Annotated in this window: 48 protein-coding genes, 1 tRNA gene, 1 rRNA gene and 1 pseudogene (1 of these 51 running past the window's edge); 14 read left to right on the top strand and 37 right to left on the bottom strand. The window is 70.5% G+C overall.

Going from position 1 to position 57,671, the window contains the following annotated elements:
- Both ABD784_RS00255 and ABD784_RS00250 read left to right on the top strand, forming a co-directional pair.
- Positions 1 to 630, top strand: the 3' portion of a protein-coding gene (locus ABD784_RS00255) for an alpha/beta hydrolase (RefSeq protein ID WP_344878283.1). 114 nt of this gene lie to the left of the window's left edge; 630 of the gene's 744 nt are visible here — the last part of the coding sequence; its start codon lies beyond the left edge, outside the window; it ends in the stop codon at positions 628 to 630.
- A 129-nt stretch (positions 631 to 759) separates the two neighbouring features.
- On the top strand, positions 760 to 2,568 hold the full coding sequence (locus tag ABD784_RS00250) for an AMP-dependent synthetase/ligase (RefSeq protein WP_344881201.1): 1,809 nt from the start codon (positions 760 to 762) through the stop codon (positions 2,566 to 2,568).
- 39 nt (positions 2,569 to 2,607) lie between these two features.
- On the opposite strand, the gene ABD784_RS00245 is transcribed toward ABD784_RS00250, so the two are convergent.
- Positions 2,608 to 4,062 (bottom strand): nucleotide-binding protein, encoded by a 1,455-nt coding sequence (locus ABD784_RS00245; RefSeq protein ID WP_344878280.1) that lies wholly within the window; start codon positions 4,060 to 4,062, stop codon positions 2,608 to 2,610.
- Between the two features lie 245 nt (positions 4,063 to 4,307).
- Entirely contained in the window at positions 4,308 to 7,757 is a 3,450-nt protein-coding gene (locus tag ABD784_RS00240; RefSeq protein ID WP_344878278.1) for a pyruvate carboxylase, read from the bottom strand.
- Positions 7,758 to 8,015: 258 nt separating this feature from the next.
- Here ABD784_RS00240 and ABD784_RS00235 point away from each other — a divergent pair, with 258 nt between their 5' ends.
- Positions 8,016 to 8,855, top strand: a complete 840-nt coding sequence (locus ABD784_RS00235; RefSeq protein WP_344878275.1) for a ParA family protein — start codon at positions 8,016 to 8,018, stop codon at positions 8,853 to 8,855.
- A 187-nt stretch (positions 8,856 to 9,042) separates the two neighbouring features.
- Here ABD784_RS00235 and ABD784_RS00230 read toward each other — a convergent pair whose 3' ends face one another.
- From ABD784_RS00230 to ABD784_RS00200, 7 genes are all read right to left on the bottom strand, one after another.
- Entirely contained in the window at positions 9,043 to 9,636 is a 594-nt protein-coding gene (locus ABD784_RS00230; RefSeq protein ID WP_425582895.1) for a MerR family transcriptional regulator, read from the bottom strand.
- A 237-nt stretch (positions 9,637 to 9,873) separates the two neighbouring features.
- Positions 9,874 to 10,365, bottom strand: coding sequence for a bifunctional nuclease family protein (locus ABD784_RS00225; RefSeq protein ID WP_344878272.1), 492 nt, complete (start codon positions 10,363 to 10,365; stop codon positions 9,874 to 9,876).
- Positions 10,366 to 10,421: 56 nt separating this feature from the next.
- Positions 10,422 to 11,165 carry a transcriptional regulator FtsR gene (ftsR, locus tag ABD784_RS00220; protein WP_344878269.1) on the bottom strand — a complete coding sequence of 248 codons (744 nt, stop codon included), beginning with the start codon at positions 11,163 to 11,165 and terminating at the stop codon, positions 10,422 to 10,424.
- Positions 11,166 to 11,268: 103 nt separating this feature from the next.
- Positions 11,269 to 11,733, bottom strand: coding sequence for an FHA domain-containing protein (locus tag ABD784_RS00215; protein ID WP_344878266.1), 465 nt, complete (start codon positions 11,731 to 11,733; stop codon positions 11,269 to 11,271).
- A gap of 221 nt (positions 11,734 to 11,954) precedes the next feature.
- Complete coding sequence (gene pulA, locus ABD784_RS00210; protein ID WP_344878263.1) at positions 11,955 to 17,897, bottom strand: pullulanase-type alpha-1,6-glucosidase; 5,943 nt, start codon at positions 17,895 to 17,897, stop codon at positions 11,955 to 11,957.
- Positions 17,898 to 18,264: 367 nt separating this feature from the next.
- Positions 18,265 to 19,293: an NADP-dependent oxidoreductase gene (locus ABD784_RS00205; RefSeq protein WP_344878260.1), complete on the bottom strand. Its 1,029-nt coding sequence runs from the start codon at positions 19,291 to 19,293 to the stop codon at positions 18,265 to 18,267.
- Between the two features lie 57 nt (positions 19,294 to 19,350).
- The gene (locus ABD784_RS00200) at positions 19,351 to 19,737 is read right to left on the bottom strand and encodes a DUF1304 domain-containing protein (RefSeq protein WP_344878258.1); all 387 of its coding nucleotides are present in this window, start codon (positions 19,735 to 19,737) and stop codon (positions 19,351 to 19,353) included.
- Positions 19,738 to 19,836: 99 nt separating this feature from the next.
- Between ABD784_RS00200 and ABD784_RS00195 the strand changes: the two genes are divergently transcribed.
- The 3 genes from ABD784_RS00195 to ABD784_RS00185 all read left to right on the top strand — a co-directional run bounded on the left by ABD784_RS00195 (position 19,837) and on the right by ABD784_RS00185 (position 23,589).
- Positions 19,837 to 20,427: a TetR/AcrR family transcriptional regulator gene (locus tag ABD784_RS00195; RefSeq protein WP_344878255.1), complete on the top strand. Its 591-nt coding sequence runs from the start codon at positions 19,837 to 19,839 to the stop codon at positions 20,425 to 20,427.
- Between the two features lie 95 nt (positions 20,428 to 20,522).
- A complete protein-coding gene (locus ABD784_RS00190; RefSeq protein ID WP_344878252.1) occupies positions 20,523 to 21,629 on the top strand; it encodes an AI-2E family transporter in 1,107 nt (368 codons plus the stop codon).
- 709 nt (positions 21,630 to 22,338) lie between these two features.
- On the top strand, positions 22,339 to 23,589 hold the full coding sequence (locus ABD784_RS00185) for an exonuclease domain-containing protein (protein WP_344878249.1): 1,251 nt from the start codon (positions 22,339 to 22,341) through the stop codon (positions 23,587 to 23,589).
- A 176-nt stretch (positions 23,590 to 23,765) separates the two neighbouring features.
- Here the strand turns inward: ABD784_RS00185 and ABD784_RS00180 are convergent, their stop codons facing one another.
- The 8 genes from ABD784_RS00180 to ABD784_RS00145 all read right to left on the bottom strand — a co-directional run bounded on the left by ABD784_RS00180 (position 23,766) and on the right by ABD784_RS00145 (position 28,795).
- Complete coding sequence (locus ABD784_RS00180; protein ID WP_344878246.1) at positions 23,766 to 24,230, bottom strand: IS3 family transposase; 465 nt, start codon at positions 24,228 to 24,230, stop codon at positions 23,766 to 23,768.
- Between the two features lie 139 nt (positions 24,231 to 24,369).
- On the bottom strand, positions 24,370 to 24,654 hold the full coding sequence (locus tag ABD784_RS00175; protein WP_344878243.1) for a transposase: 285 nt from the start codon (positions 24,652 to 24,654) through the stop codon (positions 24,370 to 24,372).
- A gap of 85 nt (positions 24,655 to 24,739) precedes the next feature.
- Positions 24,740 to 25,774: a CHAT domain-containing protein gene (locus tag ABD784_RS00170; protein ID WP_344878239.1), complete on the bottom strand. Its 1,035-nt coding sequence runs from the start codon at positions 25,772 to 25,774 to the stop codon at positions 24,740 to 24,742.
- 206 nt (positions 25,775 to 25,980) lie between these two features.
- A complete protein-coding gene (locus ABD784_RS00165) occupies positions 25,981 to 26,253 on the bottom strand; it encodes a hypothetical protein (protein ID WP_344878237.1) in 273 nt (90 codons plus the stop codon).
- Between the two features lie 73 nt (positions 26,254 to 26,326).
- Entirely contained in the window at positions 26,327 to 26,482 is a 156-nt protein-coding gene (locus ABD784_RS00160) for a hypothetical protein (RefSeq protein ID WP_344878233.1), read from the bottom strand.
- An 87-nt stretch (positions 26,483 to 26,569) separates the two neighbouring features.
- On the bottom strand, positions 26,570 to 27,586 hold the full coding sequence (locus tag ABD784_RS00155) for an ImmA/IrrE family metallo-endopeptidase (RefSeq protein WP_344878230.1): 1,017 nt from the start codon (positions 27,584 to 27,586) through the stop codon (positions 26,570 to 26,572).
- Positions 27,583 to 28,260: a hypothetical protein gene (locus tag ABD784_RS00150; protein ID WP_344878227.1), complete on the bottom strand. Its 678-nt coding sequence runs from the start codon at positions 28,258 to 28,260 to the stop codon at positions 27,583 to 27,585. Before ABD784_RS00150 ends, ABD784_RS00155 begins: the two co-directional genes overlap by 4 nt.
- Positions 28,253 to 28,795: a sigma-70 family RNA polymerase sigma factor gene (locus ABD784_RS00145; protein ID WP_344878224.1), complete on the bottom strand. Its 543-nt coding sequence runs from the start codon at positions 28,793 to 28,795 to the stop codon at positions 28,253 to 28,255. Before ABD784_RS00145 ends, ABD784_RS00150 begins: the two co-directional genes overlap by 8 nt.
- A 410-nt stretch (positions 28,796 to 29,205) precedes the next feature.
- Between ABD784_RS00145 and ABD784_RS00135 the strand changes: the two are divergent.
- Positions 29,206 to 29,449, top strand: a pseudogene (locus ABD784_RS00135) (IS481 family transposase); the annotation flags it as partial.
- A gap of 61 nt (positions 29,450 to 29,510) precedes the next feature.
- Positions 29,511 to 29,651 carry a hypothetical protein gene (locus ABD784_RS00130; RefSeq protein ID WP_344878221.1) on the top strand — a complete coding sequence of 47 codons (141 nt, stop codon included), beginning with the start codon at positions 29,511 to 29,513 and terminating at the stop codon, positions 29,649 to 29,651.
- 264 nt (positions 29,652 to 29,915) lie between these two features.
- Here the strand turns inward: ABD784_RS00130 and ABD784_RS00125 are convergent.
- The 9 genes from ABD784_RS00125 to ABD784_RS00085 form a co-directional block, all read right to left on the bottom strand.
- Positions 29,916 to 29,989 (bottom strand) — tRNA-Pro (locus tag ABD784_RS00125).
- A 163-nt stretch (positions 29,990 to 30,152) separates the two neighbouring features.
- Complete coding sequence (gene der / locus ABD784_RS00120; RefSeq protein ID WP_344878218.1) at positions 30,153 to 31,688, bottom strand: ribosome biogenesis GTPase Der; 1,536 nt, start codon at positions 31,686 to 31,688, stop codon at positions 30,153 to 30,155.
- A gap of 67 nt (positions 31,689 to 31,755) precedes the next feature.
- Positions 31,756 to 32,409, bottom strand: a complete 654-nt coding sequence (gene cmk / locus ABD784_RS00115) for a (d)CMP kinase (RefSeq protein ID WP_344881195.1) — start codon at positions 32,407 to 32,409, stop codon at positions 31,756 to 31,758.
- Positions 32,410 to 32,483: 74 nt separating this feature from the next.
- Positions 32,484 to 33,608: a prephenate dehydrogenase gene (locus ABD784_RS00110; protein ID WP_344878215.1), complete on the bottom strand. Its 1,125-nt coding sequence runs from the start codon at positions 33,606 to 33,608 to the stop codon at positions 32,484 to 32,486.
- Between the two features lie 72 nt (positions 33,609 to 33,680).
- On the bottom strand, positions 33,681 to 34,949 hold the full coding sequence (locus ABD784_RS00105; RefSeq protein WP_344878213.1) for a pseudouridine synthase: 1,269 nt from the start codon (positions 34,947 to 34,949) through the stop codon (positions 33,681 to 33,683).
- 134 nt (positions 34,950 to 35,083) lie between these two features.
- The gene (gene scpB / locus ABD784_RS00100; RefSeq protein ID WP_344878210.1) at positions 35,084 to 35,728 is read right to left on the bottom strand and encodes an SMC-Scp complex subunit ScpB; all 645 of its coding nucleotides are present in this window, start codon (positions 35,726 to 35,728) and stop codon (positions 35,084 to 35,086) included.
- Positions 35,725 to 36,657, bottom strand: coding sequence for a segregation and condensation protein A (locus ABD784_RS00095; protein WP_344878207.1), 933 nt, complete (start codon positions 36,655 to 36,657; stop codon positions 35,725 to 35,727). Before ABD784_RS00095 ends, scpB begins: the two co-directional genes overlap by 4 nt.
- Positions 36,658 to 36,698: 41 nt before the next feature.
- Positions 36,699 to 37,592 carry a ParA family protein gene (locus tag ABD784_RS00090; RefSeq protein ID WP_344878204.1) on the bottom strand — a complete coding sequence of 298 codons (894 nt, stop codon included), beginning with the start codon at positions 37,590 to 37,592 and terminating at the stop codon, positions 36,699 to 36,701.
- Positions 37,593 to 37,851: 259 nt separating this feature from the next.
- Entirely contained in the window at positions 37,852 to 39,156 is a 1,305-nt protein-coding gene (locus ABD784_RS00085; protein WP_344878201.1) for a cation:dicarboxylate symporter family transporter, read from the bottom strand.
- Positions 39,157 to 39,308: 152 nt separating this feature from the next.
- On the opposite strand from ABD784_RS00085, the gene ABD784_RS00080 reads away from it, so the two are divergent.
- The 6 genes from ABD784_RS00080 (at position 39,309) to ABD784_RS00055 (ending at position 46,432) form a co-directional block, all read left to right on the top strand.
- On the top strand, positions 39,309 to 41,030 hold the full coding sequence (locus ABD784_RS00080; protein WP_344878199.1) for a sensor histidine kinase: 1,722 nt from the start codon (positions 39,309 to 39,311) through the stop codon (positions 41,028 to 41,030).
- Complete coding sequence (locus ABD784_RS00075) at positions 41,027 to 41,752, top strand: response regulator (RefSeq protein WP_344878196.1); 726 nt, start codon at positions 41,027 to 41,029, stop codon at positions 41,750 to 41,752. Before ABD784_RS00080 ends, ABD784_RS00075 begins: the two co-directional genes overlap by 4 nt.
- Before the next feature lie 133 nt (positions 41,753 to 41,885).
- Entirely contained in the window at positions 41,886 to 42,758 is an 873-nt protein-coding gene (locus tag ABD784_RS00070; RefSeq protein WP_344878193.1) for a GntR family transcriptional regulator, read from the top strand.
- A 39-nt stretch (positions 42,759 to 42,797) separates the two neighbouring features.
- Complete coding sequence (locus ABD784_RS00065) at positions 42,798 to 44,315, top strand: MmgE/PrpD family protein (protein ID WP_344878190.1); 1,518 nt, start codon at positions 42,798 to 42,800, stop codon at positions 44,313 to 44,315.
- Positions 44,315 to 45,271 carry a methylisocitrate lyase gene (gene prpB / locus ABD784_RS00060; RefSeq protein WP_344878187.1) on the top strand — a complete coding sequence of 319 codons (957 nt, stop codon included), beginning with the start codon at positions 44,315 to 44,317 and terminating at the stop codon, positions 45,269 to 45,271. The genes ABD784_RS00065 and prpB overlap by 1 nt, the downstream gene beginning before the upstream one ends.
- Before the next feature lie 24 nt (positions 45,272 to 45,295).
- A complete protein-coding gene (locus tag ABD784_RS00055; protein WP_344878184.1) occupies positions 45,296 to 46,432 on the top strand; it encodes a bifunctional 2-methylcitrate synthase/citrate synthase in 1,137 nt (378 codons plus the stop codon).
- Between the two features lie 98 nt (positions 46,433 to 46,530).
- On the opposite strand, the gene ABD784_RS00050 is transcribed toward ABD784_RS00055, so the two are convergent.
- From ABD784_RS00050 to rrf, 11 genes are all read right to left on the bottom strand, one after another.
- On the bottom strand, positions 46,531 to 47,088 hold the full coding sequence (locus ABD784_RS00050) for an 8-oxo-dGTP diphosphatase (protein ID WP_344878181.1): 558 nt from the start codon (positions 47,086 to 47,088) through the stop codon (positions 46,531 to 46,533).
- Entirely contained in the window at positions 47,085 to 48,110 is a 1,026-nt protein-coding gene (gene xerD / locus ABD784_RS00045) for a site-specific tyrosine recombinase XerD (protein ID WP_344878178.1), read from the bottom strand. Before xerD ends, ABD784_RS00050 begins: the two co-directional genes overlap by 4 nt.
- The gene (locus tag ABD784_RS00040) at positions 48,107 to 48,787 is read right to left on the bottom strand and encodes an NUDIX hydrolase (RefSeq protein WP_344878175.1); all 681 of its coding nucleotides are present in this window, start codon (positions 48,785 to 48,787) and stop codon (positions 48,107 to 48,109) included. The genes xerD and ABD784_RS00040 overlap by 4 nt, the downstream gene beginning before the upstream one ends.
- 2 nt (positions 48,788 to 48,789) lie before the next feature.
- Positions 48,790 to 50,463 (bottom strand): CTP synthase, encoded by a 1,674-nt coding sequence (locus ABD784_RS00035; RefSeq protein WP_344878172.1) that lies wholly within the window; start codon positions 50,461 to 50,463, stop codon positions 48,790 to 48,792.
- Between the two features lie 61 nt (positions 50,464 to 50,524).
- Positions 50,525 to 52,261 carry a DNA repair protein RecN gene (gene recN / locus ABD784_RS00030; protein WP_344878168.1) on the bottom strand — a complete coding sequence of 579 codons (1,737 nt, stop codon included), beginning with the start codon at positions 52,259 to 52,261 and terminating at the stop codon, positions 50,525 to 50,527.
- Entirely contained in the window at positions 52,258 to 53,259 is a 1,002-nt protein-coding gene (locus ABD784_RS00025) for an NAD kinase (RefSeq protein ID WP_344878166.1), read from the bottom strand. The genes recN and ABD784_RS00025 overlap by 4 nt, the downstream gene beginning before the upstream one ends.
- Before the next feature lie 91 nt (positions 53,260 to 53,350).
- Complete coding sequence (locus ABD784_RS00020) at positions 53,351 to 54,145, bottom strand: TlyA family RNA methyltransferase (protein WP_344878164.1); 795 nt, start codon at positions 54,143 to 54,145, stop codon at positions 53,351 to 53,353.
- Positions 54,145 to 54,426, bottom strand: a complete 282-nt coding sequence (locus ABD784_RS00015; RefSeq protein WP_344878162.1) for a hypothetical protein — start codon at positions 54,424 to 54,426, stop codon at positions 54,145 to 54,147. Before ABD784_RS00015 ends, ABD784_RS00020 begins: the two co-directional genes overlap by 1 nt.
- Positions 54,423 to 55,403, bottom strand: coding sequence for an HAD-IIA family hydrolase (locus ABD784_RS00010; protein ID WP_344878159.1), 981 nt, complete (start codon positions 55,401 to 55,403; stop codon positions 54,423 to 54,425). Before ABD784_RS00010 ends, ABD784_RS00015 begins: the two co-directional genes overlap by 4 nt.
- Before the next feature lie 2 nt (positions 55,404 to 55,405).
- Complete coding sequence (locus tag ABD784_RS00005) at positions 55,406 to 57,313, bottom strand: hypothetical protein (protein ID WP_344878156.1); 1,908 nt, start codon at positions 57,311 to 57,313, stop codon at positions 55,406 to 55,408.
- Between the two features lie 286 nt (positions 57,314 to 57,599).
- Positions 57,600 to 57,671 (bottom strand): 5S ribosomal RNA (gene rrf, locus ABD784_RS14315); the annotation flags it as partial.

Genomic DNA, 57,671 nt, shown 5'->3' with positions numbered 1-57,671 from the left:
GACCTGCGCCGACGTGGGTTCGCGGTCTCGCTCCCCCTGCTCCCCGGGCACGGGACCGCCTGGCAGGACCTGGTCTCCGCCCGCTGGCCGAGTTGGTCGGCCGCCGTCCTGCACGCCTACGACGAGCTGCAGCGCAATCACGACCGCGTCTACGTCGGCGCGCTCTCGATGGGCGGCACGCTGGCCCTCGAGCTCGCGACGCACCGCCGCCCGGCCGCCCTGGCCCTGGTCAACCCCGCCCTGAGCTTCGGGGACCGCCGCGCGCGGAGCGCGGGGCTGCTGCGGCACGTGGTGAAGTCGACGCCGGCGATCGCGAACGACATCGCCCGGCCCGGCCAGGACGAGGGAGCGTACCCGCGCACCCCCGTGGCGGGCGTGGCGCAGCTGGGCGCACTCATGAAGCACGTACGACGGCGTCTGCCGCTCGTCGTGTCCCCGATCGCGACGTTCACCTCGGACACGGACCACATCGTGCCGCCGTCGGACTCCGGGGTCATCCACGCCCGGGTGGGCACTCCGGCGGAGGACCGACGGGCGACGCGGTTGCCCGAGAGCTACCACGTGGCCACTCTGGACTACGACGCGGAGACGATCTTCGCCGAGAGCGCCGAGTTCTTCGGCCGCTATTGAGGCACCGCGTGGTTACTATCCAGTAGGATTGTGATGCAGGCCACCGATGCGTGGCTCGAAGGACCGGCCCGGCAGCGTCAGCCGCCGCGGACCCGCTATGGATTGGAGGATCCAGTGCACCCGTCACCCGTGCGCGAGAAGAGCGTCCCGCCCCTCGTCATCAGTCCCGAGGATGCCAACACCACGGACTTCGTGCTGCGCCAGGAGACGGAGCGGCCCGACCACGCGCTGTTCTCCATCCCGTCCGCGGACGGGTCGTGGAGCGATGTCTCGGCTGCCGAGTTCGCCCGCGACGTGCGCGCAGTGGCGAAGGGGCTGATCGCGGCCGGCGTCGAGCAGGGCGCCCGCGTCGGGATCATGTCCCGCACGCGCTACGAGTGGACGCTCGCGGACTTCGCGATCTGGTTCGCCGGCTGCGTCTCCGTGCCGGTGTACGAGACGTCGTCGCCGAGCCAGGTCGCCTGGATCCTCGGCGACTCGGGCGCGAGCGCGGCCTTCGTGGAGACGGGCCGGCACGAGAACGTGGTGCGCACCGCCGCCGAGCAGGAGGACCTGCCGCTGGAGCACGTGTGGCAGCTCGAGGGCGACGGCCTGGACGAGCTGCGCCGGGCCGGCGCCGAGGTGCCGGACGCGGAGCTGGAGCGCCGGCGGAAGTCGCTGCGCCTCGACTCGGTCGCGACCATCATCTACACGTCGGGCACCACCGGGCGGCCCAAGGGCTGCGAGCTCACCCACTACAACTTCGTGGACCTCAGCGACAACGCCGCGGCCGTCATGGGCGACTGCGTCCACCCCGGCGCCTCCACCATCATGTTCCTGCCGCTGGCGCACGTGTTCGCACGGTTCATCGCCGTCCTCGCCGTCGCCACCGGTTCCCGGGTGGGCCACACCCCGGACGTGAAGAACCTCCTCGGCGACCTGCAGTCCTTCTCCCCCACCTTCCTCCTCGCGGTCCCCCGCGTGTTCGAGAAGGTCTACAACAACTCGATGCTCAAGGCGGAGGACGGCGGCAAGGGCAAGATCTTCCACGCCGGCGCGGACACGGCCATCGCGTACTCGCGCGCTCTGGACTCCGGACGCGTGCCGCTGCCGCTGAAGCTCAAGCACGCCCTGTTCGACAAGCTGCTGTACTCCAAGATCCGGCATGCGATGGGCGGCAAGGTGGAGTACGCGGTCTCGGGCGGGGCACCGCTCGGCGAACGGCTCGGCCACTTCTTCCGCGGGATGGGCGTGATGATCCTCGAGGGCTACGGCCTCACCGAGACCACGGCGCCGCTGACCGTGAACACTCCCAAGCTGAACAAGATCGGCACCGTGGGAGCCCCCCTGCCGGGCAACGCGGTGAAGATCGCCGAGGACGGGGAGATCCTGGGCAAGGGCGTCTGCGTCATGCGCGGCTACTACAACCGCGAGGACCTCTCCGGGGAGGCGTTCGTGGACGGCTGGTTCCGCACCGGTGACATCGGCGAGCTCGACGCGGACGGCTACCTGCGGATCACGGGGCGCAAGAAGGAGATCATCGTGACCGCGGGGGGCAAGAACGTGATCCCGGCGCTCCTCGAGGACCAGATCCGCTCCCACGCGATCGTCTCGCAGTGCCTGGTGCTCGGCGACCAGAAGCCCTTCATCTCGGCGCTCGTCACGATCGACGAGGAGGCCCTGCCGGGCTGGCTGCAGCGGCACGAGCTCGGCGACATGTCGGTCGCCGAAGCCGCGGGCCATCCGAAGCTGAAGGCGGAGATCCAGGAGATCATCGACCAGGCAAACACGACCGTCTCGCAGGCCGAGGCGATCAAGGAGTTCCGCGTGGTGCCGTCCGACTTCACCGAGGACTCGGGCCACCTGACCCCGTCGATGAAGCTCAAGCGGGCGCAGGTCCTGAAGGACTTCCAGGCCGTGGTGGACGATATCTACTCCGGCACCAAGCCAGCGCGCTAGGAGCCGGGAGGCCGCCCCGCGGGCACGGCAGCGGGGCGGTCAGCCGCGCAGCTGGTCCACCACCAGGGCGGCCAGCTCCATGGCCGCCTCCCGCGTGGCGGGCTTGAGCCGCTCGATGTCGACCTGCGAGCCCTCGGCCAGATGTGGGTCGAACGGCAGCCGCACCACGTGCTCCACTCGGGAGGCGAAGTGCGCCTCGATCTCGTCGATGTTCACGCCCCGGCCCAACCCGGCCGACTGGTTGATGACGACGATCGCCTTCTCGGCCAGATCCGTGCGGCCGTGGGCCTCCAGCCAGGACAGCGTCTCCGAGGCGAGGCGCGCCTCGTCGACGCTGCCGCCGGAGACCAGCACCACGACGTCGGACTTCTCGAGCGATCCCTTCATGACCGAGTGGACCATGCCGGTGCCGGAGTCGGTGAGCACGATCGAGTAGAACTTGCTCGCCAGATCGGTCACGGCGCGGTAGTCGGCGTCGTCGAAGGCCTGGGCGACGTTCGGGTCCGTGTCCGAGGCCAGAACGTGCAGGCGCGATCCCTCCCGCGCGGCGTACTGCGCGAACTTGGAGAACGAGTCGATCATGAACCGGTTCTGCACCAGGTGGCGGGCGGTGAACCGGGTGCCGCCCGGCGAGCGGTCGCTGAGCGTCCCCCGGTCCGGATTCGCGTCCAGCGCGATCACCCGATCCTCGCGGACGCTGGCGAGCGCCATGCCCAGCAGCGTGGTGACGGTGGTCTTGCCGACGCCGCCCTTCCGGGACAGGACGGTCACGAACCGCGTCCCGCCCTCCAGGGGCGCCTTGATCTTGTGCTCGGTGAGGCGCGCCAGGCGGACGGAGTCCGAGTCGCCGACGTTGACGCGGCCGAACGTGGCCTTGTAGAGCCAGCGGCGCCAGCCGGCCACCGGGGCGCGCTGCGGCAGCTCCAGCAGGCGCGACGCCGTCAGGTCGCTCGCCTGCTCGGCCTTCCTGGGCGCCGACTCCTCGCGAGTTGCCGATTCGGCCTCCGCTCCCCCGGCCGCGATGGTCGACGCCGCCCCCGGCCGTGCGCCGGACTCTGCCGCCGGGAACCGCGTGCCGGATGCCCCGACGGCCTGCTGGCTCGTCGCGGCGCTCTCCACCTCGTCGGCGGGGTGGAACTCCATTGCGGCGACGAACTCGTCATCGGCTTGGTTCGACGCCGCCTGCGACTCGCCGGGCTCCGCGGCCTCGGGCTCCGCGGCATCGCTCTCCGCTGCACCGGACACCGCGACCTCGGGCTCCGCGGTATTGGTCTCTGCGGCATCGGACACCGCGGGGTCGGCGGCGCTGACGGATCCGGCAGCACCGGCGGCGGGATCCGACGGGTCGGCGTCGGACTGCGACGACCCCGCCTGGTCGGGCGCGTCGGCGGAGGCGGCCTGATCGGCCGTCGCGTCGGCTGTCGCATCGGCCGAGTCCGCCGCCTGCTCGCGTGCGTCGTCGCCGGGGTGCTCCTCGCGTTCCTTGTCAGCCATGGTGGCCCCTTCCTGTGGTCGGTGAACCCTGTGGTCGGTGAACCCTGTGGTCGGTGAACCCTGTGGTCGGTGAACCCTGTGGTCGGTGAGCAGCGGCCCGTCGGCCTGAAGTCAGCAATACCCTAACCTACGCGCGGAAGCGCCGGAGGGCCGGTCCCGCACCCCTGGGCGGGGGTGCGGGACCGGCCCTCCGGCGGCTCGCCGAGCCGTCGCCGCGCGGTGGCCGCGCGGCGGGACTCCCGGGATCAGGCGGGATCGATCACCAGGAGCAGGTCGCCGCCGTCGACCTGGGCCGTGCCGGCGATGGCGATCCGGGCGATGCGGCCAGCGACCGGCGTGGTGATGGCCGCCTCCATCTTCATCGCCTCGATGGTGGCGACGGTGCCGCCGGCCTCGACCGTGTCCCCGACCTCCACCGTGGCGGTGACCGCGCCGGCGAACGGCGCGGCGACGTGCCCGGTGTTGCCCGGGTCCGCCTTCTCCGCGGCCTTGACCGTGGACTCGACGTTGCGGTCCCGCACCGTGATCTGGCGCATCTGCCCGTTGAGCGTGCACATCACCGTGCGCATGCCCTTCTCGTCCGGCTCGCCGATGGCCTGCAGGGTCACGAGCAGGCGGACGCCCTTGCCGAGGCTGATGACGTGCTCGGCTCCCGGGGTCATGCCGTACAGGTAGTCCCGCGTGCCGAGGATGGAGACGTCGCCGTACTGGGCCCGCAGGTCCTCGAAGTCCCGGGTCGGGCCCGGGAAGAGGAGCCGGTTGAGCGTGGACCGGCGCGTGGCCGAGTCGGCCTGCAGCGCCTGCGAGTCCTCGGCCTCGAGCTCCTCCAGGCGGACCTTGACGTTGCGGCCCTCGAGCGCCTTGGACCGGAACGGCTCCGGCCAGCCCCCGGGCGGGTCGCCGAGCTCTCCGGAGAGGAAGCCGATGACGGACTCCGGGATGTCGTACGCCTGCGGGTTCGCCTCGAAGGCCGCGGGGTCCACGCCGGCGCCGACGAGCTGCAGGGCCAGGTCGCCGACGACCTTCGAGGACGGCGTCACCTTCACCAGCCGGCCGAGGATCGCGTTCGCGGCCGTGTACATGTCCTCGATGGCCTCGAACCGCTCCCCCAGCCCCAGGGCGATGGCCTGCTGGCGCAGGTTGGAGAGCTGGCCGCCGGGGATCTCGTGCCGGTAGACGCGCCCGGTGGGCCCGGCGAGGCCGGACTCGAATGGCGCGTACATCGCCCGCACGGCCTCCCAGTACGGCTCCATGGCCGCCGCGGCGCCCAGGTCCAGACCCGTGTCCCGCTCGGTGTGCTCGAGCGCGGCGACGAGGGCCGACATCGAGACCTGGCTGGTGGTGCCGGCCATGGACGCGACGGCCGTGTCCACGGCGTCGACGCCGGCGTCGATCGCCGCCATGATGGTGGCCAGCTGGCCGCCGGCGGTGTCGTGCGTGTGCAGGTGCACGGGCAGGTCGAGCTCGGCGCGCAGGGCCGAGACGAGCTGCCGGGCCGCGGCCGGGCGCAGGAGCCCGGCCATGTCCTTGATCGCCAGGATGTGCGCGCCGGCGTCGACGATCTGCCGGGCCAGCGACAGGTAGTAGTCCAGCGTGTAGAGCTTCTCGTCCGGGTCCGTGAGGTTGCCGGTGTAGCAGAGGGCGACCTCCGCGACGGCCGTGCCGGTCTTGCGCACCGCGGCGATGGCCGGGGCCATCTGGCTCACATCGTTCAGGGCGTCGAAGATCCGGAAGATGTCGATGCCGGTCTCGGCCGCCTCGGCGACGAACGCGTCCGTGACCTCGGTGGGGTACGGCGTGTAGCCGACCGTGTTGCGTCCGCGCAGCAGCATCTGCAGCGGGACGTTCGGAAGCTCGGCCCGCAGCAGCTCGAGCCGGCGCCAGGGGTCCTCGCCGAGGAAGCGCAGCGCGACGTCGTACGTCGCCCCGCCCCACACCTCCATCGAGAACAGCCCCGGCAGCGTGTGCGCCATGGCCGGGGCCGCGGCGAGCAGGTCGCGCGTGCGGACGCGCGTGGCCAGCAGCGACTGGTGCGCGTCGCGGAACGTCGTGTCGGTGACCGCGACGGCCTCGGTGGAGCGCAGGTGGGCGGCGAAGCCCTCCGGGCCCTTCTCGAGCAGCACCTGCCGCCAGCCGTCCGGCGGGACGGCGCCGGCCGGGCCGTCGAACGGGCTGCGCTCGGGCTGCTCCGACTTGTCGCCGGGGAAGCGCGGGAGCTTCTGGCGCGGGTCGATGCCCTCGATCCGCTCGCCGTGCGGCTTGTTGACCGTGACCTCGGCGAGGTACGTCAGCGCCTTGGTGCCGCGGTCCTGCGACCGGTTCCCGACCAGCAGGTCCGGCCGGGAGTCGATGAAGTCCGTGGCCACGTCCCCGGCGACGAACTGGGGGTCGTCCAGGACGTTCATCAGGAACGGGATGTTCGTGGCGACGCCGCGGATGCGGAACTCCGCCAGCGCGCGCCGGGCGCGCCGGACGGCCATCTCGTAGTCCCGGCCGCGGCAGGTGAGCTTCACCAGCATGGAGTCGAAGTGCGGGGAGACCTCCGCGCCGGTGAAGACGGTGCCGCCGTCGAGCCGGACGCCGGAGCCGCCCGCGGAGCGGTAGACGCTGATGGTGCCCACGTCCGGGCGGAAGCCATTGGCCGGGTCCTCGGTGGTGATGCGGCACTGCATCGCCGCGCCGCGGATCCGCAGGTCCTCCTGGCGGATGCCGATCTGCTCCAGCGTCTCGCCCGCGGCGATGCGCATCTGCGAGGAGACCAGGTCGACGTCGGTGATCTCCTCCGTGACGGTGTGCTCCACCTGGATGCGCGGGTTCATCTCGATGAAGACGTGCTGCCCGGCCCGGTCGCCGACGGTGTCCACGAGGAACTCGACCGTGCCGGCGTTCTGGTAGTCCAGCGCCTTGGCGAACTTCACGGCATCGGCGTACAGCGCCTGCCGGATGTCCTCGTCCAGGTTCGGCGCCGGGGCGATCTCGATGACCTTCTGGTGGCGGCGCTGCAGCGAACAGTCGCGCTCGAACAGGTGGACGACGTCGCCCTGGCCGTCGGCGAGGATCTGGACCTCGATGTGCCGCGGGCGCAGGACGGCCTGCTCGAGGAAGACGGTGGAGTCGCCGAAGGCGGTCCCGGCCTCGCGCATCGCCGCGCCGAGGGACTCCGGGAGGTCCTCGCGCCGGTCCACGCGGCGCATGCCGCGCCCGCCGCCGCCGGCGACGGCCTTGACGAAGATCGGGAAGCCGATCCGGTCGGCCTCGGCGAGGAGGAAGTCGACGTCGTCGCTCGGCTCCGAGGACTCCAGCACGGGGATGCCGGCGGCGCGGGCCGCTTTGAGCGCGGCGACCTTGTTACCGGCGAGCTCGAGCACCTCGGGGGGCGGGCCGATGAAGGTGATGCCCGCGTCGCGGGCGGCCCGTGCCAGGTCGGGGTTCTCGGAGAGGAACCCGTATCCGGGGTAGATCGCGTCGACGCCCGCCTCGCGGGCGACCCGGACGACCTCCTCGACGTCGAGGTAGGCCCGGACCGGGTGCCCCTCCTCGCCGATCTGGTAGGACTCGTCGGCCTTCTGGCGGTGGATCGAGCCCCGATCCTCGTAGGGGTACACGGCCACGGTCTTCGCGCCGAGCTCGTACCCGGCACGGAATGCGCGAATCGCGATCTCGCCGCGATTGGCGACCAACACCTTCTTGAACATACGGCTCCTGAATGTCTTTCGATCGGCAGGGCGGATGCCGGGAGGCAGCACGCAGGTGCTGGCCGTCCGACGACGCTGTCAGTCAGCTCCGCTAACGCTACAGCGCCGCCCCGCGCGCGGGGAACAGCCACGTCACAATGGATCTTGGCGTGGCTCCCCGGCCCACCGGCGAGGGTTGGGGCGCAGCACGCCGCTGACCGTATGATGTAGTGGATAGATCGCCGGATTCAAGACACAGAAGGGGACGTGGTCGGTTCCGTGCAGGTTGTCAGCATCAGCAGTCTCAAAGGCGGGGTCGGCAAGACGTCCGTAACGCTTGGGCTGGCCTCTGCCGCCCTGTCCGCAGGGATCCCCACGCTCGTGGTCGACCTGGACCCCCACGCGGACGCCAGCACGGGCCTCGGGGTCTCCCTGAACCGCCCGGAGCAGGAGATCGGCCGCCAGCTCAAGGCCGCCCGCAAGGCGGACCTGGAGGCCAGCGCGGTCCTCAGCCCGTGGACCCAGCGCGCCGGGCAGGGCTCCGGCCAGAACGGACCGGCCCCGGTGTTGGACGTCGCCGTCGGCGGCGCGTTCGGCAGCATCTACGACCGTCCCGACCTGCGCACCCGCGACCTGAAGCGGCTCAAGACGCTGCTGGACCGGACCGGCCGCTACAAGCTCGTGCTCATCGACTGCCCGCCCTCGCTGAACGGCCTGACGCGGATGGCGTGGATGGCCAGCAGCCGGGCGATCCTGGTGGCTGAGCCGAGCCTCTTCTCCGTGGCCGGCACCGAGCGCACCATGCGCGCGCTCGAGTTGTTCCGCAACGAGTTCACCTCCGGCCCGGCCCGGGCCCACGTGGTGGCGAACCGCTACCGCGAGACCTCCACCGAGCAGCGGTTCCGCCTCGGCGAGATGCGCAAGATGTTCGCGGACCAGCTGCTGACCCCGGTGCTGCCGGAGCAGCCGGACTGGCAGCAGATCCAGGGCGCCGCCTACTCGGTCCACCAGTGGCCCGGCGAGGACGCCCGCCGCACCGCCGGTCACTTCGACGAGCTGCTGCGCGGCGTCACCGGGACCGTCGCCGCGCGCCGTCCGCGCCAGCGCGCCACGGTCTAGACCCGCCCGATCCGGCCCGGCTCACTCCGGCCCCGCACGGTCCACCGGGCCGCGCCCAGCACCACGAGAGAACGACGTCGGCACCCGCCCGGGTGCCGACGTCGTTCTGCGTCTGTCTGGGTTCTCTGACTATCTGGGTTCTGTGCCTGCCTGGACCGTGCCCCGTGGCTGGGGGGGGCGGACCGGCTCAGCTGGCGGTGCGCTTCTTCTCGGCGCGGCGGCGGCTGAGCTCGTCCTGCGGGAACAGCTCGTCCTCGGCGTGCTCGCTCGGCAGCTCGGAGAGGCTGCCCTCGACCTCGCGCCAGACGCGGCCGACGGCGATGCCGAAGACGCCCTGGCCACCCTGGACCAGGTCGATGACCTCGTCGGCGGAGGTGCACTCGTAGACGGACGCGCCGTCGGACATCAGGGTGATCTGGGCCAGGTCCTCGACGCCGCGCTCGCGCAGGTGGGAGACGGCGGTGCGGATCTGCTGGAGGGAGACGCCGGTGTCCAGGAGGCGCTTGACGACCTTGAGCACCAGGATGTCGCGGAAGCTGTAGAGGCGCTGGCTGCCCGAGCCGCGGGCGCCGCGCACGGCGGGTTCGACGAGTCCGGTCCGCGCCCAGTAGTCGAGCTGGCGGTAGGTGATGCCGGCGGCCTTGCACACGATCGGGCCACGGTAGCCCGCGTCCTCGTCGAGGACCGGGAGATCCTCGGTGAACAGCAGTCCCTGTGCATGAGTGACGGCCTGGGCGTCCTCGCCCGTCTGCGTCGCGCCGTGATCACTGGTCGGACTCACGTGAACCCTCCTTGTCTTGGTCTCCCCTTGGGGAAGTGCTCACGCGGCGGCGCCGATGGACGCCTCCATCCATTGTGCCGGTGCCGGGCCGCGCGGGGCAACGGGAAACCTTGGCTCTGACGCTACGGGGGTCCGGGACGGGGGTCAACGACCTTCAAGTTTAACTTGAGGGCGTGTCGCGAGCACACCGACCTGAGAGGTCGCCGGGAACGGTCGCGCGGCACCCGCGGGCGGGTGTCAGCGGAAGTCCTCGGGCTCGATGTCGTCGAGGAACTCGCGGAACTCACGCACCTGCTCCTCGGCCTCCTCCGGCTCGGAGCGCTCCTCCTGGCCGCCGTCGCCGATGATGACGCCGGCTTCGTCGAGGACGGCCTCCTCGCAGGTCAGGGGCGCCCCGGTGCGGAGCATCAGGGCGACGGCGTCCGAGGTGCGGGCGTCGACCTCGGAGCCGTTGGAGAGGTGGAGCCGCGCGTAGAAGACGGCGTCCTCGACGGCGACGATGCTGACGCCGGTGAGGACCAGGCCGGCGGCGTCGATGACGCTGGCCAGCAGGTCGTGCGTCATGGGGCGCGGCGGCGTGATCCCCTGCAGGCTGGTGGCGATGGAGGCCGCCTCCGGAGCGCCGATCCAGACCGGCAGGTGGCGGGGGCCGTCGACCTCCTTCAGGAGGATCAGCGGCTGGTTGGAGGGCAGTTCGATCCGAACGCCGACGATCTCGAGTTCACGCATCTGCACTCCTCCGGCCGACGGTGCGGAGCCCCTGACGGGGATCCCTTCCGTCCAGCCTAGTGATCGAGCTGGGAAATGGCACCCTGCACCAGTGCGCTGTGCAGGGAGAGGCAGGCGTCGCTGATCTCCCGCGCGGTCTCCTGGGCGTGGGCCCGGGAGGAGGCGCTGCGCCGGGAGCTCACGGGGGCGATGGCCCCCTCGACCAGGCTGATCTCGCGGTCCGCGGCCGTGCGGAAGGCCCGCAGGTGGCGCGGCTCGATGCCGTGGCCGGCCAGCTTCGCGGCCGCCTTGACCACGCGGAGGCCGTGCTCGTCGAAGCGGCCGTCCTCCTCGCCGATCAGCCCGTACTGCAGGAGCTCGTCGATCAGGCCCTCGTCCGCTCCGGTGGCGCCGATGAGCTCGGCGCGGGTCAGCGCGCGGGTGTGCCCGGCGATCTCCTGGGCGAGCTGCTCGGTCACGCTGCGCGGGGCGAGCTGGAGCCCGCCCGGGAGCTGCTCGGGCCGCTCGCCGCGGTCCACGGCGTCGAGGTAGTCCTTGATGACCTTCAGCGGCAGGTACTGATCCCGCTGGAGGGCCAGGATGAAGCGCAGCCGGTCGATGTCGCCGGCGGTGTACTTGCGGTAGCCGGCGGCGGTCCGCTGCGGGGTGATGAGCCCTTTCTCCTCCAGGAAGCGGATCTTGGACGCGGTGATCTGCGGGAAGTCGTCAGAGAGCTCGGAGAGGACTTCGCCGATGTTGTGAACCTGGGGCCGCGGCGCCTCGGCCGCGGCCCCCCGGTGCGCTTTCGCAGATGAAACCAATGAACCTATTCCTGGAGTGTGTCGGTGGCCGGTGGTCCCCGGTGCCGGACGGGCTGGCCGGGCGGCGCCGCGGTGGACGTCCCGGGCGCTAGACGTCCGCGCCCTAGACGTCCGCGCGCCGGGAGCCGGCGTAGAACGTGAGTCGGAACTTGCCGATCTGCACCTCGGTGCCGGTCCGCAGCCTGACGGCGTCCACGCGGTCGTGGTTCACGTAGGTGCCGTTGAGGCTGCCCGAGTCCACGACCTCGAAGTCCTGGCCGCGGCGGCGGAACTCCGCGTGGCGCCGGGAGACCGTGACGTCGTCCAGGAAGATGTCGGCGTCCGGGTGGCGGCCGGCGGTGGTCACGTCCTGGTCCAGCAGGAAGCGCGCGCCGCGGTTGGGGCCGGAGTGGGCGATGAGGAGCGCCGAGCCCTCCGGGAGCGCTGCGATGGCCTCGCGCTCCTCGATGGAGAGCGATGGGTTCGCCACGGCGGCGTCGGCCAGCGGAGGCAGACTGATGCTGGTGGTCTCCGTCGCCTGCTCGCCGGGCGCGCGTACCGCTTCGCCCTGTCCCTCGTGAGCACCCATGGCGTCTCCTCCTCTTGTACCGATCCGGCCACTGCCCGGCGCCGATGAGTTCTCGATCGCCAGCATGGCCTACGTCCCAACAGACTAACCCAAGTTAATCATGTTGTTATCACTCGATGCACCTAGTCCGGTGCGATTTCAGCGCAATTCACAGGTCGGCCGGCGGGCTTGACCAGCCCGCCGGCCGACTCCCCCGCGTACCGGCCGCGCGGGGACGCCTCCTACTCGGCCTCGACCAGGACGGCGACGGTGCGCCCGGGCACCTTCACGGTTCCGCTGGCGGCGTCCCACGTCGTCGTCTTGACGACGTCGTCCGAGCCGTCGGCCTGCGCCGACGTGAGCGCGTACTCCCGTCCGGCGAGCCCGGGCACGGTCTCGGTGACGGGCTCCGGCGAGGCGTTGAAGACCACCAGGGCCCCGGCGAGACCGGGCGCGACGTCCTCGCCGAGCAGGTCGTCCACGTGCATGACGACGACGCCGGCGGTGGCGTCCGGCCCGCTGTTCGGGAACGTGACCTTCTGCTGGATCAGCTCGGCGGAGCCGAGGGTCAGCAGCGGCACCTCGCTCCGGATGCGCAGCAGGTCCAGCGCCATCGCCTCCGCCTGGGCCATGGCCGCGGCGTCCGGCTTGAGCGCCGGGTCCTCGAGCAGCGGGGCCATGTGGTCCCACTTGGCCTCGTTGTCCGCGGCGGGCGGCAGGCCGGAGCCGAACGTGCTCTCCTGGCCGGTCCAGTCGATCCGGTTGAACCAGTCGCCGGAGTCGTAGCTGTTCCGGTCCAGCGACTTGGAGCGCAGCAGCTCGGTGCCGGCGTGCCAGAAGGACACGGACTGGGAGAGCGTGGCGGTGGCCAGCGAGAGCGTGTTCATCCGCACGCGCTCCTCCATGGTGGTCTCCCGCGGGAGCTTCAGGACGGAGAGGTCGTAGAGCGTCTCGTTGTCGTGCGCGTCCACGTAGTTGACCACCTCGCCGGGCTCCGCGGCGTAGCCGGCCGGCGACCCCCGGTAGTCCAGCTCCTCGCCCCGCTTGACGGTGCCGTCGGAGGCGGGCAGCCGGTAGTCCCGGAGGTTCCCGGCCAGGCCGAGCCGGACCAGGTCCGCCTGGTGGGCCAGATCGGCGAGCGCCTCCTCCGCGCTGCCGTTGACCGGATCGCCGTTGGGGTCCGTGCCGAGGCCGGTGCCGAAGCCCTGCTTGAAGGTCGACGACGAGTCGACGGGGCTGCCGCCGTGGACGGCGTCGCGCAGCCGGTCGTTGAAGGTGCCGATGCCGGTTCCGTCCACCTGGCCCTGCGTGGCCTGGACGAACCGGGCGTTGTCCGCGACCTCGCCGAAGTTCCAGCCCTCCCCGTACAGGTAGACCGAGGATCCGTCGACGCCGTCGTCCTCGAGCGTGAGCTCGTCGAGCGCGGCGCGCACGGCCTCCATGTTCGCCCGCGAGTGGTGGCCCATGAGGTCGAACCGGAATCCGTCCACCTTGTAGTGCCGGGCCCAGAGGACCACGGCGTCCACCATGAGCTTCTGCGCGGCGGCGTGCTCGGTCGCGACGTTCTGGCAGCAGGTGGAGGTCTCCACCTGCCCGGCGGCGTCGAGCCGGTGGTAGTAGCCGGGCACCACGCGGTCCAGGACGCTGCGCTCGGCCTGCCCGGAGGCGGCGGTGTGGTTGTAGACCTGGTCCAGGACCACCTCGAGGCCCAGGCCGTGCAGGGCGCCCACCATGGTGCGGAACTCGGCGACGCGGAACGCGCCGTGCGGCTGCCGGGCGTAGGAGCCCTCGGGGGCCATGAAGTGGAACGGGTCGTAGCCCCAGTTGAAGCCGTCCCCGGCGGCCGCGGCGGCGATACAGGCCTGCTGCTCGCTGGAGGCGGGTCCGAAGGTCTCGAGGTCGCAGTCCGGCACGGCCTGCGCGGCGCGGTCCTCCTCGATGGTGGCGATGTCGAAGCTCGGCAGCAGGTGCACGGTGGTGATGCCGGCGTCGGCGAGCTGGGCGAGCTGCTCGGTGCCCGCGCTGTCCGCGGCGAAGGCGCCGTAGGTGCCGCGCAGCTCCTCGTCCACGGTCTGGTCGCCGATGGAGAAGTCGCGGATGTGCAGCTCGTAGATCGCCCGGTCCACGTCCTGCTCCACCGGGTCCGCGGCGGCCTGGCGCCACTGCTTGGGCTGGTGGTGCGGGCTCTGCAGGCTGACGGCGACGGAGCGCTGCGAGTTCAGGGTCAGGGCCACGGAGTAGGGGTCGGTGACCAGGTTGGTCTCGATCCGCCCGGTCTCCGGCGCGTAGACGCGCACCTCCCACTGGTACTCGGCGTCCGCGAGCCGCGGGTGCCCGGGGACGGTCCAGGTGCCGCTGGCGGGGTCGAGCTCGGCCTCGTGGCGGGTCGGGTCGGCTCCGGAATCGTCGCCCTCGCTGGTGCCGGCCGGCCAGGTCAGCAGCGTGGCGGTCTGGGCCGTGGGCGCCCAGAGCCGGAACGTCGGCTTCCTGCCGGTGAACGTGGCGCCCAGCTCGACGTCGGCGAGCGCCTCCGCGTAGAGGTCGTCCACCGCGCCGGGGACCTGGACCCCGGTGAAGGCCGTCAGGATCGGCTCGGCGATCTCGTCACCGGTCTCCCCCGCATCGGCATCCGCGGCGTCGTCCGCCTGCTCCTCCGCAGCAGCGGCGTAGCGCGCCAGGGCAAGCTGGCCGCGTAGGAGCGCGGCGGCGTCGTCCGTCTCGAGGCGGAGGGCCAGGGACTCGGCGAGGTGCGGGAAGCGCTCGCGCTGCTCCGCCGTCAGGCCGCCCTCGACGGGCGTCAGCGGGATCGGCTCGGCCCCGGTGACGGTGCCGTCCTCGAGCTGGAGGGCGGCGTCCGCTGAGGCGAAGAGCGCGAACGCGTCGCCGCTGCCGAGATCCGCCGGGAGGGCCAGGGTGGTCGCGTCGATCCAGTGGGCGTGTTCCTCGCCGACCCCGGCGACGTCGTCGGCGGCGTCGTCCCCGGAGGAGATCTGCAGCATGTGGGTCTCCAGCGTGTAGGCGAAGGTCACGGGCGAGCCCTCGGCGGCGGTGAAGGCGTGGTTGGCGCCGTCGCGCGCGCCGTCCACCCCGTAGTTCTCCGCCCAGGAGAGCCCATGGGCCACCTTGGCCTCGTAGGAGCCCGCGGGCAAGCCCTGCGCGGTGAACTCGTAGACGCCGTCGCCGTCGCCGTCGGACATGAGCGTGCCGAGGCAGTCCGGCGCCCAGTCGGCAGGGCAGCCGAGCTCGTCCTGCAGGCTGCCGGGCAGCGTGACGATCGGTCCCTCGGCGTCCGACTGCGCGATGCTGGTGCGCGGGTCGAAGTAGAAGGTGACCGGGCCGCCCTCGTGCGTGTAGGCGAGGTTCGCCCCGTCGGGGGCGCCGTCGGCCCCGTAGTTGGTCTCCCAGGAGCCGTCGACGGCGACCTTGTACTCGTAGTCGCCGGCGGGCAGATCGAATGTCCCGGCGTAGACGCCGCCGGGCTGCTCGGTCAGGGCGGCGGCCTCGCAGGCCGGATCCCAGTCGCCGGCGCAGCCCATCTCCGAGTTGTGGCTGCCAGGGACGGTGACCAGGTCCAGGTCCGGGTCGGGGGTCACGGGCTCAGTGCCGGTGACGCTGTTCCCGACGGAGGCGTAGGTGGAGGCGGCGAACCGCTCCCCTGCCGCGTTGACGGCGACGGCCCGGTACTCGATCAGGGTGCCATCGGCGAGCGCGCCGGTGTCGTGGAAGACGCGCGGGGTGGTGTCCTCGGCGGTGCCCAGCGGCGCCCACTCGGCGGAGCCGGCCACGCGCCAGGCGAAGCTGGTCTCGGCCCAGCCCTCGGCGGCGGATCCGGAGGCGTCGGCCGCGTCGGAGCCCGCTGCATCGGAGTCGGCTGCGCCGTCCAGGTCGACGGCGACCGGGGTCATCCCGTCGACGCCGGCCCCGGCGGCGGGGCCGCCGATCTCGGGGGCGAGTTCGTGCGCGGTCACGGTGGCGTCGGCCTTCAGCACGACGGCGCCAAAGGCCGGGACGGTGACCGTCGCCTTCCCGGCGGCGTCGGAGGCGACGGCCGTGTCGGTGCCGTGGAGCGGCGCGTAGGAGGCGTCCGCGGTGAGGGTGGTCAACTCGACGCTGCGCTCCTCGGTGCTGTTGTTGACGGCCACCAGGTACTCGGTCTTCTCGGTCCGGTCCACGCGGGCGAACGCGTAGACGCCGGGTCCGTCGGCGGCGTGCAGCTCGATCTGCGCGCCGGCGGCCAGGGCCGGGTGCGCCTCGCGGAGGGCGGAGAGCTCGGCGATGTGCCGATAGAGGGGCGCGTCGGCGTCGTACCGGTCCACGGAGCCGGCGGTCTCGCCGGTGACCAGGGGCTGGTCGGCGTACTCGGTGACCTCGGTGGCGAAGAGCGACTGGCGGGCGTCCTTGTCGCCGCCGGTGCCGGCGAAGCCCTGCTCGTCGCCGTAGTAGACCACCGGCTGGCCGCGGGTGAGGAACATCAGCTCGTGGGCCAGCTCGTCGCGCTGGAGAGTGTCCCCCTGGTTCTGGAGGAAATGGCCGATCCGGCCCATGTCATGGTTGCCGAGGAACGTCGGCAGCGCCGTCGCGGAGGTGGACGGCGTGGTGTAGTAGTCGTCGCCGGCGAAGAGCCGGGAGAGGACCTGCGCCGAGTTGCCGCCGGCGTACCCGGCCGCGCCGGACTGGAAGGCGAAGTCCAGGACGGAGTTCATGTCCGATTCGCGCACGTACGGGGAGAGCTTGGCCGGGTCGGCGTCGTAGACCTCGCCGAACATGAAGAAGTCGTCCTTGCCCTGGGCCTTGGCGTAGTCGCGGACCTCGGCGCTGAAGGTCTCCCAGAACTCGAAGTTCACGTGCTTGGCGGTGTCGATGCGGAAGCCGTCGATGCCCAGGTCCACCCACTGCTGGTAGACGTCCACGAACCCGTTCACCACGGTGGGGTGCTCGGTCATCAGGTCGTCCAGGCCCACGAAGTCGCCGTAGGTGACGGACTCACCCTCCCAGGTGGAGTCGCCGCGGTTGTGGTAGAGCGTCGGGTCGTTGAGCCACTCGGGGACCTTGATCCCGTCCTCGGTCACCACGGGCTCGTAGGGGAAGGACGTCGCCGCGTCCAGCGCGGGGAACGTGCCGGTCCCGGCGTAGTCGGCGGGGTCGAAGACGTTGCCGTCGGCGTCCCGGTAGGGGCTGGTGGCCTTGTCGACGTAGGCGTGCTCTCCCCCGGCGTAGTCGATCACGTCGGCGGTGTGGTTGGTGATGATGTCGAAGTAGACCTTGATACCGCGGGCGTGCGCGTCGTCGATGAGGGCCTCGAGCTCCTCGTTGGTGCCGAGGTGCGGGTCGATCTGCGTGAAGTCGGTGACCCAGTAGCCGTGGTATCCGGCGCTGGCGTCGGCGCCCTCGCCCTGCACGGGCTTGTTCTTGAAGCTCGGCGTCAGCCAGATGGCGCTGGTGCCGAGGCCCTCGATGTAGTCCAGCTGCGAGTGCAGGCCGGCGAGGTCGCCGCCGTGGAAGAAGCCCTTGTCCGCGGGGTCGAACCCGTGCGTCAGCCGGTCCCCGGCGATCCCGGCGGTGTCGTTGGCCGGGTCGCCGTTGGCGAAGCGGTCCGTCATGACGAAGTAGAACTGCTCGTCGCTGCCGGCCTGGCGGACGGGGTCGGCGACCAGGGCCGCGTCCTCCTCGGTGTAGCCGGCCGCGAGACCGAGGGGCTGGAGAGCGACGCGGTGCGTGGCGTCGTCGTACGTGAAGCGCAGGGTGGACTCGCCGGCGATGGTCAGCGGGATGTTCTCCTGCCCACCGTCCAGGCCGTAGGCCTCGTCCCAGGCGTCGTTGAGGGCGGCCTTGTACTCGTACGTGCCGGCCGGGAGCGTGAATTCCGCCGCGTAGACGCCGGGCTGGTCGGTGGCGGCGAGCTCGGTGGCGTCGCAGGCGGGCTGCCAGTCCTCGGTGCAGCCGAGCTCGTCCTGGAGCGAGCCAACCAGGGCGACCGTGCGCTCCTCGGCCGCAGCGGGCAGGACCGCCGGGCCGGCGGCCAGCGTGGCGAGGACGACGGCGGGGGCCGCCGCGAACGCGAGGGGCCGCCGCCAGCTCCACCGGCGGGGGCGGGAACCCTGACGATACTTCTCCCCCGTCGAGTCCTGCGTACTCGCGTTCTGTCCGTCTGGGCGCGCACCGGTGCCCGGCCAAGAAATCCTCACGAAGGCTGCCTCGTCTTCTCTGCATCAGCGCAGCGTGCCCGCTGCTGGTGGGTCCCGGCGGCGCGGACCGGACCGGAGTCGCGAGGAATCGCATGGATCCGGCCGGCCCGCAGCGCACCGGAGGTGGAGTGATACAGAGCACAGTAGGCGGGCGTCGACGACGAGTGCAAGCGTTTCCACTATTTACATGGTTTGCAGGAAAACAGGGACGCGGAGAGCGGAAAATGAAACGGCGAGGGCCCCGGAGCGCATGCTCGCGGGGCCCTCGCCGTCGGACACTTCAGCCCTCCGCCTCGGCCACTTAGGGGCGATCGTCCCGCCGCCCCGCCGCTCATGGCGACGTCCCGAGGCGAGGGCGGGAACCGGACTACTGGCCGGCGGGCTCACCGACGCGGACGAGCATCTTGCCGATATTGCCGCCGCGCATCATGTCGAGGAACGCGTCGACGGTGTTCTCGATGCCGTCCACCACGGTCTCGTCGTAGGAGATCTTCCCCTCGGCGAACCAGCCGCTCATCTTCTCCTGGAACTCGGGGGCGACGTGGAAGTAGGAGGCCAGCGTGAATCCCTTGAGCGTGAGCCCGCGGGTGATCATGTTGGCCATGTTGTCCGGCCCGGCGGGCTTCTCCGTGGTGTTGTAGCCGGAGATCGCGCCACAGAGGGCACCGCGGCCGCCGTCGTTGAACGCGGCCATGGCGGCCTCCAGGTGGTCGCCGCCGACGTTGTCGAAGAAGACGTCGATGCCCTCGGGGGCGGCCTTGGCCAGCAGCTCGCGGACGTCGCCGTCCTTGTAGTTGAAGGCGGCGTCGTAGCCGTACTTGCCGGTGAGCAGCTCGACCTTCTCGGCGGAGCCGGCCGATCCGATGACGCGCTTGGCGCCGAGGAGGCGGGCGATCTGGCCGACGGCGGTACCCACGGCGCCCGCGGCACCGGAGACGAAGACGGTCTCGCCCGGCTGGAGCTCGGCGATCCGGGTGAGGCCCACGTAAGCGGTCAGGCCGGTCATGCCGAGGATGTGCAGGTGCACGGAGTCGGGGACGCCGGGCAGCTCGGGCAGGACGCGGAAGGTCGAGGCGTCGGCCTGGACGGCGTCGGTCCAGCCGTGCTGGTGCAGGACGAGCGCGCCGACGGGGACGTCGGCGGCGGCGGACTCGACCACGCGGCCGACGGCGCCGCCGCCGATGGTGGTGCCGAGTTCGTAGGGGGCCACGTAGCTGCGGGCGTCCCTCATGCGGCCGCGCATGTAGGGGTCCACGGAGACGAACTCGTTGCGGACCCGGACCTCGCCGGGCTGCAGGTCGCCGCAGGAGACCTCCACGGTGCGGAAGTTCTCCGGCGTCGGCCACCCGGTGGGGCGGGAGACGAGCTGGATCTGCGTGGTGCTGAAATCAGACATGGGTGGTCGGGTTTCCTTTCTGCGGTGGGGCAGGTGGATAGAGGGGCCGGGAGGACCTCAGGAGGCCAGCCCGACGATCAGCGCGACGACGCCGAGCGCGGGGACCACGCCCTGCTTGAGGGCCGCGGAGCGCTTCTCCGGACTGGAGAGCAGGAGGACCAGGCTGGCGGCGACCATGGAGCCGGCGCCGACGAGGACCAGCGTTGCCCCGACGGCCGTGTGGCCGGCGAGGAGCACGCCGATGCCGAGGAAGACGGCGACGGCGAGGAACAGGTTGTAGAACCCCTGGTTGAACGCGAGCTCCCGGGTGGAGCGCGCCTCCTCCTCGCTGGTGCCGAACACGGCGCGGGCCCGCGGGCTCGTCCAGGCGAGGGATTCCAGGTAGAAGATGAAGACGTGGATCAGGGCGGCGACCCCGGCGAGTACGAGTCCTGCGGTGATCACAGCGGCCTCCAGTTCGGTGCCCGTCGTCGCCCCGGGCTGGTTGGTATCGACGGGACCAACCTATACTGTAAAGGTCTGTACAGAAAAGGATGGTGAGCGATGCCACGGACCCAGGCGTTCGCCCGGGACGACGTCGTCCGAGCGGCCCGCGCGCTCTTCTGGCGCTCCGGCTACGACAACACGTCCATCCCGGAGCTGGAGCAGGCGACCGGACTGAGCCGCTCGAGCATCTACAACACATTCGGCTCCAAGCGGGGGCTCTTCGACGCCGCCGTGCGCAGCTACTTCGACGAGATTCTGCGGCCGCGGCTCGGGCCCCTGCAGGCGGAGACGGTGGAACCGCACGCGGTGCTCGAGTATCTGGACGGCATGCGGCAGGCCTTCGAGCAGGCCGGCTCACTGCCGGCCACCTGCGGCTGCCTGCTGATCAACGCCGCCGGCGCCCCGATCGGTCAGGACGCCGCGGTCGCCGGGATTATCGCGGAGTACCGGAGCGAGCTGCGGGCCGCGATCGAGCGCGGCATTGAGGCCCATTCCCCCGGGCTTCCGGGAGAACGAACTAGCCAACTGGCCGACGTGGTCACCGGGCTCATCATCGCCGCCTTCGCCCTGATCCGAGTCGCTCCAGCCGAGGCCGCTGCGAGTCTGGGCACCGCCCGCGACCTCATCTGTCCCGCCGGCGCGGCATAGAGACATCCCCCGTCCGGATCGGACAGTGTAAGGCGGCGCCGGCACCGCGGCACCGCCTCCCGATGGTGGTCATTCGCCCGGTTAGAGTGACGGATATGAGCACCGATGGGGTTCCCACCACTGAGACGGCCGCCCCCACCGCAGGCCGGGCCGTCGGCGCGATCCTGCGCCGGCCCTTCCAGGCCGGCTTCTTCCTCACCCTCGGCGGCCTCGTCGCGTTGGCGCTCGGCGCCGCCCTGACCAGCCTCTCGACCGTCCTGGTCTATGTCGCGCTGGCGCTCTTCATCGCCCTCGGCCTCGATCCGCTCGTCCGCCGCATCTCACGCGGGAAGCTCTCCCGCGCGTGGAGCATCGTCCTCGTGTGCTTCGGGTTCGTCGTGGCGCTCGCTGGGGTGCTGCTGCTCATCATCCCCACCGTGGTGAACCAGGTGGCGCAGTTCGTGCGGTCGTCCCCCACGCTGATCGCGGACTTCCAGGAGTCGGATCTCTACCGGTGGCTCGAGGAGACGTTCGGCGACCGCGTCGGCTCGATGCTCGCCGACGCGCAGTCCTTCCTGACGGACCCCACGAATCTGGCGGCCATCGGCGGCGGGGTCCTGCAGATCGGTTCCACGCTCGCCACGGCGCTCTCTGGCATCGTGATCGTCCTCGTGCTGGGGCTCTACTTCCTCGCCTCCCTGCCGGCGATGAAGTCGTCGCTGATCCGGCTGGCCCCAGCCCGCAATCGAAAGATCGTCCGTGAGCTGACGGAAGAGATCACGGCCTCGGTCGGCAGCTACCTCGCCGGCATGGTGGTCCTGGCCCTGTTCAACGCAGTGTTCACGTTCATACTGCACCTCATCCTGGGGTTGCCGTTCCCGCAGCTGATGGCCGTCATCGCTTTCTGCATCACCCTGATCCCACTAGTGGGACCGGTCCTGTTCTGGGGTATCGGCACGCTCTTCGCGATCTTCACCAGCCCCACGGACGCACTGATCTTCGCGCTCGTGTATCTCGTCTACATGCAGCTCGAAGCCTATTTGCTCACGCCGCGGGTCATGAACCGCACTATCTCCGTGCCTGGCTCACTCGTGGTCATCGGGGCGCTCGTCGGCGGAACATTGCTCGGCTTGCTCGGAGCTCTCGTGGCCATCCCCGTCACGGCAGCAATCCTGCTCGTCATCAAGCGAATCGTCATCCCGCGGCAGGACGCGAAGACGTGATGATCAGGCCGAACCTCAAGGATGTGCTGAGTCAATCGTGCGACGACGCTGCTATCGGGAATCGGGCCGGCGTAAGCGTGGATGCCGCGGAGCAGGTTCGGCAGCTCAAGCCGGAGGATGCAGGGGTACGAGTTCACGAATGCCGCGTCGGCTTATTCTGCGCCCGGAGCGCGCAACGTTCCAAGGGCAAATGATCTGATACGTCGATTCTCTTCGGTCCGTTCTGCGTCGAGGCCAGTTGCCGGAGTGCTTCCCCAGCCATGCCGGTCTGCAGCTAGGAACCGGAGTTACTCGTTCGAGTCACGAGGTAACTCCAAGGTTCGTCCGGCCGGACCGACTCACACGCTTTCCGCGCGGGCAGTGACCTGACGGATGAACCCCCGCCTCGTCCACTCCGGGGCAGCCTGGCGTGAACAGACAAAAAGTCCTGAGCCGCGACACAGTTCGTAAACGATGTCGAGGCTCAGGACATTCGTCGCGCTGACAGGATGTGAACCTGCGGCCCCCTTGGCGGATCCGGTCCATTTCCGGTCTCCGCCGACCGTCTCGGGAACTCGCGGACTCCCCTGTGTTTACCGGGAACCGAGCGGTTCGCGTGGTCCGAGTGTACCTGGTTGGTGGCGGGTGGCTCAGATGGGTATCCGATGGTCACCTCAATCTTCGTTCGTGATTCGAACGCGTTGCCGTGCCTACTCGGTACTCTCATCTCATGGAGCCCTCTAATCGCGCGACCATAGGTCTTGATTTCACAGCCATCGACTTTGAGACGGCAAACCGATCGCGTGCATCGGTGTGCGCAGTTGGCGCCGTGCGCGTTCGGGATGGCGCCATCGTGGATGAGTATCGCGCTCTGGTTTCACCCCCGCCAGGCTTCGATGGGTTCGAGGACGGAAACATCCGAGTACACGGGCTAACCAAAGCAGATGTCACGGAAGCGGCGTCGTGGGATGAGGTATACCCGACTCTCCTACGCTTCATTGGCGGCGACCTTCTCGTCGGCCACAACGCACGCTTCGATGTTTCCGTGCTCCTCAACGCCACAGGCGTGTACGATCTGCCGTGGCCCGAGCTGGACACTTTGTGCACCCTTCAGCTATCTCGTGCGGCGCTGCACGTCCCGTCTTACTCTTTGCCGTGGGTCGCGAACCACCTCGGACTCGGTGACTTCGAACACCATGACCCGTTAGCGGACGCACGGATGACCGCACTCGTTCTCATCGCGTTAGCGCAGCTGAAGAACACGACATCACCTCTCCAGCTCGCGGAATCGCTCGCTGTTCCTGTCGTTCGAACTTTCATCGATGAGGCCGAAGCGATCGCCTCCGAGTTGGACTCCTCACCGGATCCTCTCATCGCCACTGGATTCGCCGGTCAAGCGGTCTGCTTCACCGGCGCCCTACGAATGATGATTCGCGATGAGGCGCGCCGACTGGTCGTGGAGCATGGTGGCCTGGCGCAGTCGGGGGTCAACAAGAAGACGACGATCCTGGTCACCGGGGACTTCGACTCGCGTACCTTTCGCCCTGGGGCGAGCTTCTCAGCGAAGCTGCAGAAAGCCTTCGACCTCGTCGACGCTGGTCAGCCCCTGGAGATCATCACCGAGGAAGACTTCGTCGCTCGCCTGTCCCTGAGCGAAGAAGCCCTCCGAAGCCGCATCTCCCAAGCAGGAGTCACCCGACGAAAGCTTCCTGATTGGGTTCTCGTACAAGCCGGCACCGATCCTACAGACGATTACTGGGCGTGGTTCAACAGATCACTTGCACACCCCGAAGGGCGCGCAAGTGGAGGTGAAAGGTGCATCTGGTGTGACGCGCCGGTCAGCCAGAGTGCGCATTGGGTTCATCGTGATCGCCACGTCTGCAGCGTCCACTGCAATGAGCGTCTCAAGCGTGCGGCAAGCCGCGCATGGGACCGAGCGGGTATCCGCCGTCCTGCAGAGCAAGCGCCATGGGAGTGGTGACGAGAACGCACGGGTGTGAAGAACGAATCGGTGACAACTTGACCTGTCACCAATTCGTTCTTCACGCCCGGTGACGTTAGGCACCACCAATCGTGGAGGCCTTCTCCTTATCCGGGCGTCGCCAAGGTGCTTACCCGGAACAGCTAGGTCACGCCCCTCCAGTTTCGTGGCTTCCTTCAGCCGGATGGTTCGCGCCGACCGTGGTGGCATACTCCCCGGTGAGCACAAACCATCTGACACGCACGGGTGGCCCAGCCGACGATCCTTCGGGAGAAGACGTCGGTGACGAACGCGGTGTAGCAGAACCCGGCGGTGGTGCGCACGTAGGTGATGTCCGCGACCCACAACCGGTTCGGCGCCTCGGCGCGGAACCGACGCTGGACCAGGTCCGGGCGTTCATCCGGTGTTCTCGCCGGGACCGTGGTGCGGGGCCGGCGGCCCCGGACGACTCCGTGGATGCCGGCGGCGCGCATTAGCCGGGCGCACTGATCCCGCCCGAGCTCCCATCCGGCACGGCGCATCACTCGAACCATCTTCCGGGCACCGTAGACCCCGTAGTTGACCGTGTGCAGCCGCTTCAACTCACCGATCAGCAGCTCATCGCGCACCGTGCGGGCGGACTTCGGGCGGGTCTTCGCCACCCGGTAGCCGCGAGAAGTGATGAACCCACGCTCTGACCGGTTCAAGACCTTCGTAGATGGCCTCGACCCCGAACTGATCCCGGTAGAAATCGATGTACCGGATCATCTCGTCATGGGACGGTCGCACTCCGCGCACGGACTAAGCCGACGCGGTCTTCAGGATCTCGTTCGCCCGCTTCAGCTCGGCGTTCTCCCGCTTCAGCCGGCGGATCTCTTCCGCAGCATCCGTGCTCACTCCGGGCTTCCGGCCCGCGTCGATGTCAGCGACCTCGCACCACCGGCGCAGCGCCTCGGTCGAGACACCGAGCTTCGTCGCTGTCTCCCTGACCACGGTGTAGCGCGTCGGGGCACCGTCGGCTTCCAAACGCTCCGTCACCATGCGCACGGCACGGTCCCGGAACGACTGTGGGTACTTCTGGGGCATAGCCCAATCCTCTCAACAGGAGATCGGAACTAATCCCAGGGGGTTCAGGAACCGTTGCACTCAGATACCACCTGCACAGGAGAAATCAGAGCTGAGCCTTAACCAGGATCGCCTCGCCCGGGTCTACTCCTGGCGCAAAAGCAAGCGTCGGCAGCTCCGCGCCGTCAAGCCCTGCCAATTCCAAAGCCACCTGCCCCGCCATATGGGCCGAACGCACAGACTGGCCGTTGGCGATCGAGGCATAAAACTGAGCCGCATAGTTGATGGCATCGCCATCGGCGATGGAGTCAGCCATTCCGACGGCGAAAGGGACTGCTTCCTGCACGAGCTGATCGATCTGGGCCGCAGACTTGCAGGCGTTCAACAACACAAGCAACGGCGGTTCATCAGCCGCTACCAGGGCATGCAGGAACGCCTCAGCCGTCACCGGATGGCCCTTGTGTGGAGAGTCGTTCTCATACTCGAACACGATCAGGTCTTCGTTGCTGTGTCCCGAGAAGTGCACGATATGGGGACGGAACCTAATGATGCCATCCAGCAAGTCGGCGATGGTCGCTGCAGGGCGCACATCGAGCTCGATCGAGTCGCGGTGCAGCGCCGAATCGACGGCCGTTCTGATGCGCTTCTGCTCGCGCCCAACACGAAGATCGCCTTCTGAAGCGGCTCCAAGCAACAGCACCCGGAGTTTCTCGGGTTTGGGTGCGCGGATCTCTCGGAGCGCGTCCCCCACGATCCGTTCAGTGCGGGCCAAACGAGCATGGGCCTCAGCTTTCTCTGTGGCCGTTCGTCGAGCGGCGGTCACTTCCTCCCGTCTTCGCTTCCGCTCGGCTGCGTTGACCTCGGAGACTTCAGCTTTCCGAAGCCTTGACTGGAACTCTAACTCCTGCTTCGCATAGCCAGATGCCTTCGTTTGCCACCTATTGGCCTCCTTGCCGGCAGCGGCCGCCTCCTTATCCCTTTGCGCGGCCAGGCTCAATTTCGATCTCACCGTCGAATCGTTCTTGCTTTTCGATGCTTCTTGCCTTGCTTTATCGGCTTCCGCACGCTTCTTCGATTCCTTGTTCCGAAGATCACCGGCCTTCTTCTCGGCGTCTACTCGGTGCTTACTCCGAATTTCCAATTCTCTACGATATTGCTGCGTCCCCAACTTGCATCCCCCAAAATTCCCTCGATGACATTAGCGTACTAACTCCGGCCGCTCATTGAGTCTGTTTTGCCCGTTAGCACTGATCTCCGCGGAGCCGGAGGGCTTCTTTGGTCTCGCACAAGCGGCGGGAGGCCAAGGCAATGGAGCACCTGTCCCCTGCTTCGAGCGGCGTCGACGAGCTAGATGTGCGTTTTCATCCAGGTGCCCATCTTTTCCGATAGACCATAGGTCGCCCAGCGCTGCCCATTGATTTCGATGACGAGGACGTCGTCGTTCGCGTCAATGTGCTGCGTGATTCCGTTCCGGAGCTGACCTGTGGTCAACGAAGTCTTCACGAAGAAGGAGCTCGCCAGCGGCCTCGCCCAGGCCTTGTGGGACTTCAGGTATTCGATGAGTTTGTTGTAATCCTGCCCGGTTTTGTTGAGGTCGTAGTTGACCCAGTGAACTGCCATGGCCCCCCCCTGTGGGTTCCGCTGGTTGACGTTGGGGCGGGCCGGCGGCGTTGGGCCGCCGGCCCGCGGGGTGTCACTTCTCGTTGCTGACGCCCTTGTGCTGGTTCGGGCTGCCGTTGAGGATGCGACCCGTGGTGCTGTCACGCTTGAACCAGGTGTTGCCACGCTTGAACTCGCTGCGGCTTTTGACTGCTCCGACGCGGTGTCCGCGTCCGGTGTTCTTGGCCATACTCTTCTTCACCTCCGTTCTGGGAGCCGTGGTCCGCTGTGCGGGGCTCTCATGGTGTAGTCGAGACAGGGGCGCGGAGAGTTAGGGTCACTCTCGGCAGGAGGCGCATAGCCCGTCGATCATTATGTGCGGCTGGTACTGGATGAAGCAGGCGGTGCACTGGATCTCGCGCTTGGTCTGCCGCGCGCAAGGGCAGTCCTCGCAATGCGGGCAGAACGCCCCGCTGCATTCGGGGCAGGGGTACCCGCGGCGTTCGAAGGCGGATCCGCAGCAGTACCCGCTGAGCAGGGGCCTGGTATCGAATTCTCGGGGCGCGTTTGGGTGGAACCTGGCCGCGTCCCAGAGATCCCTGGAGCAGAGGACGGCGAGTACGCGCTTGTCGTCGCCCATGGCGTCGATGTAGAAGTCAGCGGTGGCTCCCCATGGGGTGCGCCAGGGCAGGCGCCTGCTGGTGCTCTTGCCGGGGGCGAGTGCCAACAACGGGTGTTCGTCAGTCAGTTGCTGTTGGGGCCAGGGGAACACGGCCGGCCAGCCTCGGTGGGGATCGGGTTTGATGCTCGCATGAGTGACGGATCGGGTGTACCGGTCGATGATGGCAATGGCGCCGAGCCCTGGCAGATGTTTAGCCAGGGCGATGGCGCAGACTGGTCGGCTCGCCTGTGTTGCATCGTATAGCTCGATGAGGTGCCTGGCCCTAATCGGACCGTCCCTCACGATCGTTTGGGCAGCCGCCTCGGGAAGCAGTAGCCGTTGGGCGATGCGGTCGCAGACGGTCTCGAGCAGCTTGGGAGGATCTGGCTGTTCGGCCAGCCAGTCATAAATGCCAGATGTTTGGTCAACGAGCCAGTGGCCGGCCTCGTGGGCGAGCGTGAAGTTCTCCCTGCGGCTGTGGGGTGTTGGCGCGTAGAGGACCACGCCGTCTTGCAGAAAGGAGACGCCATCACAGGCGCCCCCTTCTGCCCGGGTTCCAGCCAGATGATTGACAGCGGTGGCGGTCAGGCCCAGGTCCTCGCGGATGGCTCCGAGTGGGTCGGTTGCGAAGCGCGCCTGGGTCGCTTCGGGTATCAAGGAGAGCGCCTGCTCGACGCACGCCTCCAGACTCATGGATTTCCTCGTCTCTGGTCGGTCCCTTCGATCGCGTCGACGAGGACTCCAAGAGATTCCAGAAGCTGCTCCGGACTGGGGCGCTCTCCTCGGTGCACAGTGGCGAGCATTCGACTTTCCAGAGCGGCGCTTGCGAATGCGAGAGAGACCTTCTGGGCGTTCGCCCAGCGGGTCACGAGCTGCGCGAACCGCGGGTTGCTCCGAACGGATTGAACCAGATCAGGCAAGGGCTGCTTCACCGTTTTGGAGATGAGGCTCTCGACCGGTGTGCGCAGGATCTCGGCAATGGCTTGTACTTCGGCCGGGGATACGTCTGCTGCACTGCGTGTCTCCCAACGGAAGACGTCGGCTGCGCTCACTTCCCACCCGCGCTGCTGGAGGCGAGCAGCCAGGTCACTAACGGCCAGTCGGGAACGTTTGCGCGCTCGCGATAAGGAGGAAGGGTCAAGGCTGCATTCGGCGTCGGGGACAAGACCTAGCATGGCCGCAACTGGGTCATCCTCAAGAGCTGGAGCCTCCTGTGCAGAGAGCCAGAGCGCATCGGCTACGCCCGCGAGCTCAGCTATCTCTACTCGTTCGTGATCGCTGAGCTGCGCTTCCTCGAGTATCCGCTCGCGATCGTCTGGCCGTTCGAACAGCTCGACGAACAGGCGTTCGCGTTCATCGTCATGCATCGCTTGTTCCCTCCTTCCTCGTCATCTCTTCTCTCATGAGCTTCAATGCGCGCTTGACCATTTGGCTGATCCTCGGCGGGGTCACTCCCAGTTCGGCAGCGACGTCGGCGCGTGCCCGGCCGAGAGCGACCGTCGCCCATACGGCCGTTCGGTGGCGTTCGTCGAGGACGGCCAGGCTCTCCAGCGCGAGTTTCACCTGTTCTTGTCGATGGAGTTCATCCACGACATCCTGGGCGAGATCGCCGTCCTCCGGTCGATCACGAACCCATTCGTCGAATCCGTCCCCGGCATGCCTAACAGGTGCAGAGCGAATCCGGTCAATCGCTTTACGTTTCACAGCCTGGACGAGGAACGCTTCCCAGTTCCGAACCTCATACGACGGCGGCGAGCTAATGATCGACACAACCGCATCCTGGACCACATCAGAAACCTCCGACAGCAGGCCGGCCCCACGGAGCGCCGAAGCCGCAACCCTATGCATCACGTGCTTGTAACGCTCGTAGAGTGCCCCGATGTCCGGCACCGCGGCGCTCACCCCTGCTCCCCGCGCCGCCGGGCCCGGCACCAACTCCCGCCAAGTTTCTCTCTCATAGCGACTGCCCCTCCTCAGTCCGTAGTCGAAACAGCAGCGCCAGCAGTTAGCCACCAGGCTTGCTCCCACAAAAAAGATTCTCCAACGCCACAGGCATCACCGGAACCCCACACCCTCGGAGACCCGAAAGCTTCGAAATGAACCGCCCTGGGATTAGTTTCGGGGTTCACGCGAGGACGGCTGCTCTCGCTCGGGTTCCATAGTAGGCGGCTTCGATCTCGGCAGGGTCCGGTAGTCCAGGGCTTCGTGCAGTCGCTCGATGTTCCACCAGGGGACCCAGCGCATCGTCTCGAACTCGACCTCGGTCACGGACGGCCAGGCCGGTCGAGCGGGAATCAGCTCGGCCTTGTGGAGACACCAACCGCTGGCACCTCCAGCAAGAAGGCCTGCACGCCCCCTCGACCTCCACGATCCGACGGATCCTCACCCGAGCCGGACTCGTCCGCCCCCGAGCCGCGCAATCGGCCCAAGAGCTCCTACGTACGCTTCGAGGCCGACCTGCCCAACGGCTGCTGGCAGGCCGACATCACCCACTGGTTCCTCGCCGACGCCACGCGCGTGGAGATCCTCGACTTCCTCGGCTCCCGCTCCCGCTACACGACAGAGCCGCCTTCACCTGTCTCGGGACATCGTTGACACCTACGGCGTTGAGCCGGGCATGGGAAAGCAGAAGAACCTCGTCATCGTCCGCTCCGTGCTCCAGCAGGCCCTGAGCGTCACCGCGGCCGCCACGAAGTACAGCGTCAGCCGGCAGTGGGTCTACGCGCTGTCGGTCGAATACTGCTCCAACAAGCTGTAAACCAGCCCCAGAGCGCGGACACCGCAGGCCCGGGGAACGTACACCGCTTGATGTCCGAAGCGCACGGTCCGACGCTCCCGGAGCCGAACGGTAGCACCCTCAGTAGACGACCGATTCGACGGGCCGCAGCCTCACCGCCAGATGGCGAACAAACCCGCACCCAGGCACGAAAAAAGGAGGTCCTCCGAACCCATAGGTTCGGAGGACCTCCTTTCAACGATGTGCTGAGACATCTGTCAACGATGTCCCGACACATCACAACGGTCGGGCTGACAGGATTTGAACCTGCGACCCCTTGACCCCCAGTCAAGTGCGCTACCAAGCTGCGCCACAGCCCGAAGTTTTCGCAGACGTTCTCCCCGCCGGGGCGGGGTACCGTCTGCGAAAAGCTCCTTGAATACTGTACCCCATGTCGGCCGTCCGCCGTGCCACGGGGCTCCCCGTGCGACGTCGGGAATGTCACGAAACGCGACCCCGCGCCGTCGTACAGAGCACTCCCGGCTAGCGGTTGCGGCCGCGCTTCTCGCGGACGCGCATGCTGATCTCGATCGGCGTGCCCTCGAACCCGAAGGTCTCGCGCAGGCGCCGCGTGATGAAGCGCCGGTAGCCCGGATCCAGGAAACCCGTGGTGAACAGGACGAAGCGCGGCGGACGGGCCGACGGCTGCGTCGCGAACAGGATGCGGGGCTGCTTGCCGCCGCGCACCGGGTGCGGGTGCGCGGCCACGAGCTCGCCCAGGAACGCGTTGAGCTTGCTGGTAGGGATGCGGCGGTCCCAGGACTCCAGCGCGGTATCCAGGGCGGGGACCAGCTTGTCCTTGTGCCAGCCGGTGCGGGCGGAGATGTTCACGCGCGGGGCCCACTCCACGTGCGCCAGGTCCCGGTCGATCTCCTTCTCCAGGTAGTACCGGCGCTCGTCGTCCAGCAGATCCCACTTGTTGAAGGCCAGGACCAGCGCGCGGCCGGAGTCGATCACCATCTGCAGGATGCGGACGTCCTGCTCGCTGAGGACCTCGTCCACGGCGAGGAGCACCACGGCCACCTCGGCCTTGTCCAGGGCCGCCTGCGTGCGCAGGGACGCGTAGTAGTCCGAGCCGTGCGCCATGTGCTGGCGGCGGCGGATGCCGGCGGTGTCCACGAAGCGCCACGTACGGTCGCCGAGCTCCACGAGCTCGTCCACCGGGTCGCGGGTGGTGCCGGCGAAGTTGTCGACGACCACGCGCTCGGAGCCCGCGAGCTTGTTCAGCAGCGAGGACTTGCCGACGTTCGGGCGGCCCACCAGCGCGATGCGGCGCGGGCCGCCGCGCGGGATGAGCCCGCCGTACGCGGAGTACTCCGGCAGCTTCTTCACCAGGTCGTCCAGCAGGTCCGCCGTGCCGCGGCCGTGCAGCGCCGAGACCGGGTAGGGCTGGCCGAAGCCGAGCGACCACAGCGCGTGCGCCTCGGCCTCCTGCATGATGTCGTCCACCTTGTTGGCGACCAGGAAGACGGGCTTCTTGATCCGGCGGAGCATCTTCATCACGGACTCGTCGGTGGCGGTGGCGCCGACGGAGGAGTCGACCACGAAGATCACGGCGTCCGCCAGGTCGGCGGCGATCTCCGCCTGCTCGGCCACGCGGGCCTGCAGCCCCTTGGCGTCGTGCTCCCAGCCGCCGGTGTCCACGAGGGTGAAGTCCTGCCCGCCCCACTCGGCCTGGTAGGAGACGCGGTCGCGGGTCACGCCCGGCACGTCCTCCACCACGGCCTCTCGGCGGCCGATGATGCGGTTGACCAGGGTCGACTTGCCCACGTTGGGGCGGCCGATGATCGCGACGACCGGCGGGAGCGAGTCCTCGCCCTCGTCGTCGAAGTCGTCGTTCATGCTGGCGAGGAGCGCGGCGTCCTCGTCGTCGAGGTCGTAGTCGGCGAGGCCGGCGCGCAGCGAGGCGACGCGGGCCTCCGCGTCCTCCTCGGAGATGCCGGCGAAGCGCTCGGCGACGTGGTCTTCTCCCGAGGGCAGGTACTCGTCGCCGTCGCCCGTGGTGGGGGTGTCGGTCATGTCAGTGAAGTTCCTTCGCTTGCTGGGGAGAACGTTGTCAAGAATCGTTCCAGTCTATCGGGCCGGTTCAGGCCCGCGGGGCCCGTTCCACGAGCGTCAGGACGGCCTGTACCGTCTGCTCGAAGTCCAGGTCGGAGGAGTCCAGCGTGTGGACGCCGTCGGTGGCGGTGGTGAAGTTGGTGACCGTGGAGTCCTTGGCGTCCCGCTCCACCACCTGGCGCTGCAGCGCCTCGGCGGTGGCCCCGCCGAGCTGCAGCCCGCGGCGGCGCATCCGCGCCTCCTCGCTGGCGGTGAGCAGGATCCGGCAGTGCGCGTCCGGTGCGACGACGGTGGTGATGTCCCGGCCCTCGGCCACGATCCGCGGCTGCTCGCCGATGATCGCGCGCTGGCGGCGCACCAGCTCGGCGCGCGCCTCCAGGTTGGTCGCGACGGCGGAGACCGCCTCGGAGACGAACGGCTCGCGAATGGTGGTGGTGACGTCGGTGCCGTGGATGGCGATCCGCTCCAGGCCCGGGTCCGTGCTGATGGACAGGTCCGCCTCGCGGACCGCGCGGGCCACGGCGTCGGCGTCGGTCAGGTCCGTGCCGGCGTCGAGGCAGTGCCACGTCACCGCCCGGTACATGGCGCCGGTGTCCAGGTAGGCGGCACCGAGGCGGCGCGCGGCCTCCTTGGCAACGGAGGACTTCCCGCTGCCGGAGGGCCCGTCGATCGCGACGACCAGCCGCTCCTGTGCGTTATGGGACGCGGTGTTGCCGGACGCGGAGCCGCCGGCGGCCTGGGTCTCTTCGGGTGCGGTCACTGGATCACCTTCCATTGGCGGTCAGAGAGGTACTGGGTGAGCTCCTCGCTCCGGCCGGGCAGCACGGAGAGCTCCACCATGCCCACCTGGTGCCCGGAGGAGTGGTCCATGCGCAGGTCCTCGAGGTTGACGCCGGCCTCGCCGACGTCGGCGAGGAGCCGGGCGATCTGCCCAGGCCGATCGTCCACGATCACCGTGACGACGGCGAACGCGCGCGGCGGCGAGCCGTGCTTGCCGGGGATGCGCGCCTGCCCGGCGTTGCCCTCCTCCATCAGCTTCGCCAGGTCCAGCAGCGCCCCGTCGGCACCCGGGTCCTCCAGGGTGGCGATGAGCCGGTTGAGGTCCTCGCGGAGCCCGTGGAGGATCTTCACGACCTCCGGGGCGTTGTGGCTGAGGATCTGGATCCACAGCCGCGGATCCGACGCGGCGATGCGCGTGGTGTCCCGCAGGCCGTTGCCGGCCAGGGACAGCGCGTGCGCCGGGGCGTTCATGAGCCGCGAGGCCAGCAGGGAGGAGGCGATCTGCGGGAAGTGGGAGACCAGTGCGACGGCGGCGTCGTGCTCCGCCGCGTCCATCCGCACCACCGTGGCGCCCAGGTCCGCGCCCAGGTCCGCGGCCGTGCGCACGGCGGCCGGGCTGGCGTCCGCGTGGGCGCAGACGACCCACGGCATGGCCGTGAAGAGCTCGCCGCGCGCCGCGGCCGGCCCGGACTTCTCCCGGCCGGCCATCGGGTGCGTGCCCACGTAGCGGGACAGGTCCCCCGGGGCGATCTCGCCGGCGTCGGCGGCCTGCCGCAGGGCGGCGAGGATGCTGGCCTTCACGGACGCGATGTCCACGACGGTCGCCTCCGGGTAGGTGCGCAGCGCGTCGGCGACGACGGCGGCCGCGACGTCCGGCGGCGCCGCCACGACCACGAGCTGCGGCTGCAGCGCGGCGGCGTCGTCCTCTCCCCCGCCGAGGATGCGGCCCGCGCCGATGTCCTGGGCGATGGCCTGCGCGGTGGGCGACGGATCGGACAGCAGGACGTCCACGCCCAGGCGGCTGAGGCCGAGGCCGACGCTGGCGCCGAGCAGGCCGGTGCCGAGGATCAGCACGGGGCCGTGCAGGTGCGTCTCAGTCATGGTGTCCTTCCGTCGTCGTGGTGGAGCAGGCGCCCCCTCCAGGGGCGCGATGCGCTGGGTGCCGGCCCGGCGCTACATGCCCACGGAGGCGAGCAGGTGCCCGACCTCCTGCGGGCCGAGCGCGCGCACGGTCCCCTGCTTCTGGTCGCCCAGGCGCAGCGGCCCCATCTCCAGGCGCACCAGGCGCTTGACGGGGAAGCCGACCGCGTCGAACAAGCGGCGGACGATCCGGTTGCGGCCCGAGTGGAGGACCACCTCGATGAGGACCTTGCCGGGAGCGGAGTCCACGAGCTTGAACGAGTCGACGTTCGCGAAGCCGTCCTCCAGGCGGAGGCCCTTCTTCATCTCCGCGCCGACGCCGTGCGGCAGCGGCCCGTTGACCTGCACCAGGTACTTCTTCGGCACCTCGTAGGAGGGGTGCGTCAGGCGGTTGGCGAGCTCGCCGTCGTTCGTCAGGACCAGCAGGCCCTCGGTGTTCACGTCGAGCCGGCCGACGTGGAAGAGGCGCTCGTCGCGGTTCTTGACGAAGTCGGAGATGCACTTGCGGCCCTCCGGGTCGTCCATGGTGGAGACCACGCCGCGGGGCTTGTTGAAGACGTAGTACTTCAGTTCCTCGTTGGTCTGCACGCGCATGCCGTCCACGTGGACGGCGTCGCGGGTGGGGTCCACGCGGACGCCGAGCTCGGTGACGACCTCGCCGTTGACCTCCACGCGGCCCTCCTCGATGAGCTCCTCGCTCACGCGGCGGGAGGCGACGCCGGCGTTGGCGAGGACCTTCTGCAGGCGCACGCCCTCGCCCGAGGACTCGGTGCTGGCCGGGCGGGAGACGGGGCCGCGCTGCTTGCGGTCCACGGCGCCGAGCTGGCGGCCGAACCGCTCGCCGGCGAACGCCTTGGTGGGCTTGGTGCCGCTCTTGCGGGGCTGCGGCTTGCCGCCGCGCGCGTCCGGCTTGCCGGTGGACTTGCCGAACTTGGCGCCCGCCTTCGGGCCGCCCCGGCCCGCACCCGGCTTGCCTGCACCGGACTTGCCGGCGCCCGATTTGGGCGCGCCGAACTTGGAGCCCTCATACCGGTCGCTCTCGTACCGGTCGCCGTTGTCCTTCGGCCCGTCGGTCCGCGAGGACCCGGGACGCTGCCCGCCCGAGCGGGGGGCGCCGGAGCGGGGTCCGCCCGACGACGGGCCTCCCGTGCGCGGTGCGCCCTTGCCGGACGGCTGGCCACCCCGGCCCGGGGCTCCACTGTTCCTGCCGGGGGCTCCGCTGTTCCGGCCGGGGGCGCCGCTGTTCCTGCCGCCGGCGGCGGGCTTCTTGCCGCGGCCGGAGCCTGACGGTGTCTGCTTCATGCTGTGTCCTTACATCGACTCGCCGGTCGGCCGCTCGGCGGCGCCGGTTCGTCTCTCTCGTCTCGTGTGGTCGGCGGGCGCATCCCGCAACGCTGGCGGTGGTGCGCGGTGCGTGCGCGGGGCACGCCGGAAAGTCAGAATTCGCCGTCGAGCCCGTCGAGTTCATCGACGCCCGGGAGGTGCGGCGACAGCTTCGGCAGCTCGGAGATGCTGCCCAGACCCAATCTTTCCAGAAAATACGACGTCGTCCGATACAGGAGGGCGCCCGAAGTCGGGTCCGTGCCCGCCTCCTCGACGAGTCCGCGCAGGGTGAGCGTCCGCATCACGGAGTCGACGTTGACCCCGCGGATGGCCGCTATCCGCCCGCGAGTAACCGGTTGACGATACGCGACAACGGCCAGAGTTTCAAGCGCCGCCTGCGTCAGCCGGGCCGTCTGGCCGTCCACCACGAACCGGGAGACAAAGGGAGCAAAGTCACGTCGGGAGTAGTACCGCCAGCCCCCGCCGATCTCCCGCAGCTCGTATCCGTGCCCCTCGGTGGCCTCGGCGATGGCCTCCAGCTCCGACTCCACCTCCGTGGCGGAGACGCCGAACACCCGGGCCAGCTGCGCCGCCGGCACCGCCTCGTCCACCACCATCAGCACGGCCTCGAGGCCGGCCCGCAGGCCGCCGGGCAGGTCCTCGACGTCGACCCCGGTGTCCGGGCTCGCCGCCGACCGCGCCGCCGAGGCCTGCGCACTGGTCGATGCCCGCGCGCTCGTCGATGCCTGCGTGCTCATGGTTCCTCCGTCTCCTCGTACTGCGTGGCCGCGGATTCCTTCTCAGCGGGCCCCGGCCCCACGTCGTCGTACTCCTCCTGCAGCCGGTCCGCGCTCCAGGTCTCCTCGTCGCCGGTCCAGCGGACCTGCAGATCTCCGAGCGGGTCCGCCTGGTCGAAGTCCACCACCTTGTCCCGGTACATCTCCAGCAGCGCCAGGAAGCGGGCGACCACCATCAGCGTCGAGTCGGCGTCCGCGGTGAGCGCGGCGAAGCTCAGGCTGGAGCCCGCCCCGTCGGCGGCCTCGGAGGCCGCCCGCAGCAGCTCGGCGATCACGGCCGCCTGCTCCCGGACGCTGACGGCCGGGGCGTGCAGGTGCCCCAAGCCCACCTCGGTGGCCGGCATCGGCTTGGGGGCCAGGGCCTTCTCGGCGATCGCCGCGAAGTCGGCGATTCCGGTCTTCCAGACTAGCTCCGGCAGCAGGGCGGCGAACTCCGGCTCCAGCGAGACCTGGCGCGGGTAGCGGCCGCCCTCGCTGACGTACCGGCGGTTGATCTCCGCGGCGACGGCCTTGAACGCCTTGTACTGCAGCAGCCGGGCGAAGAGCAGGTCGCGGGCCTCCAGGAGGGCGATGTCCTCCTCCGACTCGACCTCGCCGGAGGGGACCAGCCGGGCGGCCTTGAGGTCCAGCAGGGTCGCGGCGACCACCAGGAACTGCGTGGTCTCGTCCAGGGCCTTGTTCCCGACTCGGGTGCGCAGCTCCTTGATGTAGGCGATGAACTCGTCCGTCACCGCCGCCAGGGCGATCTCGGTGATGTCCAGCTCGCGCTTGCCGATCAGGTTCAGCAGGACCTCGAACGGCCCGCTGAAGTGCTCCAGCGTCACGGCGAAGCCGGCGGGGGCGTCCTCCCCCGCCGGCTTCGCCGACTCCGCTGCGCTCACCTCGCTCATCGCGCGGGCGCCCCTCCCGGTCTCCGGTCCGCGCCCGCGGTCTACGGGGCCCCGCCGCGGGCGATGAGCTCCTTGGCGAGGTTGCGGTAGGCCTCGGCGCCCGGGTGGTTCCCGGCGTAGCTGGTGATCGGCTCGGCCGCCACGTTGGCGTCGGCGAACTTGATGGTGCGCTTGATGACGGTCTCGAAGACCTTGTCCCCGAACGCCTCCAGCAGCCGGCCCACCACCTCGCGGCTGTGCAGCGTCCGTGCGTCGTACATGGTCGCCAGCACGCCGTCGATGGACAGGCCCGGGTTCAGGCGGTCCTGGACCTTCTCGATGGTCTCGACCAGCAGGGCGACGGCGCGCAGCGCGAAGAACTCGGCGGTCAGCGGGATGATCACGCCGTGCGCCGCGGTCAGCGCGTTGACGGTCAGCAGGCCCAGGGACGGCTGGCAGTCGATCAGGATGACGTCGTAGTCGTCCTGGACCTTGCGCAGGGCCAGCGCCAGGACCTGCTCGCGGGCGACCTCGTTGACCAGCTGCACCTCGGCGGCGGAGAGGTCGATGTTGGCGGGCAGCAGGTCGATGTTCTCGACGCCGGTCTCGATCAGCGCGTCGGCGATCTCCGTCTTGCGGTCCATCAGGACGTTGTAGACGGTGACGTCGAGATCGTGCGGCTGGATGCCGAACCCGGCCGAGAGCGCGCCCTGCGGGTCGAAGTCCACCAGCAGGACCTTGCGGCCGTACTCGGCGAGCGCGGCGGCCATGTTGATGGTGGACGTGGTCTTGCCGACCCCGCCCTTCTGGTTCACCATGGCGATGATGCGCGCCGGGCCGTGCACGCTCAGCGGCTCCGGCTCCGGGAAGTGGGTCAGCGGACGCCCCGTGGGCCCCAGGACTGGAGGCTCGTTCAGCAGCCCAGCGCGGGGACGGGTTCCCTTAGTCTCACTCACGGTTGCAACCACTTCTTCCGTCGTCGTGTGTCTAACTCGTTCAAGGCTAACGCTCCGCCGCCCGGCCGCGACGCGTTCCGTTCACCGGCGAGCCTTTACCTTGAAGCTGAGGTGAAAGGTTCCCGTCGACGCGGGAGGGCCCCGTCGACGCGGAAGGGCCGGGTACGACGGCGCCGCTCGCCGTCGTACCCGGCCCTCCCCCGGCGCTCCCCCGGCGCAGTGCGCCGGTTCCGCTCGAGGGACCGCCCCGTGCCGGCCGCTAGTGGCCGACCGTCTCCATGGTCGCCTCGTCGAACGGGCGGCGCCCGGAGAGGACCTCCTCGGTCTGCGCGCGGTCCAGCTCGCCGGTCCACTTGCCGATCAGGAGCGTGGCGACGGCGTTGCCGGTGAAGTTGGTCAGGGCGCGGGCCTCGGACATGAACTTGTCGATGCCCACGATCACGCCCATGCCGTCCAGCAGGTCCGGACGGTGCGCCTGCAGGCCGGCGGCCAGGGTCGCCAGGCCGGCGCCGGTGACGCCGGCGGCGCCCTTGGACGCGATGATCATGAACACCAGCAGGCCGATCTGCTCGCCGAGGTTCATCGGCATCCCCATGGCCGTGGAGACGAAGAGTGCCGCCATGGTCAGGTAGATCGCCGTGCCGTCCAGGTTGAAGGAGTAGCCGGTGGGGACGGTGATGCCGACGACCGGCTTGGAGACGCCGGCGTGCTCCATCTTGGCGATGAGCCGCGGCAGCGCAGACTCGGAGGACGAGGTGGAGAAGATCAGCAGGTACTCGCGGGCCAGGTACCTCAGGAGCTTGAAGATGCTGATCCCGGTGACCATCTTCAGCAGCCCGCCGAGGACCACCACGATGAACAGGGCGCAGGTGGCGTAGAAGGCCCCCATGAGGACGGCCATGGAGCCGATCGCGGCCCAGCCGGTGGCACCGACCACGGCGGCGATGGCCCCGAACGCGCCGATCGGGGCGATCCACATGATCATCATCATGAGGCGGAAGACCACGGCCTGGATGTTGCGGATGGCCCCGAGGACCGGCGCGCCGCCCTCGCCCATCTGCTGCAGCGCGAAGCCCACCAGCAGCGCGAGCACCAGGGTCGGCAGGACCGGGATGTCACCGGGGATCATGCCGAGCAGGAAGTCGACGGTCGCGTTCTCCTCGCCGGCCGAGGCCGCATCGTACGGCTGCAGCTGCAGGCCCTCGCCGGGGTGGATGATGTTGCCGACCACCAGGCCGATCGCCAGGGCGAACGTGGACATGACCATGAAGTAGCCCAGCGCCAGGCCGCCGACCTTGCCGACGGTGGCCGCCTTGGCGATCGAGCCGACGCCGAGGACGATGGTGCAGAAGATCACCGGGGCGATGATCATCTTGATCAGCGCGATGAACATGGTGCCCAGCGGCTTGAGGTCCTTCCCGACCTCCGGGGCGATCAGGCCCACCGCCGCGCCGAGCACGACGGCGGCGATCACCATGATGTAGAGCCAGTGCGTGCGGTCCTTCTTCTTCGGCGGCGCCGGCTGGCTCGGGCGCTCGTCGACGGCCGTGGTTCCAGCGGTCATTTATCCTCCTAGGGTGGTCCCGCGTCCGGGAGGAGCTCGTCGTCGAGCCCCGCGGAAGGGGAAGATTTCACCACCCATCGTGGGAGACGTGTCCCAGAACACACTCCTTGCGTTCATACTGTTCACGCGCACCGGACCGGAAGGGGCACGGCATGAGCCTGGCGAGACGCCTCTTCCTCTGGCAGCTGGCCGTCGTGGTGCTGCTCTCCGCGCTGCTGGCCGCCGTCAGCTACGACAACACGCGGGACCGGATGCGGGAGGAGACCGCGGCCCGGGTCCAGAGCGTCTCGGCGACCCTCGCCAACGACCCGTTCGTCGCCGCGCACCTCGCCGGCCCGGATCCGACCGCGCAGCTCCAGCCCTACACCGGGAAACTGCTGGAGGAGGCCGACGTCGACTTCGTGACCATCATGACGCCGGACGGCACGCGCGTGACGCACCCGGACCCGGCGGAGATCGGCCGCCCCTACCTGGGCACGATCGAGCAGGCGAGGGCGGGTCGCCCGCACGTCGAGGAGTACGTCGGCACGCTGGGCCCGTCCGTCCGCGCGATCAGCCCCGTGTTCGTCACCGCGGCCCCGGGCGGGGGCGACGGCGCGGCCCCCGGCACCACCGAACCCGGCACCACGGAACCCGGCACCGTGGACCCGGCCCTGGGCCACTCCGAGCTGGTGGGCCTGGTCGCGGTCGGCGTCACCTCCCGCAGCCTGGACGTCGCCCTCGCCTCGGACATCCCGGCGATCGGCCTGGTGGCCGGGCTGGCCCTGGGGCTCGGCGGGATCGGCTCCTATGCGATCGCCGGCTACGTCCGCCGGGCCACCCTGGACCTCGGCCCCGAGCAGCTGCGCCGCCTGTTCGACTACTACGACTCGGCCCTGCACTCGCTGCGGGAGGGGCTGCTGCTCACCGACGCGACGGGCCGGCTGGTCCTCTACAACGACCGGGCGGCGCAGCTCCTCGGCCTCTCCCCCGTGGACCCGCGGCACCCCCGAGCCGTGGAGGACGCGGGTCTGCCGGAACCGGTCGCGCACCTGATCGCAGACGGGCGCACCGCCGAGGACGAGGTCCACCTCGCCCACGGGCGCATCCTGATCCTCAACCAGCATTCCGGCGAGCGCGGCGGCGTGGTCACCACCGTGCAGGACCACACCGACCTGCAGTCCCTCGCCGGCGAGCTGGAGTCCATGCGGACGCTCGCCGACGCCCTGCGCGCCCAGACGCACGAGCACGCGAACCGCCTGCACACGGTCGCCTCCCTCATCGAGCTGGGGCGCACCGACGAGGCGCTGCGGTTCGCCGTCGAGGACCGCCAGGCCTCCCAACAGCTCACGGACGACGTGGTGCGCTCCCTCGACGAGCCGTACCTCTCGGCGCTGCTGGTCGGCAAGGCGGCTCAGGCGCACGAGCGCGGCATCGAGCTGACCCTCACGGCCTCGGGCGAGCTGCCGCCGGACTCCCTCGACGCGCGCGACCTGGTCACCATCACGGGCAACCTGCTGGACAACGCGTTCGACGCCGCGGCCGAGGGCGCGCAGCGCCGCGTCTGGGCGGACTTCGCGGCCACGGGCGAGGAGCTGCTCATCACGGTCGCCGACTCGGGACCGGGCATCGACGACGAGCTGATCGAGGAGTTCCTGCGCTTCGGCGCGTCCTCCAAGATCCCGGCCGCCGCAGGCCCGCCCGAATCCGGCATCCCGCCCGGCTCCGGCGCCCCGTCCGGCACCGGCGCCCCGTCTAGCTCCGGCGCCCCGCGCGGCGTCGGCCTGGCGCTGGTGCGCCAGGCGGTCCTGCGCCTCGGCGGGACCCTCGAGATCGAGAACGACGGCGGCGCGATCTTCACCGCGACGCTCCCCCTGCGCGGGGACGCCGCATGAGCGCGCGGGAGGCGGGCCGGTCCTGGCGCGTGCTGGTGATCGACGACGAGCCGATCATGGCCGCAGCCCACGCCGACTTCGTGGCGCGGGTCCCCGGATTCGAGTGCGTGGCCGTCGCCACCAGTGGGCAGGAGGGCCTGCGGGAGCTGGACGCGCAGGCGGCCGCCGGGGCGCCCGTGGACCTGGTCCTGCTGGACATGAACCTGCCGGACCTGCACGGACTGGACGTGGCCCGGCGGATGCGCGGCCGCGGCAGCACCGTGGACATCATCGCCATCACCGCCGTCCGCGACCTGGCGGTGGTCCGGACGGCCGTCTCGGCGGGCATCACGCAGTACCTGATCAAGCCGTTCACGTTCGCGATGTTCGCCGCGAAGCTGGAGGCGTTCGAGCGCTTCCACTCGTCGCTCACGGCCGGCGCGACCACGCAGGACAGCATCGACAGCGCCTTCGCCGCGCTCCGGCCGCAGACCTCCGCGGCCCTGCCCAAGGGCCTCATCCGGGAGACGCTGGAGCAGATCGCGGACCTGCTGCAGTCGGATGCCGCGGGCGGCCGCGGGCCGCGCTCCGCCGCCGAGGTGGCGGAGGCCCTGGACATGTCCCGGGTGACGGCCCGCCGGTACCTGGAGCACCTCGCCGCCTCGGGGCAGGCGGGCCGCCAGCCCCGGCACGGCACGCGCGGCCGCCCGGAGTTCGAGTACGCCTGGTCCGTCGGCGACTGAGCCGCCCGGAACGGCCTTTCTGTATACAGAAGGCCCTCCAGACCGACTCTGTCGAAGCGATCCCCGACGCATGCGCCCGCTTCGACCTCCGAAGGGACTCCCCCGATCCGCCGGCTGTGTATACACTGGCCGCATGGGACACCGGCAGAGCGACATCGCGGGCGGCCGCGCCAGCGACCGCGCCTACGCGGTGCTGCGGCGCGACATCGTCGAATGGCGTCTGGAGCCCGGGACGGTCCTCGGCGAGGTCGAGCAGGCCGAGCGGATCGGCGTCTCCCGCACGCCGCTGCGCGAGGCGCTGGCCCGGCTCGTGGCCGACGGGCTCGCCGTCCAGCAGCGCGGCCGCGGCGTGGTCGTCTCCGACGTCTCCCTCGACCACCTGGACCACCTCTTCGAGCTGCGCAAGGCCCTCGAGACGGCCGCCGCCCGGGCCGCGGCCCTGTCCCTGCGCGGCTCCTCCGCCGCGGTGCACGCCGGCGACTTCGCCGCCCTGACCGAGGCGTTCCTGGCTGCGGCGGACTCGTCCAGCACGGAGCGGCCCGACACGGAGCGGCCCGACACGGAGCGGTCCAACACGACGGACCGGGCACCCGCCGGCGCCGAGGCGCGGGCCACCACGGCCGAGGCGCTGGAGCAGGTGCGCGAGCGCTACTACGAGCTCTCCGGCCGGCTGGACGAGCTGGTCGACGGCGCCGCCGCGAACCCTTACCTGGCGCAGGCGCTCCGGCAGCTGCGGGTCCACCTCGAGCGCATCCGTCGGCTCGCCCGCGACGACCTGCCGCGGCTGCGCGCCTCCGCCCGCGAGCACGCGGCGATCGCCCGGGCCATTGCCGCCGGCGAACCGGACGTCGCCGCGGCGGCCACGGAGGTCCACCTCTTCCACAGTCTCGCGCACATCGCCGCGACTGCCCGCTCCACGGCCGGACCCGGCGCGGCCCCCGACGCCACACCCGGCGCCGCGCCCGACGCCGCGCCCGACGCCGGCCGGCGAGCGGCCCCCGCCTAGCCCAGAGAACTTCCACTACTTCCGACCGAGAGGAACACCATGCAGAAGCACGAGGTCCGTGTGTACCGGAGCGAGGAGAACCTCGCCCGCGAGGACCAGCTCGCCTACCAGATCGCCCGCGTGGCCGCGGACCCGGTGGAGGTCTCCCCGGACGTCGCGGACATGATCGTCAACCGCATCATCGACAACGCCTCGGTCGCCGTCGCGTCCCTGAACCGGGCCCCCATCGTGGCCGCACGGGCGCAGGCGCTGACCCACGCGCCATCGTCGGGCGGCCCCGGCGCCCACGTCTTCGGCATCGGCGAGCGCGTCTCCCCGGAGTGGGCCGCGTGGGCCAACGGCGTGGCCGTGCGCGAGCTCGACTACCACGACACGTTCCTCGCCGCCGACTACTCGCACCCCGGCGACAACATCCCGCCGATCCTCGCCGCCGCGCAGCACACCGGCGCCGCGGGCCACGACCTGGTGCGGGCCATCGCCACCGGCTACGAGATCCAGGTCAACCTGGTCAAGGCGATCTGCCTGCACAAGCACAAGATCGACCACGTGGCGCACCTCGGGCCGTCCGCCGCGGCCGGGCTGGGCACCCTGCTGGGGCTCGACGTCGAGACGATCTTCCAGGCCGTCGGCCAGGGCCTGCACACCACCACGGCGACCCGCCAGTCGCGCAAGGGCGAGATCTCCACGTGGAAGGCGCACGCCCCGGCGTTCGCCGGCAAGATGGCGATCGAGGCCGTGGACCGCGCGATGCGCGGGCAGACGTCGCCGGTCCCGATCTACGAGGGCGAGGACGGCGTCATCGCCTGGATGCTGGATGGTCCCGACGCCCGCTACGAGGTGCCGCTGCCGGAGCCGGGCGAGGCCAAGCGGGCCATCCTGGACACGTACACCAAGGAGCACTCGGCCGAGTACCAGGCCCAGGCCTGGATCGACCTGGCGCGCAGGCTCCACCACGAGCACCCGGAGGCCACCGACCCGGCCAACGTGGCGAGCATCCTGATCCGCACCAGCCACCACACGCACTACGTGATCGGCTCCGGCGCCAACGACCCGCAGAAGTACAGCCCCACGGCCTCCCGCGAGACGCTGGACCACTCGATCCCCTACATCTTCGCCGTGGCCCTCCAGGACGGCGCGTGGCACCACGTGGACTCCTACGCCCCCGAGCGCGCCGGGCGGCCGGACACCGTGGCGCTCTGGCACAAGGTCACCACGGAGGAGGACCCCGAGTGGACGCGCCGCTACCACTCGCTGGACATCGCCGAGAAGGCGTTCGGGGGTTCCGTGGAGATCACGCTGACGGACGGGACGGTCCTGCGCGAGGCGATCGCCGTCGCCGACGCGCACCCCCTCGGCGCGCGCCCCTTCGCCCGCGAGCAGTACATCGCCAAGTTCCGCACGCTCGCCGAGGGCGTCGTCGCGGAAGCCGAGATCGAGCGCTTCCTCGCGGCCGTGCAGGACGTCGAGCGGCTCGGCGCCGGCGAGCTGGGCCGGCTGAACCTCGTGGCGGCCGACGGCGTCATCGACCCGGCCGCCGGCCCGAAGGGACTCTTCTGATGCTGTACTCGACCGTCACCCCCGAGCGGAAGCGCCGGACCCTGCGCGAGCAGCTCGTCCCCGGCGCGGCCCGGCAGTTCCCCGGCGCGTTCAACCCGCTCTCGGCCCGCCTCATCGAGGACAAGGGGTACGACGGCGTGTACATCTCCGGCGCGGTCCTCGCCAACGACCTCGGCCTGCCGGACATCGGCCTCACCACGCTGACCGAGGTCGCGACCCGGGCCGGGCAGATCGCCCGCATGACGGACCTGCCCGCGATCGTCGACGCGGACACCGGCTTCGGCGAGCCGATGAACGTGGCCCGCACCGTGCAGGAGCTCGAGCACGCCGGACTCGCCGGCTGCCACATCGAGGACCAGTTCAACCCCAAGCGGTGCGGGCACCTGGACGGGAAGAACGTCGTGGACCTGGACACGATGGTCAAGCGGATCGCCGCCGCGGCCGACGCCCGCCGGGACCCGGACTTCCTGATCATGGCGCGCACGGACGTCCGCGCCACGGACGGGCTGCAGGCCGCCGTCGACCGGGCGAGGGCCCTGGTGGACGCCGGGGCGGACGCGATCTTCCCCGAGGCCCTGCGGAGCCTCGAGGAGTTCGAGGCCGTCTGCCGGGCCGTCGATGTCCCCGTCCTCGCGAACATGACAGAATTCGGCAAGTCGGAGCTGTTCACCCGGGCCCAGCTGGCCGCGGCGGGCATCGCCGTCGTGATCTACCCGGTGACGCTGCTGCGGTCCGCGATGGGCGCGGCCGAGCGCGTCCTCGAGACCATCGCCGCGGACGGCACCCAGCAGGCCGCCGTCGAGCAGATGCAGACGCGCCAGCGCCTGTACGAGCTCGTGGACTACGAGGCGTACAACCGCTTCGACTCGTCCGTCTTCAACTTCCAGGTCCCCGGCCTGGACGCGACGCGGGAGCCGCAGGCCCCGCAGGCACCGACCCAGCATCCCCAGCCGTAGAAGCACCCGGAAGGAAGAGGCATCATGACGGAGAACGAGATCAAGAAGGGCCTCGCCGGCATCGTCGTCGACTACACGGCCATCTCCAAGGTCAACCCCGAGACCAACTCGCTGCTCTACCGCGGCTACCCGGTCCAGGACCTGGCGGCGCAGAAGAGCTTCGAGGAGGTCGCGCTCCTGCTCTGGACCGGCGAGCTTCCCGGAGCGGACGAGCTGGCGGAGTTCGTCGCGTTCGAGCGCGCCCACCGCACGCTCGACGCCGAGGTGAAGGCGGCGATCGACCTGCTGCCCACCACCTGCCACCCGATGGACGTGGGCCGCACGGCCGTGTCCGTGCTCGGCGCGCTGCACCCGGAGGCCGAGGACTCCTCCCCCGAGGCGGAGCTGGAGAAGGCGAAGTCCCTGTTCGCGAAGTTCCCGGCCGTCGTGGCGTACGACCAGCGCCGGCGGCGCGGCCAAGACCCGGTCGAGCCGCGCGAGGACCTCGACTACGCGCAGAACTTCCTCTGGATGACGTTCGGCGAGGAACCGGTCGCCGAGGTCGTGGACGCGTTCCGCGTCTCGATGGTGCTCTACGCGGAGCACTCCTTCAACGCGTCCACGTTCACGGCCCGTGTCATCACCTCCACGCTGGCGGACCTGCACTCGGCCGTCACCGGCGCGATCGGCGCGCTGAAGGGCCCGCTGCATGGCGGGGCCAACGAGGCCGTCATGCACACGTTCGACGAGATCGGCGTCCGCCCCGACGAGAGCCGCGAGGAGGCCGCCGCCCGGGCGAAGGAGTGGATGGAGCAGGCGCTGGCCGAGAAGAAGAAGGTCATGGGCTTCGGCCACCGCGTCTACAAGCACGGCGACTCGCGGGTGCCGACCATGAAGCAGGCGCTGGAGGCGATGGTGGCGCACTACGGGCGCGCCGAGCTGATGGGCCTCTACGACGGGCTGGAGCAGGCCATGGACGAGGCCAAGGGCATCAAGCCGAACCTCGACTACCCGGCGGGCCCGACCTACCACCTCATGGGGTTCGCAACGGAGATGTTCACGCCGCTGTTCATCGCCTCGCGGATCGTCGGGTGGACCGCGCACGTGATGGAGCAGCGCGCCGCGAACGCGCTCATCCGCCCGCTGGCCGCCTACAACGGTCCCGACCAGCGCGAGCTGTAGGGGCGGCCGGCGCGGGCCGTCGGCAACGAGGGCCGGCGGCCCCGGACGCGACGAGCCCGGAGGCGACGAGCCCGGAGGCGACGAGCCCCGCCGTCCGGTCAGTCGGCGGGATCAAGGACGGTGGCGGTGTACTCCGCCACCGTCTCGTTGTCGGCGGCGAGGACCACGCGCACCCGGGCGACCGCGTCCCCGGCCGGTGCGACGACGTCGGGCAGCCAGCGCGCCGAGTCCTGCCACATGGTCTCCGCCGGCAGCGCGTCGAGCCGGTGCCAGCGCGGCTGGAGCTCGTCGGTCTCGGCCGGCTCGCCGGTGACGACGGCCGCGCCGTCGGAGGTGCGCGCCCCGGCCTCGACGCGGAAGACCGTGCAGTCCATGTCCGCGGCCGGCTGGAAGGGGAAGACGAAGTCGATCCGCGCGACCTCCCGCACGCTGGCGAGTCCGGCGGGTGCGACCTCCAGGCCGGTCTCCTCGGCGAGCTCGCGCACGGCCGCGTCGACGGGGCTCTCGCCCGGCTCGATCTTGCCGCCGGGCAGCACGGTCTTGCCGGTGGCGAAGCCGCGCAGCTTGACGCCCAGCAGCACCGCCGGGACGCCGTCGTCCTCGACCCGGACCACGGCGCAGAGGACCACCCGCGTGGGCCCGCCGGCGGCGCTCATGTGGCCCTCGGGTGGGCGGTCGCGTAGATCTCGCGGAGCGTCTCGGCGGTCACCATCGTGTAGACCTGCGTGGTCGTCACCGAGGCGTGCCCGAGCAGCTCCTGCACCACGCGCACGTCCGCGCCGCCCTCCAGCAGGTGGGTGGCGAAGGAGTGGCGCAGCGTGTGCGGGGAGACGTCCGCGGAGATCCCGGCCCGCTCGGCCGCGGTCTTGAGCAGCGTCCAGGCGGACTGGCGCGAGAGGCGGCCGCCGCGCAGGTTCAGGAAGAGGGCGGGCGTGCCCCGCCCCTTGGTCACGAGCAGCGGGCGGGCTCGGACCAGGTAGGCCTGGAGCGCCCGTGCGGCGTAGGAGCCGACCGGGACGATCCGCTCCTTGGAGCCCTTGCCGAACAGCCGCACCACCGCGGGGCCGTCGGCCTCCCCGGCGTCCTCGGCGATCGCGTGCAGGTCGTCCACGTCCAGCCCGACGGCCTCGCTGATGCGCGCACCGGTGGAGTAGAGGAACTCGAGCAGGGCCCGGTCCCGCAGCCCCGCCGGGGTGTCGGCGGGGACCGCATCGATCATGGCGGCGACGTCGGCGACGCTCATCGCCTTGGGCAGGCGCGACCCCGTGGCCGGCGGCTTCAGGTCGGCGGCCGTGTTGTCCGGGGTGACGCCCTCGAGCGCCCAGAACTTGTGCAGTCCCCGCACGGCGACGACGGTCCGTGCCGCCGAGCGCGCGGTCAGGGGCGCGCCGCCGTCGTTCCCGTCGCGGAGGTCCTGCGCGAAGTCGGAGAGCAGCCGCGGGGTCACGTCCCCGGCGTCCCCGATGCCGCGGCCGGCGAGGAAGCGCGTGTACCGCCCGATGTCGCGCCGGTACGCGGCGACGGTATTGGGGGCCATGCCGCGCTCGATCGTGAGGTGCTGGAAGTACGTGGCGACCTGCCGGTCCAGGGCCGTCCGTGGCGCCTGCTCGGCGGCGTCATCCGGCCGGGCGGTCCCCGGTCCGGGGCCGGCGGCGGGCCCCGCCTCGGCGGCGCTCATGGGCGCAGGCGGGGGTGCTCGTCCCACGGGGAGTCGGCCGGGCGCAGCCCGGCGAAGCCCGTGGCGGCCGCGGCGTGCGCGGCGAGGATCCCGACGACGGCGGAGGGGTTGTGCAGGCGCCCCTCCAGGACGAGTCCGACGGCCTCGTCGAGCGGGACCCAGGCGCTCTGCATGTCGGCCTCCTCGTCGGTGCGCAGGTGCCGTTCGTGCTCGGGCACCTCGCTCAGGCCGCGGGCCAGGAAGACCCGCTGCGCCTCGGAGGAGTAGCCGGGGGTGTTGAAGAAGTCGGTGAGCACGTGCCACGTCTCGGCGGCGAGGTCGGCCTCCTCGGCGAGTTCCCGGCGGGCCGCCTCGAGGGCCGGCTCACCGTCGACGTCGAGGAGCCCCGCGGGGATCTCCCAGAGCCGCATGCCCACCGGGTGCCGGTACTGGCGCTGGAGGAGGATGCGCTGCTGCTCGTCGAGGACCACGACGCTCACGGCGCCGGTGTGGTCGATGTAGTCCCGGACCAGCGGCTCGTCGCTGTGCGGGAAAGCGAAGCTCTCCGTCACGACGTTCCAGATTCGGCCGGTGTAGACGGTCTCGGACGACAGCGGCGCGCAGGGGTCCACCGCGTCCTGCAGAGCCCTGCTGGGCTCGACGCCGTGGTCCCGCTGCGCGCCGTCGTTCCGGGGCATGGCTACCGGGCGGCCTTCTGGTGCTTCAGGGCCGCCTCGATCAGGCCCGCGAAGAGCGGATGCGGGCGCGTGGGGCGCGAGCTGAGCTCCGGGTGGGCCTGGGTGGAGACGTAGTACGGGTGGACGTCCGCCGGCAGCTCCACGAACTCGACGAGCTCGTTGTCCGGGGAGGTCCCGGAGAAGACCAGGCCGTTCTCCTCGAGCTGCGCGCGGTAGGCGTTGTTCACCTCGTAGCGGTGGCGGTGGCGCTCGGAGACCCGATTCCGGCCGTACGTGCCGGCCACCACGGAGCCCTCGGCGAGTCGGGCCTCGTAGAGGCCCAGCCGCATGGTGCCGCCGAGATCGCCCTTGCCGTCGACGATGTCGAGCTGCTCGGCCATGGTCGCGATGACGGGCGTCGTGGTCTCCGGGTCGAACTCCGTCGACGAGGCGTCGGCGAGGCCGAGCACGTTGCGGGAGTACTCGATGACCATCGACTGCAGGCCGAGGCAGAGGCCCAGGGTCGGCAGCTTGCGCTCGCGGGCGAACCTCAGGGCGCCGAGCTTGCCCTCGAGGCCGCGGATGCCGAAGCCGCCGGGCACGCAGATCGCGTCCACGCCGGCGAGGGCCCGGGCGGCCCCCTCCTCGGTGCTGCAGTCGTCGGACGGGACCCAGCGGATCCGCACCTTCGTCTGGTTGGCGAAGCCGCCGGCGCGCAGCGCCTCGGTGACGGAGAGGTAGGCGTCCGGCAGGTCGATGTACTTGCCGACCAGGGCGACCTCGACCTCCTCCTTCGGGTGGTGGACGGCGTCGAGGACCTTCTGCCACTCGGTCCAGTCGACGTCCTTGAACTTCAGCCCGAGCGACTGGACGATGTAGGCGTCCAGACCCTGCTCGTGGATGATGACGGGGATGTCGTAGATGCTCGGGGCGTCCGCGCAGTTGATGACGGCCTCGGGGTCGACGTCGCAGGTGCGGGCGAGCTTCTCGCGCATGTCGTCCGGGATCTGGCGGTCGGAGCGGATGACCAGGCTCTCGGGCTGGATGCCGATGGAGCGGAGGGCGGCCACAGAGTGCTGCGTCGGCTTGGTCTTCAGCTCCTGGGACGGTCCGATGTACGGGACCAGGGAGACGTGGACGAAGAAGGCATTGCTGCGGCCGATGTCCTGGCGGACCTGGCGGGCCGACTCGAGGAACGGCTGCGACTCGATGTCGCCGACGGTGCCGCCGATCTCGGTGATGATCACGTCGGGGGCATCGGGCCCCTCGGCGGGCAGGCGCATCCGGCGCTTGATCTCGTCGGTGATGTGCGGGATGACCTGCACCGTGTCACCGAGGTAGTCGCCGCGGCGCTCCTTCTCGATCACGGTCGAGTACACCTGGCCGGTCGTCACGTTGGACATGCCGGTGAGGTTCTCGTCCAGGAAGCGCTCGTAGTGCCCGAGATCCAGATCGGTCTCGGCACCGTCGTCGGTCACGAAGACCTCGCCGTGCTGGAAGGGGTTCATCGTGCCCGGATCGACGTTCAGATACGGGTCGAGCTTCTGCATCGTGACCGACAGGCCACGGGCTCGGAGAAGATGGCCGAGGCTGGAAGCCGTCAGTCCCTTCCCGAGCGAGGACGCCACACCACCGGTGACGAATATCTGCTTTGTCGTTTCGGACCGGGACTCACGGGAAAAAATACGCTGCACCACGGAATTCTAGCCTACCATTCTCTGCCACCACGTGGACTTCTCGGGCTCCCGGTACGGCCGTTCAGGCCATCACGGAGACGTGTTCTCGGGCGGTTCTCAACAGTTCCTCGGCGTGGGCCTGCGCCGTGTCGGACTCCTCCTGACCGGCCAGCATCCGCGCCAGTTCGCGCACTCGCTCGTTCTCGTCCAGGAGGACCACGTCGCTCTGGGTGACTCCGCCCTCGGGGTCGCCGGCGGCGCCCGAGTTCTTGATCACTCTGATGTGCCGGTCCGCGTAGGCGGCCACCTGCGGCAGGTGCGTGACGACGATGACCTGCACGTGCCGGGCCAGCATGGCCAGCCGACGGCCGATCTCGACCGCGGCCTTGCCGCCCACGCCGGCGTCGACCTCGTCGAAGACGAACGTGGGCACCGGGTCGACCGCCGCCAGCACCACCTCGATGGCCAGCATCACGCGGGAGAGCTCGCCACCGGACGCGCCCTTGCCCAGCGGGCGGGGCGACGAGCCGGAGTGCGGCTGCAGGAGCAGGTGGATCTCGTCCTGGCCGTGGCGACCCAGCTCGCCGGTGGGACGGACCTCGGCGGAGAACAGGGCGTCCGGCATCGCCAGGGCGGCGAGCTCGGCGGTGACCCGCTCCGCCAGGTCCGCGGCGGCGGTGCGGCGCAGCTCGCTGAGCGACTCCGCCGTCGCGTGCAGGCGGGTCTCGAGCTCGGCCTTCTCCGTGGTCAGCGCGTCGATGCGGCCGGAGTCGTCCTGCAGCTCGTCCAACCGCTCACGGCTCGTCTGCGCCCACTCCAGGACCTCGTCGATGGTGGGCGCGTACTTGCGGATCAGCCGGTTCAGGTCGGCGCGGCGGGACTCGAGCTCGGCGAGCCGCTCGGGCCCCTCGGTGTCGAGCCCGGTCGCGTAGCTCGCCACCTCGGTGGACAGGTCGGAGACGAGGTAGTTGATCTCGGTGAGCCGCTCGGCGAGGGCCTTGAGCTCGGCGTCGTCGTCCTGGACGCCCTCCAGGGCGCCCTTGGCCGCGGCGATCAGGCCGAGCGCGTTGTACTCCTCGCTGAACTCGCTGCCGGCCAGCGCGGTCTGGGCCGTGAGCGCCGCCGTCCGGAGCCCCTCGAGGTTGGCGAGCTTGGTGGCCTCGGCCTTGAGCAGCTCGTCCTCGCCGGGCTCCGGCGCGACCGCGTCGATCTCCTCGAGCGCGGCCTCGAGGCCCTCGGCCTCCCGCAGCCGCTCGCGGGCGGCGCCGACGAGCTCGTCCAGCTCGGCGGAGACGGTCCGCCAGCGCCGGTAGTCCTCCCCGTACTCCTCGAGCACGGCGGCCAGGTCCGCTCCGGCGAACTTGTCCAGGGCCTGGCGCTGGGCGGTCGCGCCGGTGAGGCGCAGCTGGTCGCTCTGCCCGTGCACGGCGACCAGGTCGCTGCCCAGCTCCCCCAGTAGACCCACCGGCGCGGCACGGCCCCCGACGGCGGCCTTGCTGCGTCCGGCGGCGCTGAGGAAGCGGGCGATGATCAGATCGGACCCGTCGTCGTCGTGCTCCACGAGGGCACCGGCCTCCTCGGCCCGGGCCACGACGGGGCTGCCCGGGGGCAGGCGGAGGCTCGCCTCGGCGACGGCCTGCGCGGCTCCGTGGCGGACGGCACCGGCGTCGGCGCGGCGGCCCAGCAGGAGCCCGAGCGCGGTGATGACCATGGTCTTGCCGGCGCCGGTCTCGCCGGTGACCACCGTGAGCCCCGGGCCCAGCGGCAGGGTGGCCCCGCCGATGACGCCCAGGTCGTTGATGCGGATCTCCTCGATCATGCTCGACCCTCCGTCCCGTGCTTGCGCCGCGGCTCCACGACCTCGACGCCGTGCGCCACGATGGGCAGCGCGGTCGAGACCGGATCCATCTCCGGGTGGTGGACCGGTCCGCGCCAGCCCGCCGTCGGCAGTTCGAACTTTCGCACGAGGCGCTCACTGAATGGCGTCTGGTTCACTCGTGCGAGCCGCACCGGCGTGGCCGAGCGCGTCACCTCGACGCGCGATCCGGGCGGCAGGTTGATGCTCCGCCGCCCGTCGCACCAGAGGACGGCCTGCGCGTCCGTGCGGGCGAGGATCTCGACGGCGATCTCCGACGTCGGGGCCACCACCAGCGGCTTGGCGAAGAGAGCGTGGGCGCTGATCGGCGCCATGATGAGCGCCTCCAGCTCGGGCCAGACCACCGGGCCGCCGGCGGAGAACGCGTAGGCGGTGGACCCGGTCGGGGTCGCCAGCACCATGCCGTCGCAGCCGAAGGTGCTGATCGGCCGCGCGTCGACCTCCATGACGATCTCGATCATGCGCTCGCGGTCGGCCTTCTCGACGGCGGCCTCGTTCAGGGCCCAGGTCTGGGCGACGCGCCGGTTGCCGAACCAGACGTTGACGTCGATGGCCATGCGTTCCTCGACCGTGTAGTCGCGGTCCACGACCCACCTGACCGTCTGCGTCAGGTCAGACCGGTCGCTCTCGGCGAGGAAGCCCACGTGGCCGAGGTTGACGCCCAGCAGGGGTACCTGGGAGCCGCGGACGAGCTCGGCCGAGCGCAGCATGGTGCCGTCGCCGCCGAGGACCATGGCCAGGTCGATCTCCTGCAGGGTCGAGTCGACGCCGAGCGAGAGGACCTCCGGCATGGGGTGCGGCAGCGCCTGCGTCAGCTCGGCCAGCTCGTCGGGCAGCATGACGGGCATCAGGCCCGCGTCGCGCAGGGTGACGCAGGTGTCGAACGTCGCCCGCAGCGCGTCGGACCGCCCGGTATGAGCCAGGACGAGAATCCGTCGCATACATTCCTTCCGTGTTGCCGCTCGTGGGTCGGTCACGCGTCACCGGCCGCGGTCGCGGCGGCCCCCGGGGGCGGCAGCGCGCGGCATTGCGTCAAGAATAGTCAACCTCGTTGATCAGCGTACCCGCGGCGCGGACCTGTGGACGGGCCGTGCCCGGCCGGGCGAGCCAGAGGAAGAATTCCACGTTGCCATCCTGCCCCGGCAGCGGGCTGCGCGCCATCCCGCGGCACTCCAGGCCGGCGTCCTCGGCGGCTTCGGCGACCTTCAGCACGGCCGAGCGCCGCTGCTCAGCCCCGGTGACGACGCCGGTCCGGGCCAGGGCCTCCCGGCCCACCTCGAACTGTGGCTTGACCATGAGCAGGAGCTCGCCGCCCGGGCGCGTCGCGGCGGCGAGCGGACGGACGACGAGCGTGAGCGAGATGAAGGAGAGGTCGGCGACCACCAGGTCCACGGGGCCGCCGATGTCGCCGGGGTCGAGGCGCCGGACGTTCAGGCCCTCGTGGACGTGGACGCGAGCGTCCCGCCGCAGCTCCGGGACCAGTTGGTCGTGGCCGACGTCGACTGCCTCCACCTCGCGCGCACCGCGGCGGAGCAGGACATCGGTGAAGCCCCCGGTGGAGGCCCCGGCGTCGAGGCAGCGCCGTCCCTCGACGGCGACGTCCGGATAGCGGTCGAGGGCGCCGGCGAGCTTGTGGCCGGCGCGGCTGACGTACTCCTCGCCCTCGGTCTCGGACACGCGGAGGACGGAGTCGCCGGGGATCTTCAGGGCGGCCTTGCCCGCGGGGCGCCCGTCGCAGGTCACCCGGCCGGCGGTGATCAGTGCGGCCGCGTGGGTGCGGGAGCGCGCCAGCCCCCGCGCCACGAGCTCCTGGTCGAGACGCGCCACTAGGCGCTCTCCCCGGACGGACCGCCAGCCCCGCCGTCCGTGTCAGCGGCGGCTTCTCCGGCCACGTGCGTCAGGCCACTCCCCTCGGCCACCCGGCGCAGTCCGGCGCGGTGGTCCTGCTCCGAGCCGTCGAGGGCGGCCTGCAGCGCGTGGTGGGCCTGCTCGTACTCGGCCAGCTGCTCGTCCAGGGGCAGGTCGGGGACGCCGGCGAGACCGTCGAGCACGCGGTCGACGGTCTCCTGGCCGGTGGGCTCGGGTGCGGGCGTCTGCTCGTCGCTCATCGCGGATCCGCTCCGTCGAAGCGGATGTCCTCGGGCTCGGCGGCCGCCTCCGGGTTGACGCGCCACCAGAGAGCGCAGGCCGCGCGCCAGGCGTCGAGGGTGTCGTCGCTGAGGACGAGCGCCCGACCGTCCAGCGCGGCCCGGCCGTCGCCGCACGCGGCGGACGCGTCGCCGTCGTCCTCCGTCCCGGGGTAGGGCCGGTAGAGGTCGCCGAGGGTCTCCAGCAGATACTGCGGCCGCTGGTCCGGCTCCGCGGCCAGGACGGTGCGCACGGTGTCGATCCCGGTCAGGACCGCGGCCGTGGCGAACCCGGCGCGGTTGCCGCCCAGGATGTCGGTGTCGAGCCGGTCGCCCACCACGAGGGGACGTTCCGCACCGAGCCGCTCCGCCGCGTGGTGGAACAGGTAGGCCTCGGGCTTCCCGGCCACGGCGGGTGTTGCACCGGTGGCGAAGGCGACGGCATTGACGAGCGCCCCGTTGCCGGGCGCGATCCCCTCGGCGCGCGGGATAGTGAAGTCCGTGTTGGTGGCGACCCACTCAGCGCCCGCGTTGATGGCGTAGGACGCCTCGGCGAGGTCGGCCCAGCCGAGGCCCGGATCGAATCCCTGCACGACGGCGTCGGGCCGCTCGCGGTGGTCGCTCACCGGCTCCAGGCCGCGGTCCTCGACGCAGGAGCGCAGGTACTCGCTGCCGGTGATCAGCACCTTGGATCCGGCCTCGAGGCGATCGGCCAGGAGCTCGGCGGCGGCGTCGGCGGATCCGAAGACGGATTCCGCCGACGCGGGGGCGCCGAGCCGCCGGATGTGCTCGGCGACCTTGGCCGGCGACCGGGACGCGTTGTTGGTGATGTAGCCGAGACGCACGCCGGCCTGCTCGAGGCGGCCGAGTGCCTCGGCGGCGCCGTCGACGGGCTCCTCGCCCGCATAGACGACGCCGTCGAGGTCCGCCAGCAGTGCATCGAACCGATCCAGCAGCACGGCTACTCCGACTTGTCGGACGATTCGTCGGAGCCGGCGACGGCCTCGTGCTGCACCGCCTCCTCGGCGGTCTCGTCGGACGCATCGACGACCTGGAGACCGTCCTCCTCGTCGACCCCCTGCTCGTCCTCCGGCTCCGCGGGCTGCTCCTCGTCGGCACCCGCCGCAGCGATGTTCTCCTCGCCCGCGTTCCCCTCGCCGGTCTCCGAATCGCCGGCACCCTGATCGTCGGCATTCTGCGCGTCGGCATTCTGCGCGTCGGACGGCAGGATGTCCTTGACCCGCGGCTTGGGCTCGTCCTCCTCGTCCTCCCCCAGGTCCATGATCTCGGGATCGGCGTAGTCGCCCAGGCCGAGCGCACGCTCGGCGATGGCCACGCGGGCATACCACTTCTCGGCCTCGCCGTGGCGGCCCAGCTCCTCGAGGGCCTCGGCGTAGACGGTGAACAGGCGCGGGCTGAATGAGTACGCGCGGTTGATGTCCAGTTGCGGGATCTCCAGCTCGGCCAGGGCCGCCTGGTGGTTCCCCAGGTCGGCCTGAGCCCCCGAGGCCACGATGGCCATCTCGACCTTGAGCGGGGTGTCCAGGTTCGCGGCGTCCTCGGAACGCGCCAGCTCGAGGGCCTTCTCCGGACGGCCGAGGCCGCGTTCGCAGTCGGCCATCATCGGCAGATGGACGTTCGAGCCGCTGATCCGGCGGAACGTGCGGAATTCGCGCAAGGCGTCGGCGAACTGGCCCGCGGCGTAGGCCGTGAGGCCCACGGCCTCGCGGACGACGGCGATGCGGCCACCGCGGCGACTGGCCGCCAGGGCGTGCTCGTAGGCAAGCTCCGGCTCCAGATCGACCAGGCGCCCGGCCATGACCAAGTGCTTGGCGACCCAGGTGCCGTTCGGGTCCTCGAGGTAGCGCAGCTCCGCGCGGGCGGCGCGGTCCAGCTCCTTGCCCGTGACATCGTCGTCGATCTCCGGGGAGCGGGGACGGTCCGCACGATTCGAGCTGCGGAGGTCACCACGCTTCGGGTTGAACGAGCTCTGATCCCGGTTGGGGCGGTCGGAGCGCTCTGCGCCGCCGGAACGACGGTCGTCACGGTGGCCGCCGTCGTCACGCCGCGGACGGGCACCGGCAGGCTTGTCGCCCTTCCAGGGAGCCTTGCCCCCGCGGGCCGGGCCTCGACCGCCGTCGTTCTCGCGCTTCTGGTAAGCGCCCTCGCGCCGGGGACGGTCGTCGCGGTTGCCGAAGCCACCGCGCTGCTCGCCGTCACGCTTCTGGTAACCGCCTTCACGGCGGGGACGGTCGTCGCGGTTGCCGAAGCCACCGCGCTGCTCGCCGTCACGCTTCTGGTAACCGCCCTCGCGCCGGGGACGCTCGTCGCGGTTGCTCTGCCGGTTGTCCCGGTTGCCGAAGCCACCGCGCTGCTCCCCGTCCCGCTTCTGGTATCCGCCCTCGCGCCGGGGACGGTCATCACGGTTGCCGAAGCCACCGCGCTGCTCCCCGTCCCGCTTCTGGTAACCGCCCTCGCGCCGGGGACGGTCATCGCGGTTGCTCTGCCGGTTGTCCCGGTCTCCGAAGCCACCGCGCTGCTCGCCATCGCGCTTCTGGTAACCGCCCTCGCGGCGGGGACGGTCATCACGGGTGGTCGGACGACCCTCCCGGCTGCCATAGCCGCCGCGCTGGTCGTTGTCGCGCTTGGCGTATCCACCGTCGCCACGGGGGCGGTCGTCGCGGTTGCCGTAGCTCCCCCGCTGCTCACCGCGGGGAGCGTTGCCCCGGTCTGTGTCGCGGGACGGGCGGTCTCCGCCACCGTTGTACGGCCGCGCCCCGCCGGCACGATTGCGCTGACCGCCTTGCGAGCGGTTGGAGTTAGCGCCGTCCGGACGGTCGGCACCGGACGTGCGACGGTCATCAGCCACGTGGCCGTTCCTCTCATTGGGGTTTCCCTGTATCCGCCGGCCCCTCGAATGGGGTGACGGCGGTGAACATCAAGATGCAAGTCTACTGGAGGCCGCCAAGCCGGGTCCGCCGTCGGGGCGGTCTCGTCTATCGCCCCGCTCACAACCGGAGGCAGGAAACCCGGCGGCGTTCCTGCCCTGCGCGGGCCGTGTCGAGAGCCGCCGACCGTCCAGCGCGTGCCCGCTGCCGGGTACGTCGTTAAACAGGTCAGGCCCCCGCGTTGGCGGGGGCCTGACTGTAATGGTTGTCCGGCGGCGACCTACTCTCCCACACCCTCCCGAGTGCAGTACCATCGGCGCTGTGGGTCTTAGCTTCCGG

This window comes from Zhihengliuella alba (genome assembly GCF_039538765.1).
Lineage (GTDB): Bacteria > Actinomycetota > Actinomycetes > Actinomycetales > Micrococcaceae > Zhihengliuella > Zhihengliuella alba.
Note: the sequence above shows the minus strand (reverse complement) of the source record. Positions and strands in the feature narration are given on the sequence as shown.

Bases quoted from the DNA above. Each gene is read 5' to 3' on its own strand.
- ABD784_RS00245 (WP_344878280.1), bottom strand. From the start codon at position 4,062: ATGGCTGACAAGGAACGCGAGGAGCACCCCGGCGACGACGCACGCGAG.
- ABD784_RS00240 (WP_344878278.1), bottom strand. From the start codon at position 7,757: ATGTTCAAGAAGGTGTTGGTCGCCAATCGCGGCGAGATCGCGATTCGC.
- ABD784_RS00225 (WP_344878272.1), bottom strand. From the start codon at position 10,365: ATGCGTGAACTCGAGATCGTCGGCGTTCGGATCGAACTGCCCTCCAAC.
- ABD784_RS00215 (WP_344878266.1), bottom strand. From the start codon at position 11,733: ATGGGTGCTCACGAGGGACAGGGCGAAGCGGTACGCGCGCCCGGCGAG.
- ABD784_RS00205 (WP_344878260.1), bottom strand. From the start codon at position 19,293: ATGTCTGATTTCAGCACCACGCAGATCCAGCTCGTCTCCCGCCCCACC.
- ABD784_RS00195 (WP_344878255.1), top strand. From the start codon at position 19,837: ATGCCACGGACCCAGGCGTTCGCCCGGGACGACGTCGTCCGAGCGGCC.
- ABD784_RS00190 (WP_344878252.1), top strand. From the start codon at position 20,523: ATGAGCACCGATGGGGTTCCCACCACTGAGACGGCCGCCCCCACCGCA.
- ABD784_RS00185 (WP_344878249.1), top strand. From the start codon at position 22,339: ATGGAGCCCTCTAATCGCGCGACCATAGGTCTTGATTTCACAGCCATC.
- ABD784_RS00175 (WP_344878243.1), bottom strand. From the start codon at position 24,654: ATGCCCCAGAAGTACCCACAGTCGTTCCGGGACCGTGCCGTGCGCATG.
- ABD784_RS00165 (WP_344878237.1), bottom strand. From the start codon at position 26,253: ATGGCAGTTCACTGGGTCAACTACGACCTCAACAAAACCGGGCAGGAT.
- ABD784_RS00160 (WP_344878233.1), bottom strand. From the start codon at position 26,482: ATGGCCAAGAACACCGGACGCGGACACCGCGTCGGAGCAGTCAAAAGC.
- ABD784_RS00155 (WP_344878230.1), bottom strand. From the start codon at position 27,586: ATGAGTCTGGAGGCGTGCGTCGAGCAGGCGCTCTCCTTGATACCCGAA.
- ABD784_RS00150 (WP_344878227.1), bottom strand. From the start codon at position 28,260: ATGCATGACGATGAACGCGAACGCCTGTTCGTCGAGCTGTTCGAACGG.
- ABD784_RS00130 (WP_344878221.1), top strand. From the start codon at position 29,511: ATGGGAAAGCAGAAGAACCTCGTCATCGTCCGCTCCGTGCTCCAGCAG.
- der (WP_344878218.1), bottom strand. From the start codon at position 31,688: ATGACCGACACCCCCACCACGGGCGACGGCGACGAGTACCTGCCCTCG.
- ABD784_RS00110 (WP_344878215.1), bottom strand. From the start codon at position 33,608: ATGACTGAGACGCACCTGCACGGCCCCGTGCTGATCCTCGGCACCGGC.
- ABD784_RS00105 (WP_344878213.1), bottom strand. From the start codon at position 34,949: ATGAAGCAGACACCGTCAGGCTCCGGCCGCGGCAAGAAGCCCGCCGCC.
- scpB (WP_344878210.1), bottom strand. From the start codon at position 35,728: ATGAGCACGCAGGCATCGACGAGCGCGCGGGCATCGACCAGTGCGCAG.
- ABD784_RS00095 (WP_344878207.1), bottom strand. From the start codon at position 36,657: ATGAGCGAGGTGAGCGCAGCGGAGTCGGCGAAGCCGGCGGGGGAGGAC.
- ABD784_RS00085 (WP_344878201.1), bottom strand. From the start codon at position 39,156: ATGACCGCTGGAACCACGGCCGTCGACGAGCGCCCGAGCCAGCCGGCG.
- ABD784_RS00080 (WP_344878199.1), top strand. From the start codon at position 39,309: ATGAGCCTGGCGAGACGCCTCTTCCTCTGGCAGCTGGCCGTCGTGGTG.
- ABD784_RS00075 (WP_344878196.1), top strand. From the start codon at position 41,027: ATGAGCGCGCGGGAGGCGGGCCGGTCCTGGCGCGTGCTGGTGATCGAC.
- ABD784_RS00070 (WP_344878193.1), top strand. From the start codon at position 41,886: ATGGGACACCGGCAGAGCGACATCGCGGGCGGCCGCGCCAGCGACCGC.
- ABD784_RS00065 (WP_344878190.1), top strand. From the start codon at position 42,798: ATGCAGAAGCACGAGGTCCGTGTGTACCGGAGCGAGGAGAACCTCGCC.
- prpB (WP_344878187.1), top strand. From the start codon at position 44,315: ATGCTGTACTCGACCGTCACCCCCGAGCGGAAGCGCCGGACCCTGCGC.
- ABD784_RS00055 (WP_344878184.1), top strand. From the start codon at position 45,296: ATGACGGAGAACGAGATCAAGAAGGGCCTCGCCGGCATCGTCGTCGAC.
- ABD784_RS00050 (WP_344878181.1), bottom strand. From the start codon at position 47,088: ATGAGCGCCGCCGGCGGGCCCACGCGGGTGGTCCTCTGCGCCGTGGTC.
- xerD (WP_344878178.1), bottom strand. From the start codon at position 48,110: ATGAGCGCCGCCGAGGCGGGGCCCGCCGCCGGCCCCGGACCGGGGACC.
- ABD784_RS00040 (WP_344878175.1), bottom strand. From the start codon at position 48,787: ATGCCCCGGAACGACGGCGCGCAGCGGGACCACGGCGTCGAGCCCAGC.
- recN (WP_344878168.1), bottom strand. From the start codon at position 52,261: ATGATCGAGGAGATCCGCATCAACGACCTGGGCGTCATCGGCGGGGCC.
- ABD784_RS00025 (WP_344878166.1), bottom strand. From the start codon at position 53,259: ATGCGACGGATTCTCGTCCTGGCTCATACCGGGCGGTCCGACGCGCTG.
- ABD784_RS00015 (WP_344878162.1), bottom strand. From the start codon at position 54,426: ATGAGCGACGAGCAGACGCCCGCACCCGAGCCCACCGGCCAGGAGACC.